Source organism: Allobosea sp. 05L423, assembly GCF_056397745.1.
Genome location: NZ_JBFTOA010000025.1, coordinates 1 through 57,215, shown reverse-complemented (window position 1 = coordinate 57,215; position 57,215 = coordinate 1). Strand labels below are relative to the sequence as shown.

The window sequence follows — 57,215 nt, the reverse complement described above, 5'->3', positions numbered from 1 at the left end:
CGACGTCAACGGCGAGTTCACCGCCTCGGTCGTCGTGGCACGCTGCGGCGAGACGCAAGGGGGCTCGCCCCGCTGGCGCATCCGGCTCGACGCCGGCCTGGCTCCAGACATCACGATCGCCGTGCGCATGGACCGCGGCAACGTCTCCCCGCTCGACTACTACCTACTCCCGCGCCTCGACATGACCGAACCGAAGCTTCGGCTCGCCGAGAACAACGGCCTGTCACTGGACGGTTATCGCTTCGAGACCCTGGACTTCCTTTTCTCCCTGGCGGCCCGAGCCCAATTCGAGGAAGCGGCATGACCGAAGCCAAGCACACCCGCGTGGAGATGATCCCAATCGACCGGATTACCATCCTAAACCCTCGCGTCCGGAACCGACGCAAGTTCCTCGAGGTGGTCGAGAGCATCAAGACGGTCGGGCTAAAGCGCCCGATCCGCGTCAGCACTATGATCGGCCCGGATGGTCAACGCTCCTACGGCCTCGCCTGCGGGCAGGGCCGGATCGAGGCCTTCCGCGAGCTTGGCCGGACGGAGATTCCCGCCATCGTCACCGAGGCGACCGAGGAAGAATGCCTGGTCATGAGCCTCGTCGAGAACTGTGCCCGCCGGCAGCATCGGTCCATCGACTTGCTCCAGGACGTCGCGACGCTGCGCAAGCGCGGCTACAATGACCGAGAGATCGCGGAGAAGATCGGCACATCGCCCGAGTGGGTCAACATGATGGCCATGCTGATCGAGAAGGGCGAGCAGCGCCTTATCGAGGCGGTTGATACCGGAATGATACCGATCTCCGTCGCGATCGAGATAGCCAAGGCCGACGACGAGTCGATCCAACAGCTGCTCGCCGAAGCCTACACCGAAGGCAGGATCACAGGGCCTCGGCTGATCAAGATGCGGAGGCTCATCGAACAGCGAACTCGCCGCGGCAAGCACATGTCGACGACACCATTCGGCAGGAAACTGACACGGGTCCGGACGTCAGAAGCCTTCGTCCGCATCTTCCAGCAGGAGGCCGATAAGCAGCGTCTGCTAGTGAAGAAGGCCGAGGTGACCCAGACCCGTCTGCTCTTCGTCGTCGAGGCCCTAAAGAACCTGCGGACCGACGAGAATTTCGTCACCCTCCTTCGGGCCGAGCGGCTCGACACCATGCCTAAAGACCTGGAGACCCGCATCCTGGGAGAGGAGGCATGACCGAGTTGGGAACCCCGGCCAGGATCGCCTTCGAGCCCGAGTGTGTCACCGTGCCGATCGCGGCGCTGCTGCCCGTGCGGCCGCCCAGGGCCACGGTCAAGGCCAGCCACAAATACCAGCAGATCCGGACCTCCGTGATCGAGATTGGCCTCGTCGAGCCGCCCGTTATCGCGAGGCTCGACGGCAACCCCGACAACTACCTGCTCCTCGACGGCCACGTCCGCGTGGAGATCCTGAAGGACCTCGGCAGGACCGAGGTGGAATGCCTAGTCTCGACGGACGACGAGAGCTTCACGTTCAACAAGCGGATCAGCCGTCTGTCCGCCGTGCAGGAGCACGCGATGATCCTCAAGGCGATCGCCCGCGGCGTCGCCAGCGAGAAGATCGCCCGAGCGTTGAGCCTGCACGTCAACAGCGTAAAGCGGAAGGCGACGCTGCTGGACGGCGTCTCCCATGAGGTCGTGTCGATGCTGAAGGACACGATGTGCCCGATGGCCGTATTCGAGATCCTGAAGCGGATGAAGCCGCTGCGCCAGATCGAGGCGACCGAGCTGATGATCGCCGCGAACAACTTCACCGCGGCCTACGCCACCGCGCTGCTCGCCGGGACTCCGACCAACGAGCTGGCCGGCGAGAAGAAATCGAAGAAGGTGCGCGGTGTCACGCCCGAGGCAATGGCTCGCATGGAAAAGGAGCTAGCCCGGCTTCAGGAATCGATGGCAGAGATCCAGGAGACCTACGGCAAGGAGCATCTCCAGTTGACCGTCGTGAAGGGCTATCTTGGGAAGCTGCTCGGCAACCCTCGCGTCGTGCGCTACCTTCTCCAGCACCAACCCGAATACCTTGAGCACTTCCAGGCGATTGCCGACGCGACCTCCTTCGCCGGCCAGGCCGCTTGACGCTTTGCACGCCTGCTGCATTGAGCATTAGCTTTGCTCCGTCGAAATCAGCGGCGATTGACCCAGGTCCCGGCACAACCGAGGTATCAACATTGGTAAGCTGAAAGACAGCGCTGATTCGATACAGCGCCAATCAGCGATCAGCGCTGTCGAATCGGATCTGAAACGTGCGTGATTTAACGTTATCTCTGCCTGATGGACGCAGTCTTAAGGATATTTGCGCGTTTTTGGCCGATCTTGAGAAAGAATATGATTTTGATCAATTAACGTTCGATTGTGGCAATCGCCTTTTTGTTACGCCATTCTCAATGGCAGTTGTTGCTCAAGCGATATCAAAAAAGCGAAAAATTCATAAAGATCAGAGATTTTCTATTAAGAACCATAAGATTCATACTTACGCAGCCCATATGGGCTTCTTCCAAGCCTTTGGCGTAGATTTTGGCAACAAGCCCGGCGACGCTAACGGCGGAAAGCGCTATACGCCCCTCAGAGAATTGAATAGAGATGACGTATTAGCTCATGGATCACGATATGATCATATGGGAGATCTAATACAAAAACACAGTGACTCAGTTACGGCAGTTCTCTTGCAGGCGGCTTCAGGAGATATATTTGATACTTTTTCATATTCGCTAAGAGAAATAATTCGAAACGTGTTCGAGCACAGTGAGTGCAATAACTTGTTCTATTGCGCTCAATATTGGCCCTCTGAAGGAACCGTTGAGGTAGCAGTTGCCGATGCAGGAATCGGCATCAGGCAGGGGCTTCAAACAAATCCTCGCTTCCGAACTCAAACAGACCGCGATGCGATCCATCTAAGCATGTGTCCGGGCATATCAGGACGGGCTCATCTGAACGACCCGTCGGACGCATGGGCTAATTCTGGCTACGGCTTGTATATGACTAGCCGCCTTTGCCGGCACGGCGGAAATTTCGTCGCCATGTCTGGCGACGCCTGTGTTTATATTCGCGGGGATCGAAAGGTCGAACATCCTACCAATTTTCGCGGCACAGCGATCCGCCTTACCATGCAGCTCCACAAGCTCGGACCACTTCAAGCTCGACTCGCCGAGTTTCGTGAAGAGGCGAAAACGGTCGCGACGCAAATGCAGGTTGAGCCGGGAAGCCCGTCTGCTGTCTCCATGCTTGTGCGGCGAGATTTTAAGATCGTTTGAGAGCATTGCCTACCGAAGGTGGATCCAACTGCGGCGCCGGATCTTCGGAACTCCTTGGCCGGCCAGGCATCCTGAAACCTGAGCGAGCTGCCTGAGCGGCGATCGGCACACCAGCGCCACATCCGGCTCGGATTTCTTCGCGCCGCGTCCGGAATCCTTCTTGGCTCGGCACCGCCGGCATCCTCTTGTTCATTGGACGAACAGGGCTGATCCGCAATGGCGACGATCCGGAAACTCCGAGGCAGATGGCAGGCACAAGTGCGACGGCGTGGCATGGCGCCTCGTGCCAAGAGCTTCGACCAGAAGTCCGACGCTGAGAAATGGGCGCGCTCCCTTGAGAGCGAGCTCGATCGCTGCGGCATGCTGCCGGATACACGCGTAGCTGAATCTACGACGCTCCGATCGATCCTGGAGCGCTACATGACCGAGATCTCACCCAGGAAGCGCAGCGCCCATACCGAGATCTCGCGGATCAAGGCGCTGCTGCGTCGTCCGCTCTGTCACCGGACGCTCGCCCTGCTGTCGACCTCGGACCTCGCGACTTATCGCGATGAACGTCTTCGGTCAGTCTCACCATCGACCGTGATCCGCGAGCTCAATACGATCAGCCACGCGATCGACACGGCGATGCGAGACTGGAACCTCTACCTGCATCGCAACCCGTGCAAGCTCGTGCGCCGCCCGAGCCCACCTCGTGGTCGAAACAGACGTCTTCGCGATGACGAGGAGCAGCGACTGATCGAAGCTGCTGACAGCGGTAGAAACATCTACATGCGTGACCTGATTGTGCTCGCGATCGAGACCGGCATGCGCCGTGGTGAGCTGCTGTCTCTCGACTGGGAGCACGTCGACCTGAACGCGCGCATTGCGCACTTGCCGCTGACAAAAAATGGGGAGCCGCGCGACGTGCCACTGTCCTCTCGCGCGCGAGACGTGCTGCAACGACTCTGGGAAGGCCAGGGAAGCCCGTCAGCAGGTCGAGCGCTACCCACTACCGAGAGCGCCGTCGTTCAAGCCTGGGGCCATCTGTGCGGGCGCGCAGGAATCTCCGGGCTGCACTTCCACGATCTGCGTCACGAAGCCGTCTCGCGATTGTTCGAGAAGGGTCTGAACGTCGTAGAAGTTTCTACGATCAGCGGGCACAAGGAGTTGCGCATGCTAAGCCGCTACGCGCATCTCCGGGCGACCGATCTCGTCGCGCGCTTGGGATAGGTCGGACATCGAAGTCCTAGATTGACGCGATCTAGCCCAACAGGATGCAGCCAATCTCTCGCTGCCTCATTGCTCAATCCTTGCCAACCAAGGCGGCATCGACTGGCGCATTGGTCGTGAGACCGTGCACCGTGGAATGCGCAGTATCCCACCTGCTTTGCCGGACTGCCTGCTAGCTCCGGTCGGCCACTCCGATAAACGCACATCAGGTCCATACGGAGTGAAGCATGTCTCGATATCGTTCTGCCTTTGCTGCCCTCGTCTGTGCTGGGGCGCTGTCGTGTACCGCGGTAACGGCGCAGGATATCTCTCGGCTCGACGTTCTCGCGTTGGTGAACCGGGAAGCGCACAAATGGATGCTCGACGCTGACAACGTGCGTTTGGATATCGATTTCTTGCGGATCCCGAGAGGCGACGGAGAGCTGGGAAAAGTCTGTGGTAGGATCGCATCACTCGGCAGAAGGGCAGATCCACGCGCGTTCCAGTCCTATTCCGCCACCCTGTGGATCGAGGGCGGAAGGCTGAGCGTCGCAGGGATGAGCTCATTCTTCATGAGCATTGATGAGCTCTTAGCCGGCGATTTCTGCCGCTGACTGCTCGGTCCGAGCTCAGCTTGTCGCTCGGCGCGCTTCCTCCTCAGACAACCAGATGGCTAGCTTCGCGATCAGGTCTGCATTACGGAGACGGCTTCCCGTCGAAAGTGCCAAACCGAGACTGGCATCATGTCGATTGGGCCAGCCGATCGCCGTCATGATCCTTGCGTTTGGAAATGACGGCTCCGGATAGAGCGCACGAAGGCGCCTCTTTGCTCTCTCGGTCAGATAGCCATCGGGTGTCGTTATGGGCTCTGGTCGCATCGGACTGCTCTTCGAAGCGTCGCGCTCAGCCTTTACCCAAGCCAGAAACTCTCGCCGCTCTGTAATACTCGCTTTCTTCCAGGCACGCATGAGCGCATGGATCGCTTGCGGCGGCTTTCGGATGCCGGCTGCGATGAAGGCTGCCGAGGCGCTTCGGAAACGCCCTGCGCGATAGTCGTCATAGATCGCGGGGTGCTCTCTCTCGAGGGTTCTGAGATAGTAGGTGTTGTCGCGTTTCTGCTTCGTCATCGTAAAATAGATTCAGATACCGGAGCTGGAACCTCGACCGGAAAGAGCCCTAGGAGGTACTATTTCACTGAGCTCGAAGCTATGCTCCGGAGCCGGGAGAGATATAGCAACCGCGCCGCAGGCGCGGGCAAGGCCGAAGGCCGCGCAGCCGAGCGTAGCGAGCTGTCAGCTCACCCTTACCGGTTCTTAGCAGCCATGAGGCATAGCCGGAGACATAAAACAAGAAATGTAACGCTCCCCACCAGCTTATGAGATAATACAGGTATATATCTTATATCTATATATAAGGAGAGCGTTACCGGGCTGAGTGGGGACCGTTACAGTCGTTCTGCTCCGGACTTCGCACTGCAGCGCGTTTCAGCTGTTTCGGCTGCGGTCCGGCGAAGAGCCTTTTTTCGCGCGCGATGCTTGGCAACACGTCGACTGGTAGAAGTGCGCTTCCGTTGTAACATGGGATTCGCCGATCCATATTGTGCGGTAACGCGCTCCAGTATTTTGGGCTGAGCTGTCCGGCATTTCGGCATAAAGTGACATGCATTGCACTCTGTGGCATCGGCTTCGAAGGCATGCGCGATGCCGGCGCACGACGGCACGAAGCTATAGGGCGTGAGGTCAGATATGTCGCCCGGCGCGTTCTCCATGGCCATGGACCGAGCTGATTCAATGCGCTCCGCACCGAAGGCATCCAAGGCCTCGACCTCGGTGAGTATGTTTCGACTGATCGCCCAGGCAATCTGGTGCGGATGTCCATGTTTGCGTCTAAGAGTATCGACCACCCATTGAACATATCGCTTCTGAGCGGCGGTATCGCGTTTTGCTGCTGCCAAGAACTGCCTCGCCTTGGCGTACATTTCCATGCTGTTGCGTCGCTCCTCCCAGGTGGAAGTGACAGCCGCGGCTATGCGTTCGCGCCACTGCGCCGAATAAAGCTGGTTGGGTTGAGGAAGGCGGGTCGGCCCCTGGTCGAGCCAGAACTGGAACGCACTCCGGCAAAAAAAGTCGTAAGGCACGCCCAACTCGTCGGCGAATTGCCTCGCTCTCCATAGGCTTGTTAGAAGCTGTCGCTCTTTGCTCGACGGATCAGGGGCACTGAAAGAAGGGACCTTGAACAAGCCTCGACGACGCGCACTTTCGTCGCGGTCGAAATGACGCGCCCAAGCTTCCCGATACGCCTTTATATAGCTGTCCGCAAAAAGCTTCGTGGCTTTTGCCGGGCTCAGAAAGCAGTAATCAAACCATTTCAGCTGATATAATCTGCGCTCTCGTTTTAGATCATCCACGCAGATGGTCCCTGCGCAGCGAATCAATTCCTTGATGCGAAATGCGAATTTCTGGATTTCAGGGTTTATTTCCTTGACGGACATGAATCGCTCCTCTTGACGCGGACGGCAGCGAACGAAGTCCGCACCAAGAGGAGTCCAGGAACTCTCGGCGATATCTCGATATAGCGCTTTTGGAGCAGCTCTGCGTTTTTGAAAGGCGTTACCTTGGTCAAAGTTGCATTATAGCAACACCACGCCGCATGCTGGTTGCGGATGTCAACTTATGTCAACCAAATATTGCCGAGGTGCGTGGAATACGTGTTTTTGCTTATCCAATGACAACCAAAATGACGTCTATATCAGACGGGTTTGGCGCTTTGGTTGTCCGTAAGTTTACACTAAGTTGACATTTTAGGCTTGAATTCAAAAATATCGCTGCAATCTATAAATTCTTCAATGAATTCAGTGCGCGCCGGTTGCCGTTTAGTTGGCCATGTCAACCAACGTAGCGTGCAGCGATTACAGACGCTTCCGAACCATAAAGCTCGGCCTGAAGCGGCAGCTCGGATAGATGGCCGAGAGTGCGGATAGCGTCAGCCGACGGTTTCGACACGCGAACAGATCGCAATCCAAAAAACGCTCGAGTGTCGGGTTCAACACAAACCGGCCAGAGAAGCGATCGCTGGCCGTTCCATCTGAGCGCTGATCAGACTCATGCGCGGCGACGGATCGCGCCAGCAAGCAGCAGAGCGCTTCCTATGCAGCATCCGCAGAAGAGCGAATGCTCAATGGCGGCAGATCGCCACGACGGCATAATCGCGGCGGTGACCGTAGATTCAGCTACGGATCTCTGTCGTCATGCCCCAGCTGTGGATTGGCCAGGAGTTATCGCCGCCTTCTTCGACCGTGAAGTAAAACACCTTGAAGCGCCCGGTCTCGAGAACTCGCACCATGTCCGAGAACTGCGGCCGCGTCACCTCGAGGGAGAGACAGAATGAGGGGCTTGGCTCCGACCTGAACATTAGGCCGGCATCCGAAAACTCGGTCTTCATCGGCGTCGGTGCCCAACACGTCACAATCGCCGGCCATCGCAATTCCTTGTCCGGCGGCAGAAGCATTGCTGCGCCGATCAAGTAGGAGAATTCGACTGATTGGCGAGGCGGTCCTGGCTGAACCGTCTGACCAAAATGCACGCTCAGCGTCCCGACCAGCTCGCCGGTCCACCCACCCGCGATGATGTCGGGAAGGCGAAACCCTCTCGGATTCTTCCGTCTTGTTGCTATCGCTTACCTCGTGTTCCAGGCGATCATGAACCGCGGCCTCAAACGCATCAGGTGCTCGCCGGCCAGCTCGGCTTCAACGAGCTAGTCAGCGTCGCGGGCGACGGCGGATCGAGCCAGCGCGCACCCGTTTGCTTCCTACGCAGCATCCATATTGAGCCGACTGCGCTGCTGGCGGACGATCGCGCGAAGATCTTCGACGCTACGCCAATGCGGATATTGCGAGCCGCTAGGCCGACGCACTACGGTGACGCGGGGAGGCGTTCGTCTTGGCTATACAACCGACGGTATGGGGCGTGCACATGGGCTGGCACGTCGACAATCGACCAATCGAGCAGGCCTATGTCGCGATCGGGTGGCCGAATCTGGGGGATCTGCGGAACTATCCGGATAGGGAAGCCTTCAAGGCTGCACTCGCCGCACACGCGGCCGAGGGCCAGGCGGGCGCGGTGCCGGTTCAGGCCGGCGTTCTGTTTCGGTTCGCTTACGAGATGAAGCCCGGAGATATCGTTGTCTACCCTTCCAAGCACGATCGCACGGTGAACATCGGCCGCTTTACCGGCGAGACAAGCTACGTCGAGGGCGATCAGGACGAATACCCGAACCGCCGCGGCGTCACGTGGCTCGGCCACTTCCCGCGCAACGACTTCAGCCAGGCCGCGCTCAACGAGATCGGCTCGGCTCTGACGTTGTTCAAGATCCGGCGCCATGCGCACGAATTCTTGGCAAAGGTCGGTCTCACACAGCCTGAGTCCGACGCTGCCAAGGCCATCGAGAGCGCCGAAGACAGTGCTGATGATGACGCCGCGACGGTGTCGGTCTCGCGCCAGGCCGAAGAGACGACGGCCGACTTTGTCATCCGCCGAGTCATGACAGACTTGTCCGGCTACCAGTTCGAGGAGCTGGTCGCCGATCTCCTAAAATGCCTGGGCTACAACACGAGGGTGACGTCGCGCTCGGGCGATGGCGGGGTCGACATCATCGCCCATATGGACGCGCTCGGCTTTCAGCCGCCGATCGTCAAGGTCCAGTGCAAGCGCATGACGAGCCAGACCGGCAGTCCCGAGGTCAACCAGCTGCTGGGCACCTTGGGCGAAGGCGAGTTCGGTCTCTTCGTGAACCTCGGTTCGTTCAGCCGCGGCGCGATCGAGTTGGAGCGCAACCGACCGAAGCTGCGCCTGATCAATGGCGAGCAGTTCGTAGAGCTCGTGCTCCAGCATTATGGCAAGCTCGCCCCGCGTTATCGCTCGCTGATTCCGTTGAAGCAGATCTACGTCCCGGACCTGCCGAAGGCTTGATGGGAGGGGTGACCGAGGGGCGGCGCGTGCCCTAAACCCGCAGCATCGCAGAGTGAGAATCACAAGGGTCGGCATGGTCACGGGTGAGTTGCGCAGCAAGATCGATGCGGTCTGGAATGCGTTCTGGGCGGGCGGGATCTCGAACCCCATCGAGGTGATCGAGCAGATCACATATCTCCTGTTCCTACGTGGGCTGGACGAGGCCCATACGCGCGAAGAAAACAGGTCAAATCGACTCGGCAAGCCCATGGAGCGCCGGATCTTCCCGACCGGAAAGGACCCGCGCGGGCTCGACTACGAGGCGATGCGCTGGTCGCGGCTGCAGAACAAGCCGCCGGCCGAGATGTTCACCATCGTCTCGGAGCACGTCTTCCCCTTCCTGCGTGAGATGGCCGAGGACGACACCGCCCACGCCACGCATATGAAGGGCGCGCGCTTCACGATTCCGACGCCCCAGCTCCTGGCCAAGGTGGTCGACCTGCTCGCCGGTATCCCGATGGATGACCGCGATACCAAGGGCGATCTCTACGAATACATGCTCGGCAAGATCGCCAGCGCCGGGCAGAACGGCCAGTTCCGCACGCCGCGCCACATCATTCAGCTGATGGTCGAGATGATGGCGCCCTCACCGAAGGACGTGATCGTCGATCCCGCCTGCGGCACCTGCGGCTTCCTCGTCGCGGCCGGCGAGTATCTGCGCGACAACCATCCGCGCCTGTTCCAGGAGAAGGAGAGCCGCGATCATTTCCACGAGGAGATGTTCCACGGCTTCGACTTCGACAGCACGATGCTGCGCATCGGCTCGATGAACATGGTGCTGCACGGCGTCGAGGGGCCGGACATCCGCTACAAGGATTCGCTGGCGCAGGAGCATGCCGGCGATGCCGACCGCTATTCGCTCGTGCTCGCCAACCCGCCCTTCGCCGGCTCACTCGACGCTGACCAGGTCGCCAAGGACCTGCAGCAGATAGTCAAGACCAAGAAGACCGAGCTGCTCTTCATGGCGCTGTTCTTGAAGCTCATGAAGCCCGGCGGCCGCGCGGCGGCGATCGTGCCCGACGGCGTGCTGTTCGGCTCCTCGACCGCCCACAAGGCGATCCGGAAGATGCTGGTGGAGGACCACAAGCTCGACGGCATCGTCAAGCTGCCCTCCGGTGTCTTCCGCCCCTATGCCGGCGTCTCGACCGCGATCGTGCTCTTCACCAAGACCAATTCCGGCGGCACCGACCAGGTCTGGTTCTACGACTGCCAGGCCGACGGCTATTCGCTCGACGACAAGCGCAATCCGCTGTTGCCGGTCGAGAAGCTGGGCCCCGTGCCGGGACACATGAACGCGTCCGGCCATTTCGTCAGCGAGGCGCTGAGCGACGAGGAACTGGAGAAGAACAACCTGCCCGACATTGCCGCTCGCTGGGACGAACGTGGTGGCGCCGAGCGCGAGCGCCCGCGCACGGCGCAGAGCTTCTGCGTGCCCAAGACCGAGATCGCGGCCGCCGGCTACGACCTCTCGCTCAACCGCTACAAGGAGGTGGTGCACGCCGCCGCCGAGCACCGCCCGCCGAAGGAGATCATTGCCGAGCTGAAGGAGCTGGAGAAGGAGATTACGGACGGGTTGAGCGAGTTGGAGGCCATGCTGTGACGGCCTCGAACGTTGGGCAGCTGGGCGACGTTGCCACGTTCATACGCGGCATCACTTATAAGCCTGCCGATGTTCGTTCGGATGGCGATGCCGATGCGATCGCTTGCATGCGCACCAAGAACATACAAGCTGATCTAGACGACGATGACCTAGTCTTGATTCCGAAGGCTCTGGCTAAGGCGGAAAAGATCCTGCGGCACGGTGACATCCTTGTTTCGAGCGCAAACAGCTGGAACCTAGTCGGCAAGTGCTCATGGGTGCCGGATCTTCCTTACACCGCGACGTTCGGCGGGTTTACGTCCGTGCTGAGAGCCGACCCAAAGAAAGTGCACCCGAGATACCTTTATCGCTGGTTTGCGACGGAACGCGTCCAGCGCCTGGCACGTAGCTTTGGTCAGCAAACGACGAACATCTCAAACCTGAATCACTCGCGCTGTCTCGATCTCGAAATTCCGCTCCCGCCGCTCGACGAGCAGCGGCGGATCGCGGCGATCCTGGACAAGGCGGATGCTATGCGCCGTAAGCGCAAATGCGCGCTCGAACTGCTCGACGGGCTGACGCAGTCGATCTTTCTAGAGATGTTCGAGAGTGCTGAAGGACGATATTGCGAGCTTAAAGACGCAGTGCGACCAGGAACAATTATCACATATGGAATAGTTCAGGCCGGGCCAGAAGTTCCCGGCGGAGTGCCGTATATCAGGACCGGAGATATCGTCGGCGGAGCAATTCGACAGTCGGACTTGAGACGAACTGCTCCTGAAATTGCCGCAAAATTCGGTCGCTCTCGCGTTGATGCCGGCGACATAGTGATGAGTATACGGGCGACCGTTGGAACTACCGCGGTTGTTCCAAAGGCCCTGGCGGGCGCCAACCTCACTCAGGGCACAGCGCGGATAGCACCTGGAAATGAGGTGACGCTCGAATATATGCTCTCATATCTGCGGTCGGAGACAACGCAGCGGTGGATTTCGGCGCAGGTAAAAGGAGCGACATTCCTTGAAATTACGCTGGGGCGGCTTAGGGAATTACCTTTTTTTATCCCCCCGATGGAACTTCAGGCTGAGTTTTCTCGAAGAGTCGCCCGGGCTCACCAACCCCTGACGACTGCTAGAGAGCAGTATGATCATTTGAGTCGTCTCTTCTCCTCCCTCCAGCACCGCGCCTTCACCGGCCAGCTCTAGCCTCGCCAGGACACTGCCCGCATGTCCAACTTCGCCTTCCTCGCCATCGAGTTCCCCAGCGTTCACGACTCGGCGACGGCGGCGGAGCGGCATGCAGTTTCGGATCCGCGCGCTGCGCTGTTCTATGCCGGGCGCACCGTTGAGATTGCGGTGAAATGGGCATTCCAGAACGATCCGGGTCTGCGGCTGCCCTATCAGGACAATATCGCAGCGCTGCTGCACGAGCCGAGCTTCAAAGCAGCCGCCGGCACGGCCGTGTTCGAGAAGGCGAAATACCTTAACCGCCTGCGCAACCGCGCCGTCCACGAGGAACGCGCGGTCATCCAGCCCGCTGAGGTGGCGGGTGCGGTCCGCGAACTGTTCCACATCTGCTTCTGGTTCGCACGCACCTATGCGCGCCAGGGCAAGCCCACTGAGGGGCTCACTTTCGACCCGGCGCATTTGACTCGCCGTGACGACATCCTCAGACGCAGCTTCGCGCAGCTCAAGGCGCAGCAGGCCGAGCTCGACGCGAAGAATGGCGAGCTGACCAAGCTGCTGGCCGACAAGACCCATCTCGACGAAGAGCTGCAGCGGCTGCGCGCCGAGGTCACGATCGCGCGAAAGGCCGCCGAAGCGAGGCCGGACAGCCACGACTATAGCGAGGCGGAAACCCGCGACCGCTTTATCGACCTGCTGCTGCGCGAGGCCGGCTGGGCGCTCGACCGGCCGGAGGACATCGAGTTCCGTGTCGAGGGGATGCCGAACGCGGAGGGCGTCGGGCTCATTGACTATGTGCTCTGGGGCGCGGACGGCAAGCCGCTCGGCCTGGTCGAGGCCAAGCGCACCCGCCACGATGCCCGCCGCGGCCAGCAGCAGGCAAAACTCTATGCCGACGCGCTGGAAGCACGCTACGGCCAGCGCCCGGTGATCTTCTATTCCAACGGCTACGAGCACTGGATCTGGGACGATACGCGCTCCCCGCCCCGCGAGATCGGCGGCTTCTACAAGCGCGACGAGCTGGAATGGCTGATCCAGCGCCGCACGGGCCGTAAGCCGATCGGCCCGGTCGCGATCAACCGCAGCATCGTCGAGCGGCCCTATCAGCACCGCGCCATCCGCGCGATCGCGCGCTCCTTCGAGCAGCAGGGCGAGCGCAAGGCGCTGCTGGTGATGGCAACGGGCTCGGGCAAGACGCGCACCGTGATCGCGCTGGTCGATTTGCTGATGCGCGCCGGCTGGGTGAAGCGCGTGCTCTTCCTCGCCGACCGCATTGCGCTGGTGAACCAGGCGACCAACGCCTTCAAGGCGCACCTGCCGGATTGCGCGCCGGTGAACCTCGTCACTGAGCGCACGGCCGAGGGCCGCGTCTTCCTCTCGACCTATCCGACGATGATGAACCTGATCGACGGGCGCCAGGACGGGAAGGTGAAGTTCGGCCCCGGCCATTTCGACCTCATCGTCATCGACGAGGCGCATCGCTCGGTCTACCAGCGCTTCCGCGCGATTTTCGACTATTTCGATAGCCTGCTCGTCGGCCTCACCGCCACTCCGAAGGAGGAGATCGACCGCAATACCTATTCGCTGTTCGACCTTGAGGACGGCGTGCCGACCGATGCCTATTCGCTGGACCAGGCGGTGGCGGACGGCCATCTCGTGCCGCCCAAGGCGATCTCGGTGCCGCTGAGGATCATGCGCTGCGGGCTGCGTTACGAGGATCTCTCCGAGGAGGAGAAGGACCAGTGGGACAGCCTCGAATGGGGCGAGGAGGAGATCCCCGACACGGTCGATGCGGCCGAGGTCAACCAGCGCCTGTTCAACGAGGACACGGTCGACCACGTCATCGCCCATCTGATGACCAACGGCATCAAGGTCGAGGGCGGCGACAGGCTCGGCAAGACCATCGTCTTCGCCAAGAACCAGTCCCATGCCGAGTTCATCGAGAAGCGCTTCAACGCGGCCTATCCCAGTCTCGCCGGTCATTTCGCGCGCGTCATCACGTTCAAGACCACCTATTCTCAGTCACTGATCGACGATTTCTCGAAGAAGAACGGCGCGCCGCATATCGCGATCTCGGTCGACATGCTCGACACGGGAATCGACGTGCCGGAGGTGGTGAACCTCGTCTTCTTCAAGCAGGTGCGTTCCAAGACCAAGTTCTGGCAGATGATGGGACGCGGCACCCGGCTCTGTTCGGACCTGTTCGGCCCCGGCCAGGACAAGGAGTTCTTCCGAGTCTTCGACTACTGCCAGAACCTCGAGTTTTTCGGCGCAAGCCCGGAGCTGAAGGAACCGGGCGCGGCGAAGTCACTCTCTGAACGGCTCTTCGCGGCACGGCTCGATCTGGTCCGTGCGCTCGATCGTCTAGAACCGCCGGCCGAAGGCATCGGTGCTGGCGACCAGTCACCCTATGACGCGGGCGATGCTGCCCCGAGCGAGGCCGAGATCCGGGCGGATGCACTAAAGATGCTGAAGCAGATGATCGGCGGCCTGAACCCCGATAACTTCATCGTCCGCCAGAACCGCCGTGTCGTCGAGAAATGGAGCGACGACCAGGCCTGGAGCCATCTCGGCGACGACGAGCAGGCTGAGCTCCTGGATGCCATAGCGCCCCTGCCTTCGGCGCAGCATCTCGGCACCGAGGAAGCCAAGCGCTTCGACCTGCTGATGTTCCAGCTCGAACTCGCCCTGCTGCGCGGCTCGCAGCGCTTCACCGCGCTAAAAAAGCAGCTCATCGAGATCGTGGCCGCGCTCGAAGCCCAGACCGGGATCCCGGCTATCGCGCAGCAGGCGGTGCTGATCGAAGAGGTGCAGAGCGATCCCTGGTGGGAAGGCGTCACCGTCCCGCTGCTGGAGCTCGTCCGATTGCGACTGCGCGGTCTCGTCCAGCATATCGAGAAGGGGCGCAAGGCTGTCGTCTACTCCGACTTCGCGGATGAGATCGGCGAAGGCGTCGAGCATGAGCTGCCGCAGGTCGGCGAGGTCGACTTCGCTCGCTTCAAGGCGAAAGCGCGCCACTTTCTCAGGCAGCACGAGGACCATATCGTGCTGCACAAGCTCCGGCATGCCAGGGCGCTCACGGCGACCGACCTAGCGGAGCTGGAGAAGATGCTGGTCGATGCCGGTATCGGCGACGCGGCGACGATCGAGCGAGCCAGGGAGGTCGGGCACGGCTTCGGCCGCTTTGTGCGCTCGCTGGTCGGCCTCGATCGCCAGGCCGTCAACGAGGCCTTCTCCGAGTTCGTCGCGCCCGGCACGGCCACAGCCGCGCAGATCGAGTTCGTTGGCCTCGTCATCGAGCACCTGACGCATCAGGGCACGATGGATCCCGGCCTGCTCTACGAACCGCCCTTCACGGACATCGCACCGACAGGGCCGGAGCAGGTCTTCGACGAGCCGCGGATTGGCAAGCTGTTCTCGAGGATCAAGGAGCTGAACGAGAGCGCGGTGGCGTGAGGCAAGGAAGCCACAGATCACTGCGTGTTGTGCGTTGCTAGTGGACCCGCGCCTATTGCCCGTTGACTATGCCCAAACGCTGTCCCCCTGCTCTCCGATAGGTTGTTGGATGAATAATGCCTTCGGGGGGTCTCGTTGGAGCTGCTGCGTAACGTCGGTCTGACCGTCAAGAACGTCGTTCTTGCTGTCGCCGGGCTACTTAGGGATGAGTCTGCACCCGGCATCGTCACGCTGGTCCTGCTCTTTGGCCTGCTTGTTTGCGTCGTTCTGTTCCTTCTCAGCGTCGCCCGCCGACGCGCGGCGCTGAACTGGTTGCGCACGGAGTTCGTCGAGGCTGTCGGCAATGCGGGGACGGATCGCGCCATCGTGGCGTTGGATGGCGCCGTGCTTCCATCAGCGAACGATGCCTTCCGCGGACCCGTCGTGTCGGCCTGGAATGAGTATCGAGATACACTAGTCCCTGAGCGGCTTGATGACGTTGTCGTCTATAAGAACGCGGCGCGCCCCTCAACATTCTTCAATCTCGAAGATCTGCACTTCTCACCTGGTTTCTGGCGGATTGTTCCCGGTCTTTTCGTAACGGGCGGCCTGTTCCTGACCTTTCTCGGCCTTATATCGGCGTTGAACTCGATGGCGGCCCCTGCGGGATCAAACGCTGCCGACCTCAACATCGACATCAACGGCCTGCTGACGATCGCTTCGGCCAAGTTCATTATGTCTCTGACGGGGCTGTTCTGCTCGATCTTGTTCACGATCGTTCTGCGCGTCGGAACGGGCAAGGTCGATGGAGCTATTCACCAACTCTGCAGCGAGATGGAACATCGTCTGACTTTCATCAGCCTTGAAGAACTCGCGGTCAAACAGCTCGCAGCGAGCCGTGAGCAGAAGGATCACTTCAGGGCGATTGGCATGGAGCTCGTGGTCGAGTTGGGCCGCCCCCTGCGGGAGGAACTGCCCGATCGCATTTCGGCCGCGATCAGCAAGGAGATGCAGCCGCTGCTCCAGCAGGTAGGCCAGATCGGTGCCGAGGGCATGGGCACCATGGTTCAGGATCTGTCGTCGCGCTTCTCTGATGACGTCGGCCAGGCATTGTCGCAGGCGAGCGACAAGCTCGTTGTTGCCGGCGAACGCATTGCCGAGCTGTCCTCGCGCATGGATCAGAGTTCCGGTCGCATGGGATCGGAGATGGATTCCGTGGTGGCTCGGCTCGCCCAGACGGTCGACGATATCCGTGCCGCCATGGGAGCTACCGCGGAGACGGCAAGCGGCGCTGTGACGCAAGGCGCCGAGCAACTGCTGACTGTCATGAACGACACGCTCCAGGGCATCCGCGACAATACGGGCGAAGGGGCACGTGCAATCAGTGCTGCGGCCACAGAGATGCGCCAGGCGGCCGAGGCCTTCCGGGCGGAGCTCGAGGCCGCGACGAAAGCTGGTTCCGGGGCAGCGAGTGAGCAGATGGCGGCGGCTTCTGCGGCGGCCAGTGGGGCCATCGATGCGGCCGGTCGGGACATTCTCGACGCGTTCGGCAAGAGCGCGATCGATATTGCCAAGGCGACCGAAGCGTTCTCGACCAAGGCGTCACAGGATCTTCTCGGTCCGCTCGATGCGATCTCCGGGCGCCTCGGCGGTGTTGTAACGGACCTGACCGAAGGCACGACGAACCTGCGGCGCTTCTCGGACGGCATGCGTGCGGGCGCCGAGGCGAGCGAGCAGGCCGCCGGTCAGTTCCGCGGAGCGTCGCAAGCCTTTGTCGAGGCTGCGACGCCGTTGCGCGCGAGCACCACGAGCATCGAAGGCGCGATCCGTCAATTGTCGGAGTCGACGCGGAACGTCTCCGAGACTGTGAGCCGTTCAGCAAGCGCGACGGCCGAGAGCGCGGCATCGGCGCTCGCCAATGCACAGCAGATCTTGGGGGGAGAGGCCAAGGCGATTGAAGCCTCGCTGGCGGGCATCACAACCATGCTGGAGAAGCTACGCGGCCAGGGCGACCGCCTGGACGACATCGACGAGAAGCTTGGTAAGGCCTTCGAGACCTATACTGGGCACGTCGCTTCCGCCGTCGAAGGCATGTTCGGTCATGTTCGCGATCTGCAGGCTCAATTGAGCCCGGCCCTCGACACGCTCCAATCCATCGTCGAGCAGGCCGAACAGTTCGCGCCTGAATCTCGGAGGCGTTGATGCGGGGCAGCTCGCGTCGCCGTCAGCACGAGGACGAGGAAGAATCCGCCTTCGTCTCGATGACTGACCTGACCGTCAGCTTCCTCTTCATCATCATGATCCTGCTGGCCTACTCGGCGTCGAAGATGTCGAGCAGCCAGACCGTGCCCAAGGCCAGCTATGATGCTGTCGTCGCGCAGCGTGACTCAGTCGCGCTGGAGAAGGCTCGTCTCGAGGAGGAGCTCAGGCAGGCTCGGCAAATCGCCGAGGAGCGACGCAAACGGGTCGAGGAACTGGAGCACAAGCTTGCAGAGCTCGAGAGGCGGTTGGCGGAGAAGAATCCGCTTGAGGCCTACATGGCTCAGGTTTCGGATCTCCGCCGGAAGGTCCTGGAGGGCCTGCAAGCGCAGCTCAAGCTCGACTTTCCCGATCTACAGGTCGTGGTGAGCGAGCAGATGGACGCCCTGCGGTTCAAGGGCGATGGGCTTTTCGAAAGCGGACAGTCTAGGCTCTCTCAGGGCAAGCCCGAGATCGTCCGGCGCATTGCGACGCGCCTGAACGAGATTTTACCCTGCTATACGCTGGGCCGTCAGGCGCGATGGCAGGCAGGCTGTAACGATGTGGGCGCAATCATTGAAGCGGTGCAGATAGAAGGCCACACCGACATCACCGGCAATGAAAACGCAAATTTTACGCTTTCGACCGAGCGCGCGAACACGACTTTCTTCGTCATGAAGGAGCGTGAGCCCGCTCTGATTCAGCACCGGAATTTGCGGGAGCAGCCGGTCATGTCCGTCGCCGGGTATGGAGCGATGCGTCCGATCGTTGACAATGCAACACCCGAGGGACGGGCGACCAATCGCAGGATCGACCTCCGCATAATCATGTATACGCCGCAGTCTTCGGAGGAGATCGAGAGCATCAGAACCCGCCTTCGCGACAGCGTAACGTCCGCGGGCACGCGATGAAGCTCGCCGCGCTCCTCAATCAGTCCGTTCGATTCGGCCCACCGGCATTGGCGGAACCGAGCCGATTGCGAGCGAGCGCACGTCGTGTCCTTGAGCGATGGCCGGATGTCGTCACAGAGCCTCCAGAGAATGATCGTGACAGGCTGGTCGAGGAAATGCGCCGGCGGCTCGTCGAGGACGACTGGGACGACCTGCCGACCTCGTTCGTGACCCGGGCGGCGCGCGCGCTGTTCGATCCCGCGCGGCGGTCCCGCGCGGAACTCGCAGGTCTGCGCCAATTCTACCTTGATGAGCTCCGGGTCTCGACCCGACGCAGCTTTCTAGGCGCCATGGCATCTGTTTACATCGGCAGCTACGAGCCCGGTGCCGCCCATACCCGCGATCTCGCGGAAGCCCTCTCCGAGGCACGCTCTCGGCTCGGAGGGCGCTGGACCAAGCTTGAGCAGGCTCTGCCGTCCTGGCTCGACCCGGAGCGTGGGCATGAGGCCATCGCCGGCTTGATGATGGGAATGGCCGATCCGTGGAACAACCTGAAAGCGTTGGGACTTAACTCGCCTCACGCGCCCGGGCTGATGGATCATGCCCATCTCGCCTTCATCGAAGACATCCGACCTGGTTTGCGCGATCGCGGCGAACTTAAGAGGCTATTCGGGTGGCTGCGCCCAGAGCGCCAAGAGCCGCGGTTCTCAGGCGCCGCTCAAGCGATTTCGGCCGTGCTGGGGCACTGGCTTTCAACTGATCCCTCGGCAGACGATCAGCGCTACATCATCGATGCGCTCGTCGGCTGCTACGGAGATCCTCGCGTTTCGGCGAGCGGGGCCTGGGCTGGCGTTCCGGAACAGCATAGGGCTGTTGTCCTTCGCTGGCTGACCGGCGAGAATATCCGCTTCTTCCTCGATGTCGTGTCGGCGGTCGAGGAGAGCCACATGTGGGAGCCGCGACGGGAGTTCTGGCTGTCGCTTCACGAGCAGGGGCGCATCGACGGAGCCTGGGTCGCGTTCAGTGCAGAGGCGGCTCGCTATGCGAGGCGGCAAGCGGGCACCCGTAGCGGGCAAGCGACCCTGCGCTATGGATTGCAGACTGCAGGCGGATCCCGGCTCTACACCTCGCTGCTGATCCTCAAGATCGGCAATAGAATCTTGGTTGAGGGCTCACACAGCTACAAGATCCATATCTTCCGAGGGAATTCGCCCTCAGCGCCAGCGCTGTATCGGGCGGAATACGACTGCGAATCGATCCGGCTCTCGGCGGGGGCGGAAGCCAAATCCCACAATGGCTACTGGCAGGGCTGGGTCCTGGAGCGAATTTGACGAGGTGCGCGTGAACTTCGATTTCGTATCGACGCCCGAAGCTGTCACTCTGACCGTGCGCCCAGACCAGTCAGGGCTTCTCGGGCGCATCTTCGGCAAGGCTTCACCGAGCGATCTCGAACACCTGCCGCCCGAGGAGCGCGACCTGCTGCTGGCGATTGGCGATTTGCGCGCCCTTGCCGACGAGATGCCGGGCTCGCTCAGGATCAGCGGCGGCGAGATTGCCATGTCACACCGGCTCGCAGCTTCACTCGACGGCCAGACCGCAGAGACGCTCGGATTGCCGCCGCTGGCCGACCTGACATTGAAAACCGATGTCGAAGGAATACTCGGCAGTCCGAATTTCCGCCTTCGCTACGAATGGCAGCATCATGGAAAGCGCCAACCCGTCGAGCGGCAAGGCTCTATCCTCAATCCCCGCGGCAAGGCACGGCGCCTGCCGGTGTGGCTGATGGACGCGATCGAGGTCGCGGACGGTTTCGAGAGCGTTCGGCACGACGTTGGACATTGGGAGGCACTGGCGAAGTTCCGTCAGGCGCTGGACCCGGGCGTCATGGTCACCGACGCCAATGCGGCGGCACGGGTGTCGATGACGGACTTCCTCGCAGGGCTAGAGGTTCGTCTGGCGGATCGTTTTGCCATCGCGCCGACCGAAGCTGGCGACGACTTCGAGGTGGTGCCTTTCTCGGGCCAGTCGATCAAGGGAGCTGGTTTCGCAGAGGATGCGGCGGGAGTTCCCGAGACAGCCGGCGAGCTGTCCGGCGAGGCGCTGCGGACGTTCCAGAGGCGCGTGCGGGAGCGGGGTGCGCTGCCTGCCTTCCGACTGGCGCCGGGCAGCTTCCTGGTCATCGACCGCGCCGCGACGGCGGTGCTGGAAACCATGGCGCGCGTGCAGAAGGAGCCGGCAGCCGATCGCGCCGCCTTCGTCCGTAACCCGCGCGCCAGGATCACGCAGGCGGTTGAGGAAGATCTCCGGAAAACGGGCCGCCTGGAGGGGCTCTCGCCCGAGGCCGAGGAGGAGGCAATCGAGGCAGCTGCCGGCCCGGCCTTCGTCGAGACGCAGGAGTTCTCGGAGCGCGTTGTCGGCATAAAAATCTTCGAGAAGGCCGCCAAGGAGATTGCCGCCGGCAGCACGACATGGTTGCCCGAGAACTTCGCGCAGAAGCTGGCTGGTCATCTCGCTGAGATGTCGGATCCGGATCTCGCCGCGCTGCGCGAGCGTGTCGCGAGCGCCATGGAGGCCGGAGAGCCTTTCGTCCCCGTGGGCGATGTCGCTTTGCCAGCACGGCAAGAGGCGCTGAACCTGATCGATCAGACAAGGTCCGCCCGCCCGGCACAGCAGAGTTCAGAAGATCAAGAGGAGGACACATCGGAAACTGGCAAGTCGGGGCCGTTCGTTCTCGATACCCTCGAAAACACAGACGAACTGCGCTGGCAGGCGAAGTTGCAGCCGCGTCGGACTGCCATTTCCGACGAGCCGCCGGCGACCATCCAAACACCGCTCAAGGACCATCAGGTCGACAGCTTCGACTGGCAGGTCAACGCCTGGAAGTCCGGCTTGCCAGGTATCCTGAACGCCGACGAGCAAGGCCTCGGCAAGACCCTGCAGACCATCGCCTTCCTGGCCTGGCTGAAGGATCACATGGCGAAGGCGAGCGATGGCGCACGCGGTCCGGTCCTCGTCGTGGCGCCGACATCGTTGCTGCAAAACTGGGAACAAGAGGTTGAGATCCACCTCCGCAAGCCGGGCCTAGGACATCTCATCCGGCTCTATGGCAGCAGCACCCAGGCCCGGAAGCAGTCCGGAGCGTCGGGACGGGACACTGACAGCGGTGAAGCCAAGCTCGACCTCGAATTCCTGAAGGAGGCTGTTACCGAGGGGCGCGCCCACCGCTTTTGGGTGCTCACCACCTACACGACGCTCTGCAACTATCAGCATTCTCTGCAGCGCATCCGCTTCTCGGCCGTGGTCTTCGACGAGATCCAGACTCTCAAGAACCATGCCAGCCTTCGGGCGAAAGCAGGGCGCTCGGTCAATGCCGATTTTCGCATCGGTCTGACCGGCACGCCGATCGAGAACCACGTCGTCGATCTCTGGGCGATCATGGATATCCTGGGCGGCGACATGCTCGGCACGCTCGAGGACTTCAGGCAACGATACGCGGCGACCGATAGGGAGACGATGGCGGATCTGCATGCCCGCGTGTTCAAGCCGGTAGGGGCGCTGCCACCGCTGGGGCTGCGGCGCCTCAAGCAGGACGTGGCCCGCGATCTCCAGCCCAAGCAGAGACGCATCCATCCACGCCTTATGCCTCCGCCGCAGGAAGCACACTACGAGGATGCCAAGCTGAAGCTCGCCGGCGGCGGTCTGGGCGCGGCTCTAAAGGCGTTGCACCATATCCGGAGCGTTTCGGTTCATCCTGCACTGCAGGCGGCCAGCGACGACGCGGGATTCATCAACGCATCCGCGCGGCTGCACGCGACCTTCGACATCCTCCGCGATATCAAGAGGCGGCAAGAACGTGCCCTGGTGTTTATCGAGCATCGCCAGATGCAGTATCGTTTCATCGAGCTTGCGCGCTCGGAGTTCAAGCTCAGCCGTATCGACCTCATCAACGGCGATACGCCGATCCCGCAGCGTCAGGCCATCGTGAATCGCTTCCAGAGGCATCTCGACGCCGACGAAGGGTTCGATCTCTTGGTCCTCGGCCCCAAGGCCGCGGGCACAGGACTCACGCTGACGGCCGCCACGCATGTCATCCATCTGTCTCGCTGGTGGAACCCGGCCGTCGAGGAGCAATGCAACGACCGGACGCATCGGATCGGGCAAAAGCACAGCGTTACGATCCACGTCCCGATGGCGATCCATGGCGGCTACCGCGAGCACTCTTTCGACTGTCTGCTGCAGAGCCTAATGCAGAGGAAACGAAACCTCGCGCAGGCTGCTCTCTGGCCAATGGGCGACACGTTGGACGACACCGGCGAGCTCCATCGGATCTTGCCGCCCGACACGATTCGAACGTGTGACCTTTGCCTGTTCGGGCATTTGCTCCTTCGCAAAATCCCGCATTGCCGAAGCCGCGGGGATCGGCTATCCAGCCTTCACGGTTTGCGCCCGTAGCTCAGCTGGATAGAGCGTTGCCCTCCGAAGGCAAAGGTCACACGTTCGAATCGTGTCGGGCGCGCCATATTTCTACCATTCGGAATAAAGCCACGAACCTTTTGCGGGTGCCTGAAGCTCCCGCCCGGGACGCCTCGCGATTAGCCATGGGGGTCACGCCTACCGGCCGGCGGTTGACCCACTCCTCAAAAGCCGTCTCCCACAGCTCAAAACCTGCTTCGCGTCGCTGGAAGCTGGCAACGATTCCCGCAGTTCCGGTCGTACCTCCAGCGACGTCGGCTCAGCCTTCGAAAACCCGTTTCCGCGCAGCTTCGAGGTGACAACGCATGGCCGCTGAAGCCGCACTTACATCGCTGGCGGCAATCGCGTCATAGATGACCTGATGCTCGGCATACATGAGCTGCAAGGCATCGCGGGGGCGGGTCAGCGATAGCTTGCGCGTCAGCTCCATCCCGACCGTCATGTGGCTACGCATCGAAATCAGCGTGTCCACGAAGAAGCGGTTATGGGAGGCTGCCGCAATCGCCAGATGAAAATCGAGGTCTGTATCGACGCCCTGCGCGACGTCGCTGATATTTTCCGTGGCGCGCAGATGCGCGAGCAGATCGCTCAGATCGGCCTCCGTTCGTCGCAACGCAGCAAGTCCGCAAGCTGCCTCCTCGACGAACATGCGGAATTCGTAACACCGCTGGATATCGCCGATGCTCATCACGGGAGCAAAGCGGCGGATGGCCTGATCCGCGCTGACCAGGATGAAGCTGCCGGCCCCTTGACGAGACTGAATCAGGCCATCATCGCGCAAGCGGCCGAGCGCCTCCCGAACAACCGTCCGGGAAACCTTGAAGAGCTCGGACAGCTCGGTTTCGGTCGGCAGTTTTTCGCCCTTTGTGTAATCGCCAGCGGCAATACGGTCGAAAATATGGTCGTAGATCTTCGATGCCGTGCGGCGCGAGGCTGCAGCAGCGCCTAGAGAAACTGGGCTTGAAGACATGGGGCGCTCCCGCAGTTTTCCAGTGCCTCCGGCAGGCGGCGTGACTGTCCCGATCGCCCAGCGGCATACAACTGACCCCCGCCAGGCGAAGACGCGGCGATGCCTGAGCCCGACCATAAAGCGCGAGCCGGGTGCGGGAATGGACCTCCCCCGACCGAGCAACAGCGGATATTTGCAGGCTCCGGGCGGCGGCGGGCCGAACAGCATCTGGCCGACCGCCTCGAGTGCGCACATTCTTCCTCGCTTCCTCTCGATGGCGCGAATCCTATCGGCGAGAACGGGCTTCTGGGCATCGCCAGGCCTGTAGAGGACGGTGGCCAAGCGCGGAACCCTGATGGCCCCGGTCAACGCGATCGGGCAGGTCGTGACGGTCCCCCCAGGATTTCGTCCATCTAGAACAGGAACTCATCGACCTCGGCTTCCGCCGCGACGGCAACCGGCGTACGCGCCTCCTGCGCCAATCCGCATCGTTCGAGCACAGCATTGTGGATCTGGCGTTCCGCCGCCATGGTGTAGCTCGGCCAGGTCACTCGCGCGATGAAATCCCCCGCCTGCGCGAGCAGATGTGTCTCAGGGAGTTCCGCTCCGGCCGCGCGCAACAGCTCACGAGCCGCCCCCGTGATGAGATCGCGCATAGCTCCGGTGCTTGAAAAGGATAGCCCGGCCTGCTCGATCACGGCGCCGAACCTCTCGCCCTGCCGCAGCAACTCGTCCAGGCTCGCACCGAGCCGATCGCCGCTGTGGCGCATGATGGCGAGCGAGTTGCGCATCATCTCGTCGCAGGCGGCGAAATAGGTAGCGTCCAGCCTCCCTTCGCGCTTCAGCACCGACGAGGCGGCCTGCATCTGCGTGAATGCTGGAGTCAGCTTCCGCGAATCGATGGCCACCTGGTCGGCCGCGAATTTCAGCTCCTGGGCGATTACCACGAGACTGCGCCCGCCGGTGCCGATCCGCGCCGCGCGCAGTCCCGCATTCATCCCGATCAGGACGATGTTCGTGGCGGTCGCAGCAAGCGCCTCGACCGTGCCCTGGCAATCATCGAGAACGCTCGCTACAGCTTTGGTGACGCGATCGACGCCCGCGCGGGCGATGTCGCAACGGCTGAGGAGTTCAGAAGCCTCTGCCAGATCGGCCTCCAGTTCGACCAGGAACGAAGCGGTGCCGCCACCGCGATACAGCGACCTGACGAGATCGATCAGTTGCGTGGTCTCGCGCTCAAGCAGAACGAGCGCGCTGTTGATCTCTTCAACATCGGGACCGAGAGCACCGGCTGCGGCTTCGAGCTGCGCCGATTGCAGCCGCAACAGTATATCGCCGCAGGCGACGCGCGCCGCGCCGTCCAGATCGGCAGCGGCCCCAGGCACCTCGCCCAGACGCAGCCCGGAAATGGCATGTTCAAGCCTCTGGCGTATGCTGTCGCCGGCCTGGAGAGCGATAATGGCGCCGCCGGTGGCCAATGTGATCCGGCCCGAGATCGCGGCCGCCTCGGCGGTCAGCGCGACGCTACGGCGCTGACGCTCGGCGACCTCCGCCAGCGTCTGGTCGAGCTTGCCTGCCAGCGCCGCCAGCGACTTTCCGTACCGCCCTTCGAATTCTCGCTGTGCCTTCAGCGCGGAATCGAGGAGGCTACAGAGCCGCGCCTGATCGCGCGCGCAGCGTGTGATCGTGCGCTGGGCCTCTGCGGTTAGCGTGCCGATCTCGCCGGCAAAGTCGCCGAAATCACTCCCAACCATCGGAATGGATATTGCCTCGATCCGTGCGCCGCGTGCGAGGATGGTGATGAGGCGCATCTGCTCAAGCAGCCGTTCGAGAGCCTGAGAGGCGATGTGGCTGTGGATCGACAGGTCCTGAAGCGCGCAGGTTTCGGAGGCAAGGGCGTGGTTCAGCACACGCAATTCGCCGGCGAGACGATGCAGCGCCGTGCGGGCCTGTTCGATCTCGGTGCCTGCCAGTTCGCGCGACAAGGCTCCAAGCCGCTCATTCAGCGCCTGAAACAGTTCCAGGCCGTCGCCAAGCTGCTGCCCGGCCGTGGCGAAGGTCACATCAATCGCGCGCGCATTCGCATCGAGCGACAGGATCAGCCTCGATAGTCCTTCGTTATCCCGAAACATTCTGCCCCCGACGCAATGCAACTCAGCCCTCAGGCGGTTTGGGCGATCTCGCCTGCCCTGCCGCGTCCGAGATGCGGCCAGGCCATGATTTCCTGTGGCACGCGCGCAAGGCTGATCACGCGCTGGGCGGCACCAAGCTCGATCGCCTCCTTAGGCATGCCGAAGACGACGCAACTCTCCTCGTCCTGCGCCAGCGTGTGTGCGCCTGCCTTGCGCATTTCGAGCAGCCCGCGAGCACCGTCATCGCCCATGCCAGTCATGATCAGGCCGAGTGCGTTGGCGCCGGCATATTGGGCAGCCGAGCGGAACAGCACGTCCACGGACGGGCGGTGGCGCGAGACATGCGGGCCGTCCTTGATCGCAACGCGATACTGCGTACCGGAGCGCTGCAGGAGCATGTGACGATTTCCCGGCGCAATCAGAACGCGGCCGGCCTGAAGCTCGTCGCCGTCCTCCGCTTCTTTGACCTCGACCGCACAAATGCCGTTCAGCCGCCGGGCAAAGGCGGCCGTGAACTTCTCAGGCATGTGCTGCACCACCGCAATGCCGGGACATGTGACCGGCAGGGCCGCTAGTACCTCCCGAAGGGTCTCGGTCCCACCGGTCGAAATGCCGATGCAGACGATACGATCCGTCTCGCTGCGGACGCGGACGGGGACCGGTGGCGGCATGATGACATCCGCGGTCAGCTTCTTTTCGACCGGCGCACGCACCGCCCTCGGGCCCAGCCGCGCCTGAGCAGCCGCCCTGACGGAGTGCCTCAGCCGATCCGCCGTCTCGATCAGAGCGTTGCGCGTGTCGATGCGCGGCTTCGGCAACACGTCGACCGCCCCGGCCTCGAGCGCATCGAACAGCGCCCGCGAACCCGCCTCGGTCAAGGTCGAGCAGATAATCACCGGAATGGGCCGCTGCGCCATGATCTTGCGCAGGAAGGTGAGCCCGTCCATCCCCGGCATCTCGATGTCGAGGATCATGACGTCGGGCAATTCGTTCTGCAGGCGGCGCACCGCGGCAAAGGCATCGGCTGCCGTTCCCATGACCTCGATGCCCGGATCGGCATTCAGGATCGAGCTGAGCACCTGGCGCACCGAGGCGGAGTCGTCGACGATGAGTACGCGGATCGGTTGACGGGTCATTCTGCTGCCCTCCTGAGAGCGGCGGGAGCGGCCTGATAGACGGTCGGAACGACCTGCTGCAGTCCGGCGATACCGCTGCCCGCCATCGATTCCGAATGGCCGAGCATCAGGTATCCACCGGGTCGCAGATGCGACACTAGGCGTTCGATGACGGCCTTCTGAGTCGGCCCGTCGAAATAGATCAGCACGTTGCGGCAGAAGATGACGTCCACGTCCCGGTCGAACGGATAGCTTTCGTCCATCAGGTTCAGCCGCTCGAAATGGACCTTTCGGCGCAGTTCCGGCGTGACCCTGACGACATCCTGCCGCGGATCCTTCGATCGCATGAGGTAGCGCTGCTGCATGGCCGACGGTACCGGCGCAACGAAGGCGCGCGGATAGATGGCCGCTCTCGCCTCGCGCAGGACCTCCGTCGAGATGTCCGTGCCCAGGATCGAGAAGCGGATCGGCTTGGCGGCATTCACCAAATCCTGCAGCACCATGGCGACCGTGTAGGCTTCCGCCCCCGTCGAGCAGGCGGCGCTCCAGACCTTCAGGCCGGCCGGGAGCGAGTCATGCCGCCGCAGCAACTGCGGCACGGCGACATTGCGCAGAAACTCGAAATGGCTCGGCTCGCGAAAGAAATCGGTCTTGTTGGTGGTCACGCAATCGATCAGGTGGACAAGCTCGTCGTCGAGGCCGCCGCGTTCGAACAGATGGGCGCCATAGCCGGACACCCCTGCCAGGCCAAGCGCACGGGCGCGCTTTCGCAGCCGTCCCTCGACCATGGTGCGTTTGGTCGGCGGCAACTTGATGCCAACGCGACTCTCGATGATCGCGGCGATGGCCGAAAAATGCTTGTCAGCCAGATAATCCGAGGTGTCCGACATGGTTGGCCTCATCGGCGTCAAGCTGCCTTGCCGGCAGCGAGATCGGCCAGAGGGAGACCATCGGCTTCCATCAGGCGCTCGAGATCGAAGATGACGATGAAGGCTTCGCCCTTGCGGCCGATCCCGGCGATGTAGTTCGATTGCCAGCGGCCGCCGACATCGGGGGCCGCCTCGGTCTGGTCGGCATCGAGGCCGGTGACCTCGAAGACGCGATCGGCGACGAAGCCGACGCCCCGGGTGCGACCCTTGACCGGCACATCGAGAATGATGATGCGCGTCGCATCGGTCGGCTCGATGCGCGGCAGCCCGAGCTTGGTCCGCAGATCGACAATCGGATAGCCGGCACCGCGGACGTCGATCATGCCGAGCAGGAAGGCCGGCGCATGCGGCAGCTTCGAGATCGGCCGCATGTCGAGGATCTCGCGGACATTGCGGATATCGATGCCGAAGAGCTCATGATCGATGCCAAGGGTCAGGTATTGTGCGGTGTCGGCCATGGGAGACTCGCGATGCGGCTGGGGAGCCAGGCGGATTGAGGCGCGGAGAGGCCGGCCCCGCCGCGTGGGCGGAGCCGGCATGCGCTCAGGCGCGGTGGAAAGCGGCGTCGTGCTGGTCCTCGCCGTCATCCATGTCAAAGGCGAAGCCGCCATTGACGACCTTCTTGGCCGGGCGTGTGCTGGAGGCAGGCGCCCGCTTCGGCTGGAGCGCGCTCGCCATGGCCGTGGCCTTGCCGCGCAGCATGGTGACGGCCCTGTCGACCCCAACCGGGCGCGGGCTATCCTTGTGCGTGCCGCCTTCGCCGAGCCGGAAGAAGGCAATCGTGGCCTGTAGCGTCTCGGCCTGAGCCGAGAGTTCCTCGGAGGTTGCGGAGACCTGTTCGGAGGCGGTCGCGTTCTGTTGCGTCACCTTGTCGAGCTGCTGGATGGCCTGATTGATCTGGGCGGCGCCGACATCCTGCTCGCGGCTGGCGGAGGTGATCTCCTCGACAAGCTCGGCGGTCTTCTTGATGTCGGGCACCAGTCTGGCCAGCATCGAGCCGGCCTCCTGCGCGACCTTGACCGTATCGGCCGACAAAGTCCCGATCTCCGCTGCAGCCGCCTGGCTGCGCTCGGCGAGCTTGCGCACTTCCGAGGCGACAACCGCGAAGCCCTTGCCATGCTCGCCGGCACGGGCCGCCTCGACCGCCGCGTTCAGCGCCAGCAGGTCGGTCTGGCGGGCGATCTCCTGGACGATGTTGATCTTGGCGGCGATCGTCTGCATCGCATCGACCGCCTTGCCCACCGCGACACCGCTCGCCTCGGCATCCTTCGCCGACTGCGTGGCCATCTTCTCCGTCTGGCTGGCGTTCTCTGCGTTCTGCTTCACATTGGCCGCCATCTCCTCCATCGACGAGGAGGCTTCCTCCGTCGAGGAGGCCTGCTCGGTCGAGCCTTGCGAGAGCTGTTCGGCGCTGGCCGACAGTTCCTGGCTGCCCGCCGACATGTTTTCGGCGGCGCTGGTCACCTGGCCGACGACATCACGCAGCTTCTCGACCATGTTCTCGAGAGCGATGCCGAGGGTGTCCTTCTCCGACATCCTCTTCGCCTCGACAGTCAGGTCGCCATTGGAGATCGCATTGGCGACAGCGGCGGTGTCGCTGAGATTCGCCGTCATCGCGTTCAGCGCGGTGACCAGATCGCCGATCTCGTCCTTGCTCTTCACGGAGATCGACTGTCCGAGGTCGCCGATCGCAACCGCGTTGGCCAATCCGACGGCGCTCGACAGGCCGCGGCTGATCGAAAGGGCAATCCAGGTGGCCGCGATGATGGCGATCAACAGCGAGCCCAGGACGATGCCGATGAGAAGCGTCTTCGCGAAGGCCGCCTGTTCGCTTGCTTCCTTGGCGGCTGCGGCAGCGGACTGCTTGATGAAATCGGTATACTCATCAAGTCCCGCCATCATGTCGGTGACGGCCTCGCCGCCCTCGCCCATCGAGAGCGTGCTGGCCTTGATGTTCCCCGCCTCGCCCGCAACGGCTGCGATCCGGAGCGCCGCATCGATCCCCTTGTCGAAGGTAGCAAGCATGTTTGCCGGCGACACCCCCTGCTCCGCGATCGGGGCGGCCGCCCTAGCGAGCGCGGCGCGGACGTCGCGGGCCTGCGCCTCGGCCGATTTCTGCAGCTTCTCGACCTCGGCTACGGTCGTCGCGCCGAACAACTGCCCGATCGACCGCGTCAAGCGCAGCCATTCCAGCCGCACCGACTGGAAATCAAGGGCCAGCCGCAGCGCTTCCGGCGAAGCGGAAGGCTTGGTGAGCTCGTTCAGGACCGCCGTCGAGGCGACGGTCACGCCCTGGATGAGCGGCGTCATCTCGCTGCCCCAGAGTTCCGCGGCGCGGTTGTTCGAATTCAGCTTGGCGTTGCGGATAACCTCGTCCTGCGTCGCGAAGAAGCGATTGATCTTCGGCGTCAGAGCCTCCCAGCGACGTTTGCCGGCCTCGCTGGCTTGGGCCTGGATCTGTTCCTTGAGCTTCACGGCGTCGAGGCGGTTCTGAACCGCACTCGTGGCTTGAGCGAGTATCTCCTTGTCGGTTGCCGCCATGACGGCATTCTTTTCAGAACGCACCGACCTGTTCATCATGCTGCGAACGTCGCTTATCTGATCCAGCCGGTTGGTCCAGTTGATCAGCACGCCCTGCGTCTCGGACATGTCGGACAACTTCTGATAGGAAAGCCCGCCTGCCACCACGGACAAGGCGATGACCATGCCGAAGGCACCGGCCAGTTTAGTCTTGATCGTCAATCTCATACTCAGTCCCCGATAAGCAACGTAAGGATTTCATGCGCTGGATTGACAGCGCTTCAGTTCAGAATCTTCTCGAGATCGGGAACGATTACGAATTCGTCGTTCCACTTGGTGATGAAACGGATGAACTCCGGCCGCCAGTGCATTCCCAGGCGTGGCGTCTGTTGGATCTGGGCAGTCGAGATCTCCGTCACCTCGTAGACCTTGTCAGCCATGATCCCGAGCGCGACGGGATCACCGTCGATCTCGATCTCGACGACCACGATGCGCGTGTCCGCCGTGTCGGCCTGCCGCCCCATCCCGAAGCGCAGACGCAGATCTGCCAGGGGGATGACATTGCCGCGCACATTGATCAGCGCCGGCAAGAAGGCGCGCGCGCCAGCAACCCGCGTCGCAGGGACCGGGTCGATGATCTCGCGCACCGCCTCGGCTTCGATCGCGAAGATCTCGCCGCCGAGGCCGATCATCAGGACCTGAAGCCGCGTCTCCCCGGCAGGCTGCGCGCCATGGCTGGCGCCACCCTGTGTCTGAATCCGCATCATGCCGCCTCAGGAGTCTTTTCGGTTTCGGCGCGGCTCTGGCCGAGCGAAATGAGTTGAGCGACGTCAAGAATGAGCGCAGCGGAACCGTCGCCAAGGATCGTCGCGCCCGAGAACATCGTGACATCGGAATGGAGTTTGGAGAGCGACTTGATCACGGTCTGATGGCTGCCGATGATCTGGTCGACGACGAGGCCGGCGCGCGTGTCCCCCGTCGTGGTGATGATGACCTTCTGGTGCGGGTCGGCCTCGCCATCAGCCTCGAAGAGATCGCGCAGCCTCAGGAAGGGCACGAGGTCGCCGCGGACGTTCAGGAAGTTGCGCCCGCGCGCCCGGGCCTCCTCGGCTGCGGTCAGTTCGACGCATTCCTCGATCGCCGAGAGCGGAATGATGTAGCGCGCCTCGCCGACGCGGATCAGCAACCCCTCGATGATGGCGAGCGTCAGCGGCAGCCGCAGCGTCACCGTGCTTCCATAGCCAGGCGCGGTCGCAAGATCGATCGTGCCGCGCATGGCTTCGATCGTGCGCTTCACCACGTCCATGCCGACACCGCGGCCTGACAGCGCAGAGATCGTCCGAGCGGTGGAGAAGCCGGGATGGAACAGGAACTGATGGATCTCGTGCTCGCTCAAGGGCGCTCCAGCCGCGATCAGCCCCTGCTCCTCGGCTTTGGCGCGGATGCGGGCCGTGTCGAGCCCGGCGCCGTCATCCTGCACGGTGACAAGCACTTGAGCGCCGACATAGCGCGCGGCGAGTTCGATGCGCCCCGTCGCCGATTTGGTGGTGCCGGCGCGCGTCTCGGGCGCTTCGATGCCGTGGTCGATCGCGTTTCGGATGAGATGGACCAACGGGTCGGCAAGACGCTCGATCATGGTCTTGTCGAGTTCGGTATCCTCGCCGACAGTGACGAAATCGACGGGCTTGCCGAGATCGCGCGAGAGGTCGTGGACGAGACGGCGGAAGCGGCCGAAGAGCGAGCCCATCGGCACCATGCGAACCCCCATGGTCGAATCGCGCAATCCCGACGCCAGGCGCTCGATTTCCTCGGCGATCGATTTGATCGCGAGGTCGGTTCCGGAATGAGCGAGCTGGCTGAGCCGCGCCTGCGCAATAACGAGTTCGCCGACGCGATCCATCAACTCATCGAGACGCTCAGCCTGAACGCGGACGGTCGAGGTCTTGTCCTCGCCACGGCGGACGCCCTCGCTCCGCTCGCCCGTGGCACGCTCCACCGGCACGGGTTGCGGCTCTTTCGCAATGGCGGCAGCGGCAGTGGTGGCGGCAACCACCCCCTCGCCCGCCATCGTCGTAGGATGCTTCGCATCTGCGCCCGCGGCCATGCCCCGCGGCGCGATGCCAAGCTTCATCTCGTCGCGGACGAACATGAAGACATCCTCAATGTCCTCACGCGCGCAACCGCTTTCGAGCTCGACCGTCCATGCGATCATGCATGTCTCGGGATCGAGCGCGCCGAGGTCCGGCAGTGCGTCGAGATGCGCGGTAACCGTGCATGAGCCGAGCGCACGGAGATCGTCAAGCAGCACCAGCGGATTGGTGCCATTGCGAAGGATGTCCGGCTCGAAAGCGATTTCGACCAGCCAGCCTGTGCCATATGCGGCGGGCGCGGCAGGAGTCTCGTCGGCGGCAACGCTGGCGGGGGATGCCACGTCTCCTGCCGTGCTCGAGGCGATCAGGGCCTGGAGTTCCTCTACGATCGCCTCGCCAATGATCGGATCGGTCGCGTCGGGATCGTCGATCAGCGCGCGAATATAGTCCTTGGCGGCCAAGGAGACGGTAATGATGTCACGCTCCGCCGAGATCTTGCCCTTGCGGATCATATCGAAAGCGGTTTCGAAATCATGGGTGAAGGCGGCGACCCGGTCGAAGCCGAACATCGCCCCCGACCCCTTGATCGTGTGCAGCGCCCGGAAAGCCGCATCGATCAGATCGCTGTCCTGCGGCGTCTGGCCGAGATCGAGCAGCGCCGCTTCCAGACTGTCCAGCAAGTCGCTGGCCTCCTGCCGGAATGTTTCAGCCGGGTCCAGCTCCATCATGTCCGCACCAGCTTGGCGACGACCGCAAGCAGTTGCTCCGGCTTGAAGGGCTTGGTGATCCACCCCGTCGCACCCGCGGCCTTCGCCTGTTGCTTGACCCCGTCATCGGACTCGGTTGTGAGGAAGACGATCGGCACTCCCGTGAAGGACGGGAGCGCACGCAAGCCGCGGATCATCTCCAGCCCGTTCATCACAGGCATGTTCAGGTCGGTGATGACGAGTTCGAAGCGCTCCGCCTTCGCCTTGGCCAAGCCTTCGGAACCATCGCCCGCCTCCACGACCCTATGGCCGGAGGGAGCCAGCACGAGCTTGATCATCTGCCGCACGCTCGGGGAATCGTCGACAGTCAGAATTGACGCCATGCCACTCAAGCCTTGTTGGTGAGATTGCAGTCACCGAGCTGCGCGGGCGAGATCCCTGCGCGCGCCAGCGCGGCGTTCAAGATTTCGGACGGCCCCCGCAGACTGATGCGCTCGCCCGCGGCACGTGCAGTGCGGGCTGCGGAAACCAGGAGTTGAAGCCCGGCGAGATCGATCGTGCCGAGGGCCGAACAATCGATTTCGACCTCCGCTTCCGACTGGACAGCAGAGCGGATCTCATCGAGCAGCTGCCGCACCGTTCGGAGCGAGCAATCCCGCGGAAGCATTAACGTCAGCACGAATCGAACCCTTTATGCTCGGGCGCACGTTCCTTCCGGTCACTGAGATCTCATCTGCGATCTAATGTGGAATTCGGCCATTATCTAGCAGAATTACACGCCAACAATTGAGATAGTTTAGAGCTGAAACGTTTGAACAAGCCCAGCTTTACGTTCAATTCTGATCAATATATTAATCGCGAATCAGATGTTGCGCTGTTTGTCAGGCGGTTGCGCCCGGCGAATCCAAATTGCGCAATCTGTCTCCTTGCTACGCCTACCGCAAAGAAAACGACGGCGGATTCTGGCGATCCGCCTGGCCTTAGGAACTTCTGGATGGGTCGACACCTGGGATATCCGGCGCTGCCATGCGGCCAGGCGCGCGGCAGCAAGCTTGCCGCCGTTGATTGGCTGCGCCGCGCGCCGAGATCGAGAGCGGCGTGATGACGCGACACTATCTCCGCGCACCGGCGCGGCGGCAGGCACTGCACCACTTCGTCACCCACGACCCTCATGAAGCGATGGAGCACTTTGCAGCATGCGGAGTGAGCATCGCGATCTCGCAGCCGAACAGGCCGTCGGGGCGAATTGAGATCAGCACGCTCAATCATGCGTCGGATGGCATCGTCTTCACCCGGACGAGCTTCGAGGACCCGGTCGAGATCCAGCCGCGGCAGAGCCCATGTGGATACGAGCTTCTGCTGGCGCTCAAGGGGGCGACAAACATCCAACTCGAAGATCGCGTCATTCGCTGCGAAAGGCTGCAGGCGGCGATTTTCGACGTCGGCGAGACCAAGGCGCTGCATCGCTCGGCTCACTCCGAAAACTATTCCGTGCTCCTCGACAGAAACCTGCTGACCAACCGCCTGTTCGAACTGACAGGGGCGCCGGTCATGCACAAGCTCAGCTTCGAGGCCGAGCTCGACCTCGAGCAGCCTTCGGTCGGCGCCCTGCGACGCTTCCTGATGGGGCTCGATCTGTCGATGCTGGTAGAATTGCTGCAGGATTCCCGGCATGGCGCGAGACGTTTGAGTGCCCTGCTGGCGGATCTCATTCTCGAGGTGCTGCCCCATAACCATACCAAGGCACTGAAACGGAGCTCCCATGTCATCGCCCCAAAGCACGTCAAGCGGACGGTCGAATTCATCCGGGAGAATGCCCGCCGGCCGATCACTCCCGAGGAACTGGCTGCGGTCGCCGGCGTGAGCTTGCGGGCTCTGCAATACGGCTTTCAGAAGTTTCTGGGGGTGTCGATCTCGGAGTACGAACGGTCTGTGCGGCTGGAGGGTGTCCGACGCGAGATCGAAGGCAATTCCGGTGAATCCGTCGGAGAGATTGCCCGCCGCTGGCGCTTCTCCAATTTCACCCGCTTCAACGCTCAGTTCGAGGCGGCCTTTGGCGTGAGCGCGGTCGCGCTGCGCGCACAACTCGGCCAGTTCCCGTAATCGAGAGCGTCCGCGAATTGAAATCGGATGCGACGATAAGCGGGAGGACCTGAAACGCTTCCTTGGCAACGGGTGCATTCGCACCGCTGCGCCGAGCACAAGCAACATCGTCCAATCTATTGAATGGTCGAGAGGACGACAAATAGCTCAACCTTGCTTTGACGGTTCCGGATCGGAAACCTTATAGCGCAATGTCAAACACATAGATGTTCGCAGTTTTATCCCGAATGTCGCGCCATTCAGCGCGGTGAAAATCTGGATCTTTTTCGGAGATCTAGATCCAGGCTCAGTATCTTCCTGCACAAACTTCCCACACTGAGCACATGCCGGGCCGGTTTCAGGCCTGTGCTCTCGGCGCTTACAAGCGATTCGCCCCCTGCATACGCTCAACGCGGCTGCTCCAAGCGGGCGCCGATGCCGGGACGAAATCCGTCGTTGGGGTAACTTTCGCCCACCCTCGTGAAGCTTGGCGGGAAGGAGGGCCCAATTTCACGGGCTGATCGGCTTCTTTTGCTGCGGCTTCAGGCCCGCGGCCTTTTCTCGGGCCGTTGAAGCCCGCCCGCAAAAATCTTTGCGGATCTCGGACAGGTCGGCTTCGTCGAGCTCTTCGAGATCAAGCAATTCTTCCCGTGCACCTTCGAGCCGAATGATCAGCTCGTCGAGCTTGATCTGCATCGCAGCCGTGTCGCGGTTCTGACTGTTCTGGATGATGAAGACCATCAGGAAGGTGATGATGGTCGTCGAGGTGTTGATGACGAGCTGCCATGTATCGTTGAAGCCGAAGATGGGCCCCGATGCCGCCCAGACAACGATCAAAATGACCGCGATGAAGAACGTCACCGGCTTGCCGGTCCAGCTAGCAACCGCTTGAGCCAGACGCGTGAAGAGCGAAGCCTTGTTGTTCTTGTGGATCAGATGCTCGATCGAAGTGCTCATTGAGGTCATCCCGGAAAGGCGCTCCGAGGCCCGAACGCCGCCAAGCCACGCCGTCGGTTTGTTGCTGCCCCAACAAGCCCGACTGCGGTTGAATGCTTCGCCTCGTCGTCCAGTGTCTTGGCTTGCTTCACGTTGCGCGGTGAAAACCCAGCCGGCTCTCGAATGTTCCGGCGCGCGGCCATGCCTCTGGCGGCCCTTTCCCGACTGTGTGTGCAGACCTTTTTGAGCCCGCGATAGTCGCCCGATCTCGGCAGGGGCGCGTCGGTTTTCAAGGATTCTCGAGGTTCTTCGGTGAACTTCGCAAGATTGCTCTGAACAATCTATGGTCTGCCTCGTTTCAGCCTGATCTCCAGCAGGCTAGGCGCGATGAAACGGCGGCAGCTCAGAGCCCTCTCGATCGATCGACAGATTGCCAGGACGATCGCAAGGCGCAGCAGTCCCCGCGTCGAATATTTGGCGAAAGGTCTCGTTCGCGTGGCCGATGAGCGGCTTCTGCTTCCGATCGGCTCCGTCTATTGGCTCGCCGCGTGCGCGGACGCCGAGCCCCGTCGCAACGATGCGACGCACCCGCTGCTGACGATGGCACCGAAATTCCGGGCTCTCATTGTGTTTCCCTCCGGTCAAAGTGATGCTTGATCCCGAAACCACGCGCCACGATGATCTGCGGAGTGGATCTGGCCCGTGGCGCCCTGCCCTGCAGCGCCCGCGCGGCCAGCCACTCGCGCGCGACACTCGCTGCGATGTTGCGATCGTGGGCGCTGGCATTACCGGTGCATTTATTGCCGAGCATTTGACCGCGATGGGCCTTGCTGTCGCGGTCATCGACCGAGAGCGGGAGGGCTTCGGGAGTACGGCAGCGTCAACCGCGATGCTGCAATGGGAAATTGATCTGCCTTTGCGCGAACTCGCCGGCCTCTATGGCTTCGAGCGTGCCGCCGAGGCCTATCGACTGAGCTGGAGGTCAGTCGCAGGCTTGCGGCGCCTGATAGAGGAGCTTGCTTTGCCGTGCGGCTTCGCACCGCGTCAGACGGTGTATCTGGCAGCAGGCGAGATCGGCTTGCGGGAATTGCAAGATGAAGCCTTGCAGCGTCGACGCGCCGGGCTTCCCGGTGAGGTCGTCGACGGCGGAGGCCTGCGCGGCGCCTTGGGCTTCGATCGCCCGGGAGCAATTATCTCTCCCGGTTCAGCTGAGGCCGATCCGGTTGCGCTCTGTCACGGCCTTCTGATGACCGCAACACGCCGAGGGGCGCGTTTGATCCGGGACGAGGCAGTTGGGTTTGACGGCACCAACTTGGCTGCGGCCGTGAGTCTTGCCAGCGGGCATGTCGTTGAGGCCGCTCATCTCGTACTGGCCACCGGCTATGTCATGCCGGCGATCGTTCGGGATGCGCTCCACCAGCTTGCATCGAGCTGGGCCATTGCGACTGTGCCGCAGCCAGCACAAGCGCTCTGGCTTAACCGTGCTCTCGTATGGGAGGCATCGCAGGATTATTCCTATTTTCGGACCACACCGGAAGGACGGATCATCTTTGGTGGGGAAGACGAGAGCTTCGCAGATCCGAAGCTCCGCGAGGGGCTCAATAGAGACAAGACCGAAGCTCTTCGCGCCAAGCTTCACGCCCTGCTTCCCCTGGCTTGCCTGGATCTCGATCGCGCCTGGTCCGGAGCCTTCGGCAAGACGGCGGATGGTTTGCCCCTGATTGGCCACGTCCCCGGACACAAACGCCTGCTGGCGGCCTATGGCTACGGTGGCAATGGCATAACCTTCAGCTTCTTGGCGTCCCGCATCATCGGCATGCTGATCCGCGGCGAGGAAAGGCCCTGGTTCGAAGCCTTTGCGATCGACCGCGCCTTGATCCGAAAATAGCGGAAAGACCTTTGAAGCGGGGCCGTGGCCGGTGCGTCGGTCTACCCCCCGAGAACGCGAAAAGGCTCCGCCAGCCGAAGCCAGCGGGGCCACGTGCTCTACAATATCGACGTGGTCGCCGCCCTCGCCACGACCGGCTGGATGCGTTAGTCCGTCGGTGCCTGCGCTCTTGTCGATCGTTCCCTCACGACTAGCGACGATGGCGAACTCCTTCAGGTGGAGCGCTTCTTTCGATCATCCTTGCGCTTGTCCTGCTCAACCGCCGCGCTTGCCGAGCGCACAATGGTCGCAATTGCCAAGGGCGGATTGCCGGATTTCTCGGATATAACGCGATCCTGCTCCATGATTGTCGCTCGCGCGGGCTCGTCGCCATCCAGGCCGCCGAGCAAGGAGGTGGGAACGCGCCGATTGGAGGTTCTCGATCCGTCTTGATAAACGACATCGAACATCGTGAACTCGGTATCGAGAGCTTTGGATTTTGTCCGCTTAGCCACTTTAGCTTCCTTGCCGCGATGCGCGTATTAACCGAGCACGTCCTAATGGCACTCGCTTGCATCATTCGCCACCCCCCGGCTTCGCGCGAAGCAGCCTAATCGTCTTGCAGGTCGAGTTCGACTTGCTCGAAAGCCCCGTCGTTAGCGGCAAATCGGCGGTTAGGCATGGCGGGCCCGGGCCGCTGGTCGTTCGCGAGCTTGCCACACTCATCGCGCATCGCCTGCAGGCCGGCTGCACCGAAGAGCGATAACCCCGAAGATCGGTTGGCGCCTTGCGCTGACGCGTGTTCGCAGGGATGCGGGAGCGGCTCACAGGGCTTGACGGTGGCGGATTGACCGGGGCTTTCAGCCGGGAACACCGCATCCAGCGCGCGCGTTCGCTCTCCAAAGGGAGGAGCGTTCCATGGGTCATAAGCTCTTGGTCATTGCCGCGGTGCTCGCGCTGAATATTGGTACAGCCGCCCAAGCCCAATTTCATCCGCCCACAAATGAAGGCGCGGGCGCTAAGCCAGGGGCGGCGCCTCAGCAAGGTGCCGGCGGCGGGGCCGCTGAACAGTCTCCCGATGCGAACCGACGAGAGAATGCGCAAAGCAAAGGCGGCGCGGATTCGCAGCTAAATCGCGACTATGGAAAGGACACGACGCCGACGGGGAAGGAATTGCACGAAGGACAGCCAGCCCCGCCGAAGCCGTAGCTCGCTTAGGCGCCTCCAAACGCTTGGTTCACGACCAAAACGGCAACCAGCCAGGCTGCAGTTGTTGGCGCGGTGCGGCCTTGCCAAAAGCTCACGCCCTTGGGCGCATCGCTCGCCCGTCGCGCTCTATCTCGTTATCCCGTCCGATCTGTTCCCAATGGCCCACCGATCCCGGCCCTATTCCGGCAGTCTCAGGCCCGCCAGGAACGTGGCGACCGCGAGCGTATGCTTGGGCTGCGCCTGGCAGTGGCGCTCAACCGCGATGATGATTTCGCCGTCGCCATATTGCGACAAGCGAGAGGGGGAATGCTGGCGCAGCGCGTCAACGACCCATTGGCTGATCGCGGTGTGCATCTGTTCGTCAGTCGACGCGCGCTTCATCCAGAGTTCGCAGGTGACGTAGTCCTGCAGGAATTCGCCCTTGCGCGGCTCGGCGCTGATAGCGCTCAATGGAAATGCGGCCACGCAAAGAACCGCCAACGCCCATAGGCGCATCGTTATGCCCCTGTCATGTCTACCCCGGAGCCGGACTTTACCCGTTCCCGATCCTCGGTCCAGCCGCGAAACGCGTTTCCTCGCCGGACATCTTCGCACGGCTCTTCGTGACCCAACCCGCTCGCAATGCGGACGCGCTCCTCGGCCCGGGCGGTGCTTGGGGCGTTCAGCGCTCCCAAGGGGGAGGATGGCCAAAGGCGCGGCGAAGGCAATCGGCGAAGGCGCGCAGCTTCGCCGAGGGGCGGCGACCTTCGGGATGAGCCAGGTGAATGAACTCGGTTTCAGGCTGAACGCCGATGTCGACGATGCGCAGACGGCCGCTCCGGATTTCGGCGCTGGCGATGAACAGCGGCAGCAATGCGATGCCGAGACCGGCCAGCGCGGCATCCCGCATCATGTCGCCGTTGTTGACGCGCAGCGCGGGGCGCGCGCGCACGCTGGTCGTGCCCTGCGGCCCGCGGAACCGCCAGTCGCCGGCTCCCCGATTGGTGTAGAAGACGCCGTCATGCCCATCGAGCTCGGCCATTGAGCCGGGCGTCCCGCGCCGCGCGAGATAGTCCGGAGACGCAACGAGAACCCGCCGGCTCGGCGCAAGCGTCCAGGCGACGAGGCGCGAATCCACGATCGGCCCATGGCGCAGCACGGCATCATAGCTGTCGGAGCCGGCATCGACACGGCGGTCATCGAGGTCGAGCGTCAACTCGATCCGGGGATGCCGGGCAAGGAAAGGGTAGATCGCCGGGCCGAGATGCATCCGGCCGAAGGTGACTGGTGCCGAAATCCGCAACGGTCCGACAAGGGCGCCGCGTCGCTCCGCCATGTCGGCGGCAGCCTCCTCGACCTCCCGCGTGATACGAATCGCGCGCGCAAGGAAAGCGGTTCCGTCCTCGGTGAGCGTAAGCCGGCGGGCGCTGCGATGCAGGAGGTTCGCTCCCAAGCCGCGCTCCAGCTCCGCGAGGCGGTCGCTTACCACCGATTTCGATAGATGCAGCCGGCGGGCCGCCTCGCTCAGTGAGCCGGCCTCCGCGATCGCGACGAAGGTCGCGATGCCGTCGAGCTTCAGCATCGTTCGGCTTTCCCGGACATAAGTTTCGCCCATGCGATGCTAATCCGAACGGGGCCCGAATGCTACGTTCCGTCTCGCCAACGGGGCAGATAGCGACGGTCGCACGGACCGCCCTCCCGACAGGCGGGAGATACTCGATGTTGAAGTTCGCACTCGCACTTGGGGCGCTTGCCTTGGCCGCCCCGGCGGCCGCCCAGGTCCCCGACTTTCCGGCGTCCTTCAAGACGCAGGAGATCGCGACCAACGGCGCGACCATCCACGTTCGCCTCGGCGGGCGGGGACCGGCAGTGGTGCTGCTGCACGGCTATGGCGAGACCGGCGATATGTGGGCACCGATGGCAGCCGATCTGGCGCGGGACTACACGGTGATCGTGCCTGATCTGCGGGGGCTCGGCCTGTCGTCCAAGCCGGCCTCCGGCTTCGACAAGAAGACCCAGGCCGGGGACGTTGCGGGCGTGCTCGATGCCCTCAAGATCGAGCGCGCCGATATCGTCACGCATGACATCGGCAACATGGTCGGCTTCGCCTTCGCCGCACAGTATCCGCAGCGCGTCGGCCGCTTCGCTCTCATCGACGCACCTGTGCCCGGCGTCGGTCCATGGGAGGAGATCCTCAAGAACCCGCTACTCTGGCATTTCCGCTTCGGCGGGCCGGACATGGAGCGGCTCGTGGCCGGCCGCGAGCGCATCTATCTCGACCGCTTCTGGAACGAGTTCTCGGCAACACCGGCGCGCTTCACCGAGGCTTCGCGCGAGCACTACGCCAAGCTCTACGCACTGCCTGGCGCCATGCATTCTGGCTTTGCCCAGTTCGCGGCCTTCGATCAGGACGCGATCGACAACCGCGCCTATCTGAAGGCCGGCGGCAAGCTCACCATGCCGGTTCTGGCAATCGGTGGAGAAAAGTCGTTCGGCACGACGATGGCGGTCGTCATGCGTGACGCTGCGACCGACGTAACCGAAGGCGTCGTCCCCGATTCCGGTCATTGGATCATGGAAGAGAACCCCACGGCCACCATCGCGATAGTCCGCGCCTTCCTGGACAAGGGGCGCTGACCGATCTGGTCGCAGGCACCGGACGCCGGCTGTGCTCGGCGGTACGCTTCAGGCCGGCCAAAGCCGGCCTTTTCACCCGATCGCTTCTGCGGGCAGCCACGCCTCGCCTTGATCTCGCTCAAAGTATCATCCGCGGGGGAGGTCCAAGATCACGACGCTCCGCTTACGGAAACCTCGGCATGAGCACCGCACCGAATGCTGCCCCGGGGTCGCCAAAGACCCGGGGGACCCTTTCTGGTCGACACACCCTTGGGCTGTGTCTGCACGCTCGCGATGGGGGTTCTCGGCATTCACCTCTTCGCGAGCCACATGGCCCACATCGTGGCCGCACCCATGGAACGAAAGATGCGCTGAGACCGCTTTTTACCTTGGTCGACAGACTCGCAAAGGAGGGCCCGCCATGAAAACGCTTGTTCTCACCTCCGTTCTGATTGCTCTCGCCGGACCCACCCTGGCCCAGGCGCCAACCTCCCATGACCAACACAATCCGGGTGGTGCCGCTGCAGCGCAGGCCCAATCCACGGCCCCGGCAAAGCCTCAGGCAGCGCCCGGTCAATCCGGGATGCCAATGCCCATGGGTCAGATGGTGCAAGGCCAGATGATGGACAGGGGCATGATGAGCGGAAGGATGATGGGCCGGTTCTCGGCCGAGGACATGAGCGCCTTCATCGACGCCCATATCGCGGCAATCCATGCCGGGCTGAAGCTGTCCGCCGACCAGGAGAAGGCGTGGCCCCCCGTCGAAGCTGCGATCCGCAACCTGGCAACCCTTCACCTTGGCCATATGCAGGCCATGCGCCAGACCCGGGGAATGATGGCGAGCGATCCGGTCGGTCGGCTCCGCATCATGGCCGACCATATGAGCCAGGGAGCGGACGCCGTGCGCAAGCTCGCGGACGCCGCGTCGCCGCTCTATGCGGCCCTCGACGGAGCCCAGAAGCGGCGGCTGCAAGTGCTCGTCCGGATGGGCGACAGCGGCATGATGGGGCGGGGGATGATGACGGGGTGGGGAACGATGGGTCCCGGTGGCGCCATGATGCCCGGCGGAGCCGGGGACGATGACGACGACAGTCAGGAAAGCCGCTGACACTCCAGCCCGGATGACGTCGGCCACGGAACGCGGGCACCTCCGCGCTCGGAGCCATCCGGTCGTGGGGGGATGAAAGCGGGCAGGCGCAAGCTCGCCCGCCCCGCAATGTCACTTTGGAAGGCACGGGGGGCCGCGACGGCCCGTGCGAGACCTCCAACGACGCGTTCAGACGAAGTTGCCGCTTGACCTTACCATCGTGGGAAGGTGCATGGTGCGCTCATCGTCAGAAGCGGAGATCATTCCATGTGCGGATGCAGCAGCCACTCCTCCCGGCCGGGTCAAGCGGTCGAGCGGGATCCGAACGCCTTGACCCTGCGGGTCGAGGACATGACCTGCGGCCACTGCGCAGGCACGATCAAGAAGGCGATCGAGACTGGGCTGCCCGGCACGCAGGTTGAAGCCGATCCGGCCTCCAAGCTGGTGTCCGTCCGCGGTAGCACCGACCTGGCGTCCATCAAGGCCCTCGTGACCAAGGCCGGCTACACTCCGGTCGCGGCCTGACGGAGGCGCGCTCACAGGTAGAGGATTAGCCCCGTCGGCTCCGGTCGGCGGGTTTTTCGTTTTCAACGGTGTCGAGAGAGGAACATCCACCGCCCTTTAACGTTGTTTCCGCGGTTGGGAAATTAAGTTTGGAGAATTCATGATGCGCAAACTGCTCGTCGCTCTTGCCGTTGCCACGTCGTTCGCTGGAGCGACTGCTCTGCATGCTCAGACTGCGACGACCGCCACGCGCGAAGTCTATATCAAAGCTGAGCCGACCGACGTGCTCAGCAGTAACCTGATCAACCTCAAGGTCCAGAACAATGCCAAGGACAACGTAGGCGAGATCAAGGACCTCGTCGTGTCCAATGGGAGGCTGTCCGGACTTATCCTGTCTGTCGGCGGCTTCCTGGGCATGGGTGAGCGCTATGTCGTGGTCGCGCCAGCCGCCGTGAAGGTGGTTTATTCCGAGAACGACAAGAAGTGGTCGGCGACCATGGATACGACGAAGGACGCGCTGAAAGCGGCGCCCGAGTTCAAGTACGAAGGCCGCTGGAGCAAGTAGGCTGCTCCCGTTGCTCAGGCCCCGTCAGCTCTGGCTGGCGGGGCCATTTTGCTGTTCAGGTTGCCTCACCGGCATTACCCGCCCCGTGACCGCGAGATACCGGTCGCTGGAATGCATCACTGCCACGTCTATCTGGGTGCCGTCCTCGCATATCACGCGCAATTTGGAATGAAGCGCGGCGGGATCGATGTCCGAGGTGTCGCAGTACAGGTATCCAGCGCGGATTTCGTCATAATCGCTGCCAAATTTGTAGGAGAGCGGGAGCATCCGCCCGTCCCGCAGGATGAGCAAACCTGTCCCGACATACATTGCTCTGTCCCCGCCTCAGCGGCGCCCGTAGCAGTCCCGAACGCCAACAGACAATTGCTGAAGTACACGCCTGTTCCGGGATGAAAGCAATCGACGTTTGGCTACCCGCCGGGCCCCCCAGGGGGCGCCTCATTGCATTGCATGCGACGGCGTGGAGGGCTGGCCAGTTCGCCGTGGACCGAAAGCCAAGCATGACGACGCAGCGCCATCATCCGATCACGCGGAACACGACCGGCTTGGATTCGTTCCGTTTTCGAGAGGTCGGTACCTGATATGATCCTTCTATTCGTCTCAGCTCTTGGCCTGATTGTGGCCGGAGTTGTTATTGCGTTTTCGGCAGAGGGATGGACCGCGGCGCCTTGGAGCGGGGAAGCTGGCATGTCCAAGCCGGATGCAGGCGACCGTCAACCCGAAGCATCTTCATTTGTTCAGCCGATCGACACCGCCGACGACCCGGTTGCGGCAATGAATCAATGGTGGGACTGGGTACCGTGGTTGCGGCGCGGTGGAAGGGGCATCTGACATTCGGCCGGGGTCAGTTGTCGCGCACGCATCTTGGCCACGCTGGCTTCGGCGGGCCGGGGAGTAGCAAGAGTCAAGGCGCCCGGCGCTGCGAATACCTCGCTTGGGCGGGAGGCCCCCTCTAGTCGGCGATGCCGTCCCGGCCTTCGATGGCCATAAGAGTTGCCGTGAGCAGGGCAATCAATCGCTCATTTCCGTCTTTCGCTGCAAAGACCTCAGTCTGGGCCAGCGTCAGCGTGCGCCCCGCCTTGACGACCTTGCCACGCGCGATGATGCGCTCGCCGGTCGCCGGCGCCAGGAGATTGATCTTGAACTCGGTGGTGAGCACCCCGCGGTCCATCGGCATCGTGCTGAGGGCGGCATAGCCCGCCGCGCTGTCCGCAATGGCGCTGACTGCACCTGCGTGAACAAAGCCGTGCTGTTGGGAGATTTCCGGTTTGGGCACCAGTTCGATCACGACCTGTCCCGGTGCGACACTCGTCACGACTGCGCCGAGCGCGCCCATGAGCCCCTGCTTGGCGAAGCTGGTCCGAATTCGTTGATCAACCCGCGCCAACTCGTCGTTCATTTGAATGTCCTCCGCAGTGCAGCGTGACATGCAGCCATTCGGCTGGAAACCGGGCGTGATTGAGCCGCCATTATAGTTTCGCCACTGTCCGAAATGCATTCGCCAGTTTCTTGACTGCGATTTCGGTCTCGGCGGGCGTCGAGCCGGCAAAGCCCATCAGGAAGCCGGCCTCGGCATCACCCGTGGCGTGAAGGGCGGACAATCCCAGAAGCTCGATCCCGGCACGCCGCCCAGCATCGATGGCAGCACGTTCGGATAGATCGCATGTCAGCAGGCAGGGCATTTGCAGCCCGCCGATGGGAATGCGCGGCTCGACAAAATCCGACAGGTGCTTCTGGACGAGATCGACAAGCGCATCGAGCCGCTGCGCATAGATGCCGCGCATGGTGCGGACATAGGCGCCAAAATGCCCTCCCTCCATGAAGCGGGCCAGCGTCAGTTGCGCCATCGGGGCGGAATGCCCGTCGAGGAGAGTGCGCGCGATGGTCATCGGCTTCACGAGTTGCGGCGGCAGCACGACATAGCCGATCCGCAGGCCCGGAAAGAGCGACTTGGTGAAGGTGCCGATGTAGATCGTCCGGTCGTGGGGATCGAGCCCCTGTACGCAGGCCGTCGGCTTGCCGGCATAGTGGAATTCGCTGTCGTAGTCGTCCTCGATAATCCATGCCTGATGCCTGGCCGCCCATTCGATCAGGGCCAGACGGCGGTCCAGCGCCAGCGTCGCACCGGTCGGAAACTGGTGGGAAGGCGTCAGGGAAACGGCTTTCGCCTTGCGCGGCTGGGCCAGAATCTGCTCGACGACGATCCCTTGCCGGTCGACCCGGATTGGGACGCATTCGAGGCCCGCCGCGTCGAACGCCTTGCGCGCGCCGTGATAAGCCGGGTTCTCGATGAAGATCCCGTCGCCGGGATCGAGCAACATGCTCGCGCACAACATCATGGCCTGCTGCGAACTGGTGAGGACAAGCACCCGGTCGGCCGTGGCGCGCGCGCCGCGCTCCAGGTTCACGTAATCGGCGATGGCGCGGCGCAGCGGCTCGGTTCCCTGCGGATCACCGTGAGCCAGTGCCTGGGGGCCGATCTCCCTGCGCACCTGCCGTTCCAGCCTCTCCCAGAGCTGAAGAGGAAAGGTGCGGGTTTCCGGCACGCCGGGCGAGAAGGGCCGGGGCGACAGCGTGTCGTGTACCCCGCCGCTGCGGAACATGGCGTTGCCGCGCTTGCTGAGGTTCGGAGCCTGGTGGCGCAGCAGCGCATCCCGCTGGGACAGGCGATGGCCGGGCGTGAACTCCGTCATCTCGGCCACGAAGCTGCCGCTCCCGACGCGGCGATCGATGAAGCCTTCGGCATGGAGCCGGGCGTAGGCCGCTTCGATCGTATCGCGCGACACACCCAGCGATTTTGCGAGCGCGCGCGAGGCCGGAAGGGGTTTTCCCGGTCCAAGCGCGCCATCGATAATCAATTGCCGGATGGCCCGCTGGATCCGCGCATGGAGCGGCATCGCCGCATGAGCGGGGTGGGCCATCCCCGCCTTCACCGTTTCCAGTTGAGAGTGCCTGAACAAATGGTCTGATCCCCTCGAATAAAATGGATGGGAACATCGGGCCATTGTTTGACTATGTGTCAATCCGACTTGTTGGCCCTGCGTCCCGAGCTTCAGGAGATTTTTCAGGATCATGTCGTCCCGCGCCGCATCTTCACCCATTCGCTTGAACGACCTGCCCCATCCTGTCGTCGCCGGCCTGATCTCCGTCATCGTCAACTATGGAGGCACCTTCATCCTGGTCTTCCAGGCGGCGAAGGTCGCGGGGCTGAGTCCTGAGCTGACGGCCTCCTGGGTCTGGTCGGTTTCGATCGGCGTGGGGCTGACGGGTCTCTTCCTGAGCTGGCGCTATCGCGAGCCGATCATCACGGCCTGGTCGACGCCTGCAGCGGCTTTCCTCGTCGCAGCGCTCGGCACCACACCCTACGCCGAGGCCGTCGGCGCCTATATGCTCTCGGCGGCGGCCTTCGTCGCGCTCGGGCTATCCGGCTATTTCGAGAAGGTCATCCGGCTGATTCCGCCGGGTATCGCCTCAGGCCTGCTGGCCGGCATCTTGCTCCAATTCGGCATCGGTGCGTTCGGCGGCGCGAGCGTCGATCCGCTGCTCGTCGGCTTGCTGGTCATCGCCTATGTCGTGCTGAAGCGCTTCTCCGCGCGCTACGCCGTGGTCGGCATCCTGCTTATCGGGCTGACCTTCTTGCTCATGCAGGGTCGGGTGGATCTGTCCGGACTCAAGCTGGCGTTCGCAGCTCCCGTCTTTACCATGCCGGCGTTCTCGCTGGATGCGCTGCTGTCCGTCGCGCTGCCGCTGTTCGTCATCACGCTGACCGGCCAATACATGCCGGGGATGCTGGTGCTGCGAAACGACGGCTTCAAGACCAGCGCCAATCCGATCGTCACCGTGACGGGTCTCGGCTCGCTCGCCATGGCCCCGTTCGGTTCCCACGCCTTCAACATTGCGGCGATCACGGCCGCGATCGCCACGGGCAAGGAGGCTCACGAAGACCCGTCGAAGCGCTGGATCGCTGGCATCGCGGCCGGCTGCTTCTATGTGCTCGTCGGGGTGTTCGGCGTCACGCTCGCCGCCGTCTTCATGGCCTTCCCGGCGACCTTCATCACCACGCTGGCCGGCCTCGCGCTGCTCGGCACGATCGGTGGCAGCCTCGCGGGAGCGATGGCCGATCCGGCGTCCCGCGAAGCCGCGCTCATCACCTTCCTGGCCTCGGCTGCGAACATCAAACTGCTCGGGATCGGCGGGGCGTTCTGGGGCCTGGTCGCCGGGCTCGTCGCCCATCTCGTTCTGAACGGCGGCCTGCTGCGCAGTCAACGGAACGGGCCGGCCAGGCGCGAGGCTGCCGCAAAGTGACGACCGCCCACCCGCCTGCCCAGCGCCGGAACCGGTGACGTTCCTCGCGTCGGTCAGGACGAGGATATTTCGCCGATCGAGAGGCGCACTGCGGAGCCTCGGGAGATAGCGGCCCGATGAGGTCGCTCTCTCCCGGGAGGGGCACGGCCCCGTGAGCAGGCCAGATCCTTGCGATAGACGATGCAGCCCGGGCACAGGGCAACGTCGCCATAGAGCTTGCGCGCAGGCGCGTTGCTTCGCGTGTCTGCCAATAGACGCGTTTGGCGCCGGCCCGGCGCGCAGACCGCGCCTTCCACTGCTTGACAGAGGCGCAGCTGGCTGCCTTAGTGCCTACCTGTATACAAGTATAACGATAATCGTCACCGGAGGAACGCCATGATCCGCCCTTCTCTCGCGGCAGCGTTGGTTTGCGCCGCGTCGCTGCTCCAGCTTTCGACGGCCAAGGCCGGCCCGGTGCTCGACGAGATCAAGTCGAGCGGGAAGCTGATCTGCCTCGTCAGCCCGAGCGCACCGGGTTTCTCGATCCCCGACAGCAAGGGCGTGTTCCGCGGCTTCAACGCCGATTTCTGCCGGATGGCGGCGGCGGCGATCCTCGGTGACGCGAGCAAGGCCGATATCCGCGGAGTCGGCTTTTCGGATGCTCTGAAGAGCCTCGTCTCGCGGCAGGCCCATATGGCTTCACGCTCGATCACCGAGACCGGCACGCGCTCGGCCGATCCCGGCCTCGCCTTCGTGGCGACGACCTTCTACGACGGGCAGGGCTTCATGGTCTCGAAGTCGCTCGGCGTGAAGTCCGCCAAGGAGCTGAAGGGCGCGACCATCTGCGCCGAGGACGGCTCGACGACGCTGCTCAACATCGCCGATTGGTATGCCGCGCAGGGCATGGCCTACAAGATCGAGAACATCGCCGATAAGACTGCGCGCCTGCAGGCGTTCTATGCCGGCAAGTGCGATGCCTATGCTTCCGACCTGACGGCGCTCGCGGCCGACCGCCAGCTCGCCAAGGACCCGGACAGCTACGAGATCCTGCCCGAGGTGATCTCGGCCGAGCCGCTGACGCTCGTGACCCAGCCCGATGACGAGCTCCAGAAGGCGGTGCGCTGGGCTTTCGCCGCCATGCTCAACGCCGACGAGCTCGGCATCAATTCCGGGAACGTCGACAAGGCGGTCGCCGATCTCGGCAAGCAGCCCAAGGCAGTACAGCGCCTGTTCGCGAAGGACGGCGCGGCGGCGGACATGGCCGCCAAGCTCAAGCTCCCGGCCGACTGGGCCTATCAGGTCGTCAAGCAGGTCGGCTCCTACGGCGAGGTTTTCGACCGCAATCTGGGACCGGCAACGCCGTTCAAGCTGAAGCGGGAAGGCACCCAGAATGCGTCAGTGCGCAATGGCGGCCTGATGTACGCCTATCCGATCCGATAAGCTGCATGCCAAGGCGGCTGTCTCGGGGCGGCCACACGAGGGAGAACGCGCTTGGTCCAGCCGAGCGATGCGATGCCGGACGAGTACATCGAGTCCGTCGTTTCCATCCGGGCGGTCGTGGATTGCCCGGGCGGCGGCCGGCTCGTCACGCTCGGCGTGCCCGGGCTCTCGATCGACCATCGCGGCCGTGGCTGGGTCGACCCTGAGTCGCTCGCGGAGACCCTGTCGGAGCTCGGGCACCTCGACACGGCGCTCTTCGTCCTGCTGGTTCGCGACGACGAATGCCCTGCCGGCCTGCGCAGGCTGCTGAAGCAGAGGGCCAGGGAAGCAGGCATCGCTCTGATCGCGTTGCCGATCGAGGACTACGAAGCGCCCGGCGCGCCGTGGTTGCGGGCGTGGCGGCGGATCGAGACGATGGCGGACCGCCAGATGGCGGCCGGCCGCTCGCTCGCCCTCTGCTGTCTCTACGGCGCGGGGCGGAGCGGGACGGTCGCCGCCGCCATCCTCTGCTGGAAGGGGCTGACGCCGCCCGAGGCGCTCGGCCGGCTTCGAAACGCCTTTCCGGACTCGGTCGAAAGCCCGGTCCAGGAAGCCTGGGTACAGTCGCGGACCGGCGGAAGCCTGTTCCTGCGGGATCAAGACGAGGAATTCTGAACGTGGCGCTACAACTGGCACCGAGATCCGCTCCGGCGCGCGCCGAGGAGATGCTGCAGACCCTCCGGTTCCGGATCTGCCGCGAAGACCCGGAGACCTCCATCATGCTGCACGAAGGCAAGCTGGCGCAAGAGTTCGGCGTCAGCCGGACGCCGATCCGGCAAGTCCTGCAGCGGCTGGCCTTCGAACATCTGCTCGAGACGCGCTCCGGCATCGGCACGGTGGTCAGCCCGCTGCAGCCAGCCGAGCGGAGGCTGCACTTCGCCATGCTCGCCGACGTGCTCCAGCTATGCCGGCGCTGCGCGGCACCGAAACTGGACGTCCCGGCCCGTGTCCTCGCAGGCACGATTGCCGGGCTTGCGCGAAGCCCGGGGCCGGATCCGGAAGGAAGCTATTTCGAGATCCGCACGCAGATGCTCGAACTGGCGTCCGGCCTCATCAGGGACCCCATCGCCTCGGAAGCTCATGCCGCGATGCATTGGCGTGTCATCCGCTGGCGGATGCAAGCCGTGCGGAACGACGCCGCAGCGGCCTTTGCCGGGCTGGAGAGCACCATTGCTCTGCTGGAGCGGGCGGCGACGCCGGGGGATGTCCTCGATTGCCTCGCCGCCGAGGCACCGCTGGATTGACGGAGCAGGAGATGAGCACCGCCCAGGCGCAGTTCCTGCGCCGCGCAGGATTACCGCCGGCCGTCGCGGGCGCACTCTGGCTCGGCCCCATGCCCGGCCGGCAACGGCCGCTGCGCGAGGATCTCGAAGCGCTGGCCGAGGCGAAGGTGAGCCGCATCATCTGCCTGGCGCCTCCGGAGGAGGTCGCGCGGAAATCGCCGGACTACGCAGCCCTCCAGCCTGGCGTCGCCATTGCCGTGACGGGGTTTCCGATCAGCGATTTCGGCATTCCCGAGGACGAAGAGGGGCTGCGCTCGCTCGTCGACCGGGCGGCCCGCGACCTGTTGCAGGGGCAGAGCCTGTTCCTGCATTGCGCTGCCGGGATCGGGCGAACCGGCATGGTCGGCATCTGCATCCTCGTCGCGCTCGGCCTGGGGCTGGAAGAAGCGAAGGCGGCCATCGCCGCGGCCGGCTCGGGGCCGGAAACGGAGATCCAGAGGGAGTTGGTCTGCCGCCTTGCCGCAGGCATGCGACGTCCCGCACTCTCCGGCATCGACAGGACGGGCCGACCATGAGCTCCGCCAGCATCGGCGGCGCATCACCCGCGCTCGGCCCTCCCCGGGTGAAACGCCCGTTTCCCGTGGTCGACTGCCTCATTGGAGGCGGACTGCTTCTCGTCCTCGCCTTCATCGCCATCAATGTCCGCGCCAACATGACGGCTGCCGGCATGCAGCCGGGCTTCGGCTTTCTCTGGCAGCAGGCCGGCTTCGATCTCAGCGAAAGCCTGATCCCCTACAACGCCGAGGACAGCTATCTCCGGGCCATCCTCGCCGGGCTTGTCAACACGCTATTCGTCTCGGCGGTCAGCCTCATCGTCGCCTGCGTGGTGGGGTTGGCGGTCGGCCTGGTTTCCGTCGGGCCAAGCCCGCTCGCGCGGCTGTTGGCGCTCGCCTATGTCGAGCTCTTCCGCAACCTGCCGAAGATCCTCATCCTGCTGGTTCTGTTCGTCGTCGCGGTCAACGGATTGCCGACGCTCCGGCGCGCGATCGTGCTGGGGCCTGTGCTCATCTCCAACAGGGCGATCTATTTCCCCTGGCTGGCCGCCGATCCGCGCAACGGCATCTGGCTCGTTCTGTCGCTCCTGCTTGCCGCGACGATGGCGACGCTCTGGATGCGCCGTGCGGGGCGGCGACAGGCCGCGACCGGGAAGCGGCCGCCGGTCATGCCGGTTCTGCTTGCACTCTTCCTCGTGGTTCCGGCCGGCCTCGCGCTGCTGTTGCAGGCGCCGCTGCAGCTTAGCCGGCCAGTGCTTGCCGGCTTCGCGGTGGAGGGTGGCGTCGGCATTTCGATCCAGTTCTGCGCGGTGGTCGTCACTTTGGCGCTCTACCATGGCGCACAGATCGCCGAGGTCCTGCGCGGCGGCATCGAGGCGGTGCCGACGGGCCAGACGGAAGCCGCCGCGGCCCTCGGCCTGACACGCGGCCGCACCATCCGCCTTGTGGTCGTCCCGCAGGTGCTGCGGACCGTCATTCCGCCGCTGAACAGCCAGTTCGCCAACCTGCTCAAGAACACGTCGATCTCGATCGCCGTCGGCTATTCGGACCTGATGTCCGTCAGCGGCACCGCCATCAACCAGACGTTCCGGCCGCTGGAGCTCATGCTGATCACCATGGCGCTCTATCTGCTGCTTTGCCTCGGCCTCACCGGGGTCCTGAACCGGTGGAGCGACCGGATCCGTGCCCGCGAAGGACGGGGGGCCCGATGAGCATCACCCTTCCGGCAGCGACACCCAGATCGGCGCCCCCGCGGCCGGCCCGATGGATCGCCGGCGTGATCGCAAGGCCGGGCGCCGCGCTGCTTTCGGCGGCGAGCGCCGGGCTGGCTCTGTGGCTCGGCTGGACTATGCTGCGCTGGCTCATCCTTGCCGCGGTTCCTCCCTGGGGCGAGGCCGCCCGATGCGCTGCGGCCACCGGCGCGTGCTGGCCGTTCTGGGCCGAGAAGACACGCTTCATGCTCTTCGGGACCTATCCGTTCGACGAGCAATGGCGCCCTGCCCTCGTCTCGGCGATCCTGCTGGCGCTATCGGGCGGGACGGGCTGGATGGCAGTGAGCGGGCGCTGGCCGAAGGCGAGCACCCTGGCCGGCCTCTGGGGCGCCGGCATTCTGGCGAGTTTCCTGCTGATGGGCGGAGGAGTGCTCCGGCTAGCCCCTGTCGACGCCACGCGCTGGAACGGGTTGCCGCTGCTCCTGATGCTGTCTGCGATCGCGCTGGCGCTGGCGTTCCCACTCGGCATCCTGCTCGCGCTTGCACGCTACCAGACGCGACATCGCCTGCTGAAGCGGATGGCCGGCCTTTTCGTCGAGTCCATGCGCGGCGTGCCGATGGTCACGCTTCTCTTCGTCGGTGTCTTCGTCCTTCCGCTGACCTTGCCCAAGACCATGGTCATCGGCCCGATCGCGGCGGTGCTGGTGGCGCTGGTCCTGTTTCACGGCGCCTACCTGGCCGAGGATGTGCGCAGCGGGCTGCTCGCCTTGCCCGCAGGGCAGCATGAAGCGGCGTCCTCGCTGGGCCTCGGCTTCTGGGCGACCGCCCGCCGGGTGCTGCTGCCGCAGGCGATCGAGCGCTCGATGCCGGCCCTGGTGAACAGCACGATCGGCGCCTACAAGGACACGTCGCTCGTCGTCGTGCTGGGGCTCCACGATCTCAACGCCACCGCCAAGATGGCGTTCAGCGATGTGGCCTGGGGCCACCAGGCGCTGGAAGCCTATGTCTTCGTCGGCGCCTGGTTCCTGTTGTCCTGTTCCTATCTGTCCTGGGTCGGCAGGCGGCTGGCGGCCAAGAGCTCCGGCCGCCGGCGATAGCGATGCAGACCTGCCAGCTGAGCCGCCTTCAGCGCGCGGCCTCGACCTCGCGCAGGCAGATCCTGAGGCGGTCGAGGATCATCTCGACGTCATCGGCGCCGACCGTGAGCGGCGGGCGGATCTTGAGGATGTTGTCGGCCGGGCCTTCGCGCCCGACGAGGATGCGCATGTCGCGCAGGCGGTTCATGACATGGGCTGCCGCGTCGGTCGCAGGCTCCAACGTCTCGCGATCCGTGACCAGCTCCAGCCCGAGGAAGAGGCCGATGCCGCGCACGTCGCCGACGCAAGGATAGTCCGCCATCAGCTCGCGCATGCCCGCGAGCAGCTTGTCGCCCATCGCCTTGGCATTGGCCGAGAGACCTTCCTCCTCGACGATGTCGAGCACCTCGGAGGCGATGCGGCAGGACAGGTTCGAACCGCCGAAGGTCGAGAAATACTCCGGGCCTTCGGCGAAGCGCTCGGCGATGGCGCGGGTGGTGGTGACCGCGCCGATCGGGTGGCCGTTGCCGAGCGGCTTGCCGAGCACGACGATGTCCGGCCGCACCGCCTGCTGCTCGAAGCCGAAATAATGGTCGCCGAGGCGGCCGAGACCCGTCTGGACCTCGTCGGCGATGCAGATGCCGCCGGCGGCACGGATGCGCTCGTAGACAGCCGCGAGATAGCCGGGCGGCGGGATGATCTGGCCGCCGACGCTCGGGAAGGTCTCGGCGATGAAGCCGGCGACCTTGCCGCCACGTTCCGCGATGGCGTTGAGCGCGCCGTCGACCTGCTTGGCATAGTGCAGCGCCCGGTCGGGATCGTCGCGGCGGAAGCGGCCGCGATAATCGTCGGCGACGTCGACGAGTTGCACCCAGGGCTTGCGGCCGCCCATGTTCGGCTTGTTGAACTTGTAGGCGGAGATGTCGATCGCGCCGGTGGTGTTGCCGTGATAGCCGTGATCGGGCGTGACGATGTCGTAGCCGCCGCTGGCGGCGCGGGCGAGGCGCAGCGCCAGCTCGTTCGCCTCCGACCCGGAATTGACGAAGAAGCAGACCTCCAACTCCCCTGGCAGCTTCGCGGTCAGCCGCTCGGCCAGCGCCATCGGTGCCGGGTGCAGATAGCGCGTGTTCGAGTTCATCCGCGCGAGCTGGTCCATCGCGACGGCCCGGATGCGCGGATGGGCATGCCCGACATGGGGCACGTTGTTGTAGGCGTCGAGATAGGGCCGGCCCATCGCGTCGAAGAGATGGTGGCGCCAGCCGCGCAGGAAGGTGACCGGGCGCTTGTAGCTGAGCTTCAGGTTCGCGCCGAAGCGGGCCTTGCGCTCGGCCAGCAGGGCGTCCTCGTCGATCGCCTGGTAGGCGACGACGTCGTCGGGCAGGTTGAGCAGGGCGGCGGGGTTCGGGCAGATCGCCTGCCAGAGTGCCCAGTCGTCGGGATCGGCGACGCCGGGCCAATCATGGCCCATGCCGTCCAGCGTCAGCGCGAGCTGGAAGTGCAGATGCGGCTCCCAGCCGCCGTTCTCCTCGGCCGGGCCGAGCCTGGCGAAGGCCTCGCCTGCGGCGATCTCCTGGCCTGGCTTCAGCTTCGCGGCGCCGTCCGCAGCGAGATGGCCGTAGAGCGTGTGGAAGACATCGCCCGCGGGCGTGCGGTGCTCGAGGATGACGACGCCGCCATAGTCGAGATGGCCCTTGCGGTTCTCCGCCAGCGCGACGCGGCCGGCCAGCGGCGCGCGGACCGGCTCGCCGGCGGGGCCGAAGACATCGACGGCCATATGGATGGTGCGACGGTTCGAGGCGAGCCAGCGCCCCTTGCGGAAGGCCTTGTCGGTATAGACCAGCCGCGGCTCGCCATACTGGCCGAGCCACCATTCCTGGGTGATGCCGATGGCCGCACCGAGGTTGCGGGCCTCGTCGGCGCGCATGCTGAAGGGGTTCTGCGGGATGGTGGCCTCGGCCACGCCGAGCGAGCCGACCGGGAGATCATCGAGCTGATGGCCGAGCACCGGCGCGAAATTGCCGCGCTGCCCGGCGATCCAGCTCGCGATACGGCCGGCGGCGGCGGTGACGGGCAGGCCGCAGGCATTGCGCAGGCGGGCGCCCGTCAATTCGCCGTCGATGGCGGGGTTTTCGAGCAGACGCCAGGCGGGGCCTTGCGAGATCGTGACATAGGCGTCGTTCGGGCGGTCCTTGGCTTGAATCGTCGAGTTCACGACGCTGACCGCGAGCCGCATGCGCAGGAGCGGCCAGATCAACCCGATCTCCTCGGCGCTCAGGGCCGAGACGGCGTGATAGCCGGCGACGAAGGCGGCGAGCGCGGCCTCGGGCGCCTCGTGGTCGAGGATGGCGTAGGCCGCGGCGATGGCGATCTCGCAGACCCGCGGGCCATTGGTCATGTCGCCGAAGTCGATCAGGCCGCTGATGCGGGTGGGCTCGCCGAGGCGCGGCTCGACGAGGATATTGAAGTCGTTGAGGTCGTTATGGATGGTCTGCCGCGGCAGCGTGTCGAGCGCGGGCTTGAGGGCCTCGAAGGCGGCGACGACTTCCGCCACGAGCGTGCGGCGCGAGCCTGCGAGCACGTCGAGATGCGGCTTGATCCAGCCGGCCTGCGTCAGGTCCCACTTCGCGGCATCCGGCGCGGCGGTGACCTTGAAATCGCGGAGTGCACGGTCGAGCCGCGCGGTCAGCGCGCCGAGCTCGGCGAGGACGGCCGGCGGCTGCGGCCCGGCTTCACCCATCGGGATGCCCTGAAAGGCGCGCTGGACCCAGACCATGCGCTGCTGACCCTCAGCATCCGCCACGTTCTGCCAGAAGCGCTTGCCCTCCGCGGGGAGGAGGAGG

At 63.6% G+C, this 57,215-nt stretch carries 52 protein-coding genes and 1 tRNA gene (1 of these 53 running past the window's edge); 31 read left to right on the top strand and 22 right to left on the bottom strand.

Annotated elements, in window-relative coordinates; translation table 11 throughout:
• The 6 genes from AC1DNE_RS27815 to AC1DNE_RS27790 form a co-directional block, all read left to right on the top strand.
• A protein-coding gene (locus AC1DNE_RS27815; RefSeq protein ID WP_476841313.1) for a recombinase family protein crosses the window boundary here: on the top strand, nt 1-304 show its 3' portion. Its footprint begins 1,268 nt before the window's first position; the window shows 304 of its 1,572 coding nt (coding positions 1,269-1,572); its start codon lies off the left edge, out of view; it ends in the stop codon at nt 302-304.
• Nucleotides 301-1,194, top strand: a complete 894-nt coding sequence (locus AC1DNE_RS27810; RefSeq protein WP_476841312.1) for a plasmid partitioning protein RepB C-terminal domain-containing protein — start codon at nt 301-303, stop codon at nt 1,192-1,194. The genes AC1DNE_RS27815 and AC1DNE_RS27810 overlap by 4 nt, the downstream gene beginning before the upstream one ends.
• Complete coding sequence (locus tag AC1DNE_RS27805) at nt 1,191-2,093, top strand: plasmid partitioning protein RepB C-terminal domain-containing protein (protein WP_476841311.1); 903 nt, start codon at nt 1,191-1,193, stop codon at nt 2,091-2,093. Before AC1DNE_RS27810 ends, AC1DNE_RS27805 begins: the two co-directional genes overlap by 4 nt.
• A 167-nt stretch (nt 2,094-2,260) precedes the next feature.
• Entirely contained in the window at nt 2,261-3,268 is a 1,008-nt protein-coding gene (locus tag AC1DNE_RS27800) for a hypothetical protein (protein WP_476841310.1), read from the top strand.
• 273 nt (nt 3,269-3,541) lie between these two features.
• Entirely contained in the window at nt 3,542-4,480 is a 939-nt protein-coding gene (locus AC1DNE_RS27795) for a site-specific integrase (RefSeq protein WP_476841309.1), read from the top strand.
• A gap of 227 nt (nt 4,481-4,707) precedes the next feature.
• Nucleotides 4,708-5,073 (top strand): hypothetical protein, encoded by a 366-nt coding sequence (locus tag AC1DNE_RS27790; protein WP_476841308.1) that lies wholly within the window; start codon nt 4,708-4,710, stop codon nt 5,071-5,073.
• A 15-nt stretch (nt 5,074-5,088) separates the two neighbouring features.
• Here AC1DNE_RS27790 and AC1DNE_RS27785 read toward each other — a convergent pair whose 3' ends face one another.
• The 3 genes from AC1DNE_RS27785 to AC1DNE_RS27775 form a co-directional block, all read right to left on the bottom strand.
• On the bottom strand, nt 5,089-5,586 hold the full coding sequence (locus tag AC1DNE_RS27785) for a hypothetical protein (protein ID WP_476841307.1): 498 nt from the start codon (nt 5,584-5,586) through the stop codon (nt 5,089-5,091).
• A 317-nt stretch (nt 5,587-5,903) separates the two neighbouring features.
• Complete coding sequence (locus tag AC1DNE_RS27780) at nt 5,904-6,950, bottom strand: hypothetical protein (RefSeq protein WP_476841306.1); 1,047 nt, start codon at nt 6,948-6,950, stop codon at nt 5,904-5,906.
• Between the two features lie 734 nt (nt 6,951-7,684).
• Entirely contained in the window at nt 7,685-7,981 is a 297-nt protein-coding gene (locus tag AC1DNE_RS27775) for a hypothetical protein (protein ID WP_476841305.1), read from the bottom strand.
• Between the two features lie 449 nt (nt 7,982-8,430).
• On the opposite strand from AC1DNE_RS27775, the gene AC1DNE_RS27770 reads away from it, so the two are divergent.
• From AC1DNE_RS27770 to AC1DNE_RS27740, 7 genes are all read left to right on the top strand, one after another.
• Nucleotides 8,431-9,426, top strand: coding sequence for a restriction endonuclease (locus tag AC1DNE_RS27770; protein ID WP_476841304.1), 996 nt, complete (start codon nt 8,431-8,433; stop codon nt 9,424-9,426).
• A gap of 73 nt (nt 9,427-9,499) precedes the next feature.
• A complete protein-coding gene (locus AC1DNE_RS27765; protein WP_476841324.1) occupies nt 9,500-11,065 on the top strand; it encodes a type I restriction-modification system subunit M in 1,566 nt (521 codons plus the stop codon).
• Nucleotides 11,062-12,246: a restriction endonuclease subunit S gene (locus AC1DNE_RS27760; protein ID WP_476841303.1), complete on the top strand. Its 1,185-nt coding sequence runs from the start codon at nt 11,062-11,064 to the stop codon at nt 12,244-12,246. Before AC1DNE_RS27765 ends, AC1DNE_RS27760 begins: the two co-directional genes overlap by 4 nt.
• Nucleotides 12,247-12,267: 21 nt before the next feature.
• The gene (locus tag AC1DNE_RS27755) at nt 12,268-15,681 is read left to right on the top strand and encodes a DEAD/DEAH box helicase family protein (RefSeq protein ID WP_476841302.1); all 3,414 of its coding nucleotides are present in this window, start codon (nt 12,268-12,270) and stop codon (nt 15,679-15,681) included.
• Nucleotides 15,682-15,816: 135 nt separating this feature from the next.
• Nucleotides 15,817-17,862: a hypothetical protein gene (locus AC1DNE_RS27750; protein ID WP_476841301.1), complete on the top strand. Its 2,046-nt coding sequence runs from the start codon at nt 15,817-15,819 to the stop codon at nt 17,860-17,862.
• A complete protein-coding gene (locus AC1DNE_RS27745) occupies nt 17,862-18,809 on the top strand; it encodes an OmpA/MotB family protein (RefSeq protein WP_476841300.1) in 948 nt (315 codons plus the stop codon). Before AC1DNE_RS27750 ends, AC1DNE_RS27745 begins: the two co-directional genes overlap by 1 nt.
• Nucleotides 18,806-20,119: an EH signature domain-containing protein gene (locus AC1DNE_RS27740; RefSeq protein ID WP_476841299.1), complete on the top strand. Its 1,314-nt coding sequence runs from the start codon at nt 18,806-18,808 to the stop codon at nt 20,117-20,119. The genes AC1DNE_RS27745 and AC1DNE_RS27740 overlap by 4 nt, the downstream gene beginning before the upstream one ends.
• Nucleotides 20,120-20,366: 247 nt before the next feature.
• Here AC1DNE_RS27740 and AC1DNE_RS27735 read toward each other — a convergent pair whose 3' ends face one another.
• Nucleotides 20,367-20,627, bottom strand: a complete 261-nt coding sequence (locus tag AC1DNE_RS27735; RefSeq protein WP_476841298.1) for a hypothetical protein — start codon at nt 20,625-20,627, stop codon at nt 20,367-20,369.
• Nucleotides 20,628-20,999: 372 nt separating this feature from the next.
• On the opposite strand from AC1DNE_RS27735, the gene AC1DNE_RS27730 reads away from it, so the two are divergent.
• Nucleotides 21,000-23,240 (top strand): DEAD/DEAH box helicase, encoded by a 2,241-nt coding sequence (locus tag AC1DNE_RS27730; protein WP_476841297.1) that lies wholly within the window; start codon nt 21,000-21,002, stop codon nt 23,238-23,240.
• A tRNA-Arg gene (locus AC1DNE_RS27725) sits at nt 23,231-23,307 on the top strand. Before AC1DNE_RS27730 ends, AC1DNE_RS27725 begins: the two co-directional genes overlap by 10 nt.
• 213 nt (nt 23,308-23,520) lie before the next feature.
• Here the strand turns inward: AC1DNE_RS27725 and AC1DNE_RS27720 are convergent.
• The 10 genes from AC1DNE_RS27720 to AC1DNE_RS27675 form a co-directional block, all read right to left on the bottom strand.
• Nucleotides 23,521-24,465, bottom strand: coding sequence for a FadR/GntR family transcriptional regulator (locus AC1DNE_RS27720; RefSeq protein ID WP_441472250.1), 945 nt, complete (start codon nt 24,463-24,465; stop codon nt 23,521-23,523).
• Between the two features lie 158 nt (nt 24,466-24,623).
• Nucleotides 24,624-26,342 carry a coiled-coil domain-containing protein gene (locus AC1DNE_RS27715; protein ID WP_441472249.1) on the bottom strand — a complete coding sequence of 573 codons (1,719 nt, stop codon included), beginning with the start codon at nt 26,340-26,342 and terminating at the stop codon, nt 24,624-24,626.
• Nucleotides 26,343-26,371: 29 nt separating this feature from the next.
• Nucleotides 26,372-27,478, bottom strand: coding sequence for a protein-glutamate methylesterase/protein-glutamine glutaminase (locus AC1DNE_RS27710; RefSeq protein WP_441472248.1), 1,107 nt, complete (start codon nt 27,476-27,478; stop codon nt 26,372-26,374).
• Nucleotides 27,475-28,359, bottom strand: a complete 885-nt coding sequence (locus tag AC1DNE_RS27705) for a CheR family methyltransferase (protein WP_441472247.1) — start codon at nt 28,357-28,359, stop codon at nt 27,475-27,477. The genes AC1DNE_RS27710 and AC1DNE_RS27705 overlap by 4 nt, the downstream gene beginning before the upstream one ends.
• Nucleotides 28,360-28,364: 5 nt before the next feature.
• Entirely contained in the window at nt 28,365-28,844 is a 480-nt protein-coding gene (locus AC1DNE_RS27700; protein ID WP_441472246.1) for a chemotaxis protein CheW, read from the bottom strand.
• Nucleotides 28,845-28,929: 85 nt separating this feature from the next.
• On the bottom strand, nt 28,930-31,134 hold the full coding sequence (locus AC1DNE_RS27695) for a HAMP domain-containing methyl-accepting chemotaxis protein (RefSeq protein WP_476841296.1): 2,205 nt from the start codon (nt 31,132-31,134) through the stop codon (nt 28,930-28,932).
• A gap of 53 nt (nt 31,135-31,187) precedes the next feature.
• Complete coding sequence (locus AC1DNE_RS27690; RefSeq protein WP_441472244.1) at nt 31,188-31,670, bottom strand: chemotaxis protein CheW; 483 nt, start codon at nt 31,668-31,670, stop codon at nt 31,188-31,190.
• Nucleotides 31,670-33,724 (bottom strand): chemotaxis protein CheA, encoded by a 2,055-nt coding sequence (locus tag AC1DNE_RS27685; protein ID WP_476841295.1) that lies wholly within the window; start codon nt 33,722-33,724, stop codon nt 31,670-31,672. The genes AC1DNE_RS27690 and AC1DNE_RS27685 overlap by 1 nt, the downstream gene beginning before the upstream one ends.
• Nucleotides 33,721-34,086 carry a response regulator gene (locus AC1DNE_RS27680; RefSeq protein WP_441472242.1) on the bottom strand — a complete coding sequence of 122 codons (366 nt, stop codon included), beginning with the start codon at nt 34,084-34,086 and terminating at the stop codon, nt 33,721-33,723. Before AC1DNE_RS27680 ends, AC1DNE_RS27685 begins: the two co-directional genes overlap by 4 nt.
• Nucleotides 34,087-34,091: 5 nt before the next feature.
• Complete coding sequence (locus AC1DNE_RS27675; RefSeq protein WP_441472409.1) at nt 34,092-34,370, bottom strand: STAS domain-containing protein; 279 nt, start codon at nt 34,368-34,370, stop codon at nt 34,092-34,094.
• A 398-nt stretch (nt 34,371-34,768) separates the two neighbouring features.
• Between AC1DNE_RS27675 and AC1DNE_RS27670 the strand changes: the two genes are divergently transcribed.
• Nucleotides 34,769-35,806 carry a helix-turn-helix transcriptional regulator gene (locus tag AC1DNE_RS27670; RefSeq protein WP_476767021.1) on the top strand — a complete coding sequence of 346 codons (1,038 nt, stop codon included), beginning with the start codon at nt 34,769-34,771 and terminating at the stop codon, nt 35,804-35,806.
• A gap of 489 nt (nt 35,807-36,295) precedes the next feature.
• Here the strand turns inward: AC1DNE_RS27670 and AC1DNE_RS27665 are convergent, their stop codons facing one another.
• Nucleotides 36,296-36,646 carry a low affinity iron permease family protein gene (locus AC1DNE_RS27665; RefSeq protein WP_476841294.1) on the bottom strand — a complete coding sequence of 117 codons (351 nt, stop codon included), beginning with the start codon at nt 36,644-36,646 and terminating at the stop codon, nt 36,296-36,298.
• 462 nt (nt 36,647-37,108) lie between these two features.
• On the opposite strand from AC1DNE_RS27665, the gene AC1DNE_RS27660 reads away from it, so the two are divergent.
• Nucleotides 37,109-37,378: a hypothetical protein gene (locus AC1DNE_RS27660; protein ID WP_441472239.1), complete on the top strand. Its 270-nt coding sequence runs from the start codon at nt 37,109-37,111 to the stop codon at nt 37,376-37,378.
• The gene (locus AC1DNE_RS27655; RefSeq protein WP_476767022.1) at nt 37,371-38,609 is read left to right on the top strand and encodes an NAD(P)/FAD-dependent oxidoreductase; all 1,239 of its coding nucleotides are present in this window, start codon (nt 37,371-37,373) and stop codon (nt 38,607-38,609) included. Before AC1DNE_RS27660 ends, AC1DNE_RS27655 begins: the two co-directional genes overlap by 8 nt.
• A gap of 212 nt (nt 38,610-38,821) precedes the next feature.
• Here the strand turns inward: AC1DNE_RS27655 and AC1DNE_RS27650 are convergent, their stop codons facing one another.
• Nucleotides 38,822-39,103, bottom strand: coding sequence for a hypothetical protein (locus AC1DNE_RS27650; protein ID WP_476767023.1), 282 nt, complete (start codon nt 39,101-39,103; stop codon nt 38,822-38,824).
• Between the two features lie 403 nt (nt 39,104-39,506).
• Here AC1DNE_RS27650 and AC1DNE_RS27645 point away from each other — a divergent pair, with 403 nt between their 5' ends.
• A complete protein-coding gene (locus AC1DNE_RS27645; protein WP_441472236.1) occupies nt 39,507-39,797 on the top strand; it encodes a hypothetical protein in 291 nt (96 codons plus the stop codon).
• 177 nt (nt 39,798-39,974) lie between these two features.
• On the opposite strand, the gene AC1DNE_RS27640 is transcribed toward AC1DNE_RS27645, so the two are convergent.
• Together AC1DNE_RS27640 and AC1DNE_RS27635 are read right to left on the bottom strand one after the other, a co-directional pair.
• Nucleotides 39,975-40,292 carry a hypothetical protein gene (locus AC1DNE_RS27640; protein WP_441472235.1) on the bottom strand — a complete coding sequence of 106 codons (318 nt, stop codon included), beginning with the start codon at nt 40,290-40,292 and terminating at the stop codon, nt 39,975-39,977.
• 166 nt (nt 40,293-40,458) lie between these two features.
• A complete protein-coding gene (locus AC1DNE_RS27635) occupies nt 40,459-41,358 on the bottom strand; it encodes a LysR family transcriptional regulator (RefSeq protein ID WP_441472234.1) in 900 nt (299 codons plus the stop codon).
• Nucleotides 41,359-41,495: 137 nt separating this feature from the next.
• Between AC1DNE_RS27635 and AC1DNE_RS27630 the strand changes: the two genes are divergently transcribed.
• The 4 genes from AC1DNE_RS27630 (at nt 41,496) to AC1DNE_RS27615 (ending at nt 44,548) form a co-directional block, all read left to right on the top strand.
• Nucleotides 41,496-42,413, top strand: coding sequence for an alpha/beta fold hydrolase (locus AC1DNE_RS27630; RefSeq protein ID WP_441472233.1), 918 nt, complete (start codon nt 41,496-41,498; stop codon nt 42,411-42,413).
• A 400-nt stretch (nt 42,414-42,813) separates the two neighbouring features.
• Nucleotides 42,814-43,500, top strand: coding sequence for a Spy/CpxP family protein refolding chaperone (locus AC1DNE_RS27625; RefSeq protein ID WP_441472232.1), 687 nt, complete (start codon nt 42,814-42,816; stop codon nt 43,498-43,500).
• A 309-nt stretch (nt 43,501-43,809) separates the two neighbouring features.
• On the top strand, nt 43,810-44,004 hold the full coding sequence (locus AC1DNE_RS27620; protein ID WP_441472231.1) for a heavy-metal-associated domain-containing protein: 195 nt from the start codon (nt 43,810-43,812) through the stop codon (nt 44,002-44,004).
• A gap of 142 nt (nt 44,005-44,146) precedes the next feature.
• Entirely contained in the window at nt 44,147-44,548 is a 402-nt protein-coding gene (locus AC1DNE_RS27615) for a PRC-barrel domain-containing protein (protein WP_441472408.1), read from the top strand.
• A gap of 24 nt (nt 44,549-44,572) precedes the next feature.
• On the opposite strand, the gene AC1DNE_RS27610 is transcribed toward AC1DNE_RS27615, so the two are convergent.
• On the bottom strand, nt 44,573-44,857 hold the full coding sequence (locus AC1DNE_RS27610) for a hypothetical protein (RefSeq protein WP_441472230.1): 285 nt from the start codon (nt 44,855-44,857) through the stop codon (nt 44,573-44,575).
• Between the two features lie 378 nt (nt 44,858-45,235).
• On the opposite strand from AC1DNE_RS27610, the gene AC1DNE_RS27605 reads away from it, so the two are divergent.
• The gene (locus tag AC1DNE_RS27605) at nt 45,236-45,379 is read left to right on the top strand and encodes a hypothetical protein (RefSeq protein ID WP_441472229.1); all 144 of its coding nucleotides are present in this window, start codon (nt 45,236-45,238) and stop codon (nt 45,377-45,379) included.
• Nucleotides 45,380-45,500: 121 nt separating this feature from the next.
• Here AC1DNE_RS27605 and AC1DNE_RS27600 read toward each other — a convergent pair whose 3' ends face one another.
• Nucleotides 45,501-45,947, bottom strand: coding sequence for a PaaI family thioesterase (locus tag AC1DNE_RS27600; protein WP_441472228.1), 447 nt, complete (start codon nt 45,945-45,947; stop codon nt 45,501-45,503).
• Between the two features lie 70 nt (nt 45,948-46,017).
• A complete protein-coding gene (pdxR, locus tag AC1DNE_RS27595; protein WP_476767032.1) occupies nt 46,018-47,508 on the bottom strand; it encodes a MocR-like pyridoxine biosynthesis transcription factor PdxR in 1,491 nt (496 codons plus the stop codon).
• Between the two features lie 112 nt (nt 47,509-47,620).
• Here pdxR and AC1DNE_RS27590 point away from each other — a divergent pair, with 112 nt between their 5' ends.
• From AC1DNE_RS27590 to AC1DNE_RS27560, 7 genes are all read left to right on the top strand, one after another.
• The gene (locus tag AC1DNE_RS27590) at nt 47,621-48,853 is read left to right on the top strand and encodes a benzoate/H(+) symporter BenE family transporter (protein WP_476841293.1); all 1,233 of its coding nucleotides are present in this window, start codon (nt 47,621-47,623) and stop codon (nt 48,851-48,853) included.
• A 375-nt stretch (nt 48,854-49,228) separates the two neighbouring features.
• Nucleotides 49,229-50,272: a transporter substrate-binding domain-containing protein gene (locus tag AC1DNE_RS27585; RefSeq protein WP_476767025.1), complete on the top strand. Its 1,044-nt coding sequence runs from the start codon at nt 49,229-49,231 to the stop codon at nt 50,270-50,272.
• 51 nt (nt 50,273-50,323) lie between these two features.
• Nucleotides 50,324-50,926 (top strand): protein-tyrosine phosphatase family protein, encoded by a 603-nt coding sequence (locus tag AC1DNE_RS27580; RefSeq protein WP_476767026.1) that lies wholly within the window; start codon nt 50,324-50,326, stop codon nt 50,924-50,926.
• 2 nt (nt 50,927-50,928) lie between these two features.
• Nucleotides 50,929-51,555, top strand: a complete 627-nt coding sequence (locus tag AC1DNE_RS27575; protein ID WP_476841292.1) for a GntR family transcriptional regulator — start codon at nt 50,929-50,931, stop codon at nt 51,553-51,555.
• 11 nt (nt 51,556-51,566) lie between these two features.
• On the top strand, nt 51,567-52,109 hold the full coding sequence (locus tag AC1DNE_RS27570; RefSeq protein WP_476767028.1) for a protein-tyrosine phosphatase family protein: 543 nt from the start codon (nt 51,567-51,569) through the stop codon (nt 52,107-52,109).
• Entirely contained in the window at nt 52,106-53,299 is a 1,194-nt protein-coding gene (locus AC1DNE_RS27565) for an ABC transporter permease subunit (protein WP_476767029.1), read from the top strand. Before AC1DNE_RS27570 ends, AC1DNE_RS27565 begins: the two co-directional genes overlap by 4 nt.
• A 65-nt stretch (nt 53,300-53,364) precedes the next feature.
• On the top strand, nt 53,365-54,396 hold the full coding sequence (locus tag AC1DNE_RS27560; RefSeq protein WP_476767030.1) for an amino acid ABC transporter permease: 1,032 nt from the start codon (nt 53,365-53,367) through the stop codon (nt 54,394-54,396).
• 28 nt (nt 54,397-54,424) lie between these two features.
• On the opposite strand, the gene AC1DNE_RS27555 is transcribed toward AC1DNE_RS27560, so the two are convergent.
• Nucleotides 54,425-57,215 (bottom strand): aminotransferase class III-fold pyridoxal phosphate-dependent enzyme (locus tag AC1DNE_RS27555; protein WP_476841291.1); only part of this gene is annotated, 2,791 nt, incomplete at its 5' end.

Coding starts and splice junctions, on each gene's coding strand:
- AC1DNE_RS27795 (WP_476841309.1), top strand. CDS start 3,542: ATGGCGCCTCGTGCCAAGAGCTTCGACCAGAAGTCCGACGCTGAGAAA.
- AC1DNE_RS27600 (WP_441472228.1), bottom strand. CDS start 45,947: ATGAACGACGAGTTGGCGCGGGTTGATCAACGAATTCGGACCAGCTTC.
- AC1DNE_RS27785 (WP_476841307.1), bottom strand. CDS start 5,586: ATGACGAAGCAGAAACGCGACAACACCTACTATCTCAGAACCCTCGAG.
- AC1DNE_RS27745 (WP_476841300.1), top strand. CDS start 17,862: ATGCGGGGCAGCTCGCGTCGCCGTCAGCACGAGGACGAGGAAGAATCC.
- AC1DNE_RS27655 (WP_476767022.1), top strand. CDS start 37,371: ATGCTTGATCCCGAAACCACGCGCCACGATGATCTGCGGAGTGGATCT.
- AC1DNE_RS27675 (WP_441472409.1), bottom strand. CDS start 34,370: ATGCTTCCGCGGGATTGCTCGCTCCGAACGGTGCGGCAGCTGCTCGAT.
- AC1DNE_RS27710 (WP_441472248.1), bottom strand. CDS start 27,478: ATGACCCGTCAACCGATCCGCGTACTCATCGTCGACGACTCCGCCTCG.
- AC1DNE_RS27755 (WP_476841302.1), top strand. CDS start 12,268: ATGTCCAACTTCGCCTTCCTCGCCATCGAGTTCCCCAGCGTTCACGAC.
- AC1DNE_RS27570 (WP_476767028.1), top strand. CDS start 51,567: ATGAGCACCGCCCAGGCGCAGTTCCTGCGCCGCGCAGGATTACCGCCG.
- AC1DNE_RS27635 (WP_441472234.1), bottom strand. CDS start 41,358: ATGCTGAAGCTCGACGGCATCGCGACCTTCGTCGCGATCGCGGAGGCC.
- AC1DNE_RS27790 (WP_476841308.1), top strand. CDS start 4,708: ATGTCTCGATATCGTTCTGCCTTTGCTGCCCTCGTCTGTGCTGGGGCG.
- AC1DNE_RS27720 (WP_441472250.1), bottom strand. CDS start 24,465: ATGTGCGCACTCGAGGCGGTCGGCCAGATGCTGTTCGGCCCGCCGCCG.
- AC1DNE_RS27730 (WP_476841297.1), top strand. CDS start 21,000: ATGGCGCGCGTGCAGAAGGAGCCGGCAGCCGATCGCGCCGCCTTCGTC.
- AC1DNE_RS27630 (WP_441472233.1), top strand. CDS start 41,496: ATGTTGAAGTTCGCACTCGCACTTGGGGCGCTTGCCTTGGCCGCCCCG.
- AC1DNE_RS27605 (WP_441472229.1), top strand. CDS start 45,236: ATGTCCAAGCCGGATGCAGGCGACCGTCAACCCGAAGCATCTTCATTT.
- AC1DNE_RS27810 (WP_476841312.1), top strand. CDS start 301: ATGACCGAAGCCAAGCACACCCGCGTGGAGATGATCCCAATCGACCGG.
- AC1DNE_RS27695 (WP_476841296.1), bottom strand. CDS start 31,134: ATGAGATTGACGATCAAGACTAAACTGGCCGGTGCCTTCGGCATGGTC.
- AC1DNE_RS27735 (WP_476841298.1), bottom strand. CDS start 20,627: ATGTCCAACGTCGTGCCGAACGCTCTCGAAACCGTCCGCGACCTCGAT.
- AC1DNE_RS27740 (WP_476841299.1), top strand. CDS start 18,806: ATGAAGCTCGCCGCGCTCCTCAATCAGTCCGTTCGATTCGGCCCACCG.
- AC1DNE_RS27780 (WP_476841306.1), bottom strand. CDS start 6,950: ATGTCCGTCAAGGAAATAAACCCTGAAATCCAGAAATTCGCATTTCGC.
- AC1DNE_RS27680 (WP_441472242.1), bottom strand. CDS start 34,086: ATGGCGTCAATTCTGACTGTCGACGATTCCCCGAGCGTGCGGCAGATG.
- AC1DNE_RS27640 (WP_441472235.1), bottom strand. CDS start 40,292: ATGCGCCTATGGGCGTTGGCGGTTCTTTGCGTGGCCGCATTTCCATTG.
- AC1DNE_RS27805 (WP_476841311.1), top strand. CDS start 1,191: ATGACCGAGTTGGGAACCCCGGCCAGGATCGCCTTCGAGCCCGAGTGT.
- AC1DNE_RS27685 (WP_476841295.1), bottom strand. CDS start 33,724: ATGATGGAGCTGGACCCGGCTGAAACATTCCGGCAGGAGGCCAGCGAC.
- AC1DNE_RS27610 (WP_441472230.1), bottom strand. CDS start 44,857: ATGTATGTCGGGACAGGTTTGCTCATCCTGCGGGACGGGCGGATGCTC.
- AC1DNE_RS27770 (WP_476841304.1), top strand. CDS start 8,431: ATGGGCTGGCACGTCGACAATCGACCAATCGAGCAGGCCTATGTCGCG.
- AC1DNE_RS27585 (WP_476767025.1), top strand. CDS start 49,229: ATGATCCGCCCTTCTCTCGCGGCAGCGTTGGTTTGCGCCGCGTCGCTG.
- AC1DNE_RS27590 (WP_476841293.1), top strand. CDS start 47,621: ATGTCGTCCCGCGCCGCATCTTCACCCATTCGCTTGAACGACCTGCCC.
- AC1DNE_RS27715 (WP_441472249.1), bottom strand. CDS start 26,342: ATGTTTCGGGATAACGAAGGACTATCGAGGCTGATCCTGTCGCTCGAT.
- AC1DNE_RS27645 (WP_441472236.1), top strand. CDS start 39,507: ATGGGTCATAAGCTCTTGGTCATTGCCGCGGTGCTCGCGCTGAATATT.
- AC1DNE_RS27705 (WP_441472247.1), bottom strand. CDS start 28,359: ATGAGGCCAACCATGTCGGACACCTCGGATTATCTGGCTGACAAGCAT.
- AC1DNE_RS27700 (WP_441472246.1), bottom strand. CDS start 28,844: ATGGCCGACACCGCACAATACCTGACCCTTGGCATCGATCATGAGCTC.
- AC1DNE_RS27765 (WP_476841324.1), top strand. CDS start 9,500: ATGGTCACGGGTGAGTTGCGCAGCAAGATCGATGCGGTCTGGAATGCG.
- AC1DNE_RS27625 (WP_441472232.1), top strand. CDS start 42,814: ATGAAAACGCTTGTTCTCACCTCCGTTCTGATTGCTCTCGCCGGACCC.
- AC1DNE_RS27690 (WP_441472244.1), bottom strand. CDS start 31,670: ATGCGGATTCAGACACAGGGTGGCGCCAGCCATGGCGCGCAGCCTGCC.
- AC1DNE_RS27565 (WP_476767029.1), top strand. CDS start 52,106: ATGAGCTCCGCCAGCATCGGCGGCGCATCACCCGCGCTCGGCCCTCCC.
- AC1DNE_RS27660 (WP_441472239.1), top strand. CDS start 37,109: ATGAAACGGCGGCAGCTCAGAGCCCTCTCGATCGATCGACAGATTGCC.
- AC1DNE_RS27615 (WP_441472408.1), top strand. CDS start 44,147: ATGCGCAAACTGCTCGTCGCTCTTGCCGTTGCCACGTCGTTCGCTGGA.